The organism is Streptomyces sp. ID05-26A, from assembly GCF_033794685.1.
Lineage (GTDB): Bacteria > Actinomycetota > Actinomycetes > Mycobacteriales > Pseudonocardiaceae > Lentzea.
Genome location: NZ_JARAYZ010000001.1, coordinates 2,203,504 through 2,259,377 on the forward strand (window position 1 = coordinate 2,203,504; position 55,874 = coordinate 2,259,377).

General features: G+C 68.7%; 60 protein-coding genes and 1 tRNA gene (2 of these 61 only partly in view). 32 read left to right on the forward strand and 29 right to left on the reverse strand.

The features are described from left to right. Both PV646_RS10910 and PV646_RS10915 read left to right on the forward strand, forming a co-directional pair. Positions 1-49, forward strand: partial view of an MFS transporter gene (locus tag PV646_RS10910; RefSeq protein ID WP_500341297.1) — the final stretch only. Its footprint begins 1,160 nt before the window's first position; 49 of the gene's 1,209 nt are visible here — the last part of the coding sequence; the start codon falls outside the window, past its left edge; the stop codon is at positions 47-49. Beyond that, positions 49-831: an SDR family NAD(P)-dependent oxidoreductase gene (locus PV646_RS10915; RefSeq protein ID WP_500341298.1), complete on the forward strand. Its 783-nt coding sequence runs from the start codon at positions 49-51 to the stop codon at positions 829-831. Before PV646_RS10910 ends, PV646_RS10915 begins: the two co-directional genes overlap by 1 nt. A gap of 620 nt (positions 832-1,451) precedes the next feature. Here PV646_RS10915 and PV646_RS10920 read toward each other — a convergent pair. Further along, the gene (locus PV646_RS10920) at positions 1,452-1,742 is read right to left on the reverse strand and encodes a hypothetical protein (RefSeq protein WP_189156606.1); all 291 of its coding nucleotides are present in this window, start codon (positions 1,740-1,742) and stop codon (positions 1,452-1,454) included. 191 nt (positions 1,743-1,933) lie between these two features. Between PV646_RS10920 and PV646_RS10925 the strand changes: the two genes are divergently transcribed. Next, entirely contained in the window at positions 1,934-3,316 is a 1,383-nt protein-coding gene (locus PV646_RS10925) for an NsdA family TPR-like regulatory protein (protein WP_500341299.1), read from the forward strand. A 152-nt stretch (positions 3,317-3,468) separates the two neighbouring features. Then, positions 3,469-3,750, forward strand: coding sequence for a hypothetical protein (locus PV646_RS10930; protein WP_500341300.1), 282 nt, complete (start codon positions 3,469-3,471; stop codon positions 3,748-3,750). Between the two features lie 87 nt (positions 3,751-3,837). Here PV646_RS10930 and PV646_RS10935 read toward each other — a convergent pair whose 3' ends face one another. After that, the gene (locus PV646_RS10935) at positions 3,838-4,548 is read right to left on the reverse strand and encodes an SDR family oxidoreductase (RefSeq protein ID WP_500341301.1); all 711 of its coding nucleotides are present in this window, start codon (positions 4,546-4,548) and stop codon (positions 3,838-3,840) included. A gap of 87 nt (positions 4,549-4,635) precedes the next feature. Here PV646_RS10935 and PV646_RS10940 point away from each other — a divergent pair, with 87 nt between their 5' ends. Continuing rightward, complete coding sequence (locus PV646_RS10940; protein ID WP_500341302.1) at positions 4,636-5,463, forward strand: LysR family transcriptional regulator; 828 nt, start codon at positions 4,636-4,638, stop codon at positions 5,461-5,463. On the opposite strand, the gene PV646_RS10945 is transcribed toward PV646_RS10940, so the two are convergent. The 4 genes from PV646_RS10945 to PV646_RS10960 form a co-directional block, all read right to left on the reverse strand. Next, positions 5,456-6,475, reverse strand: coding sequence for a CopD family protein (locus PV646_RS10945; RefSeq protein ID WP_500341303.1), 1,020 nt, complete (start codon positions 6,473-6,475; stop codon positions 5,456-5,458). The genes PV646_RS10940 and PV646_RS10945 overlap by 8 nt on opposite strands. Beyond that, a complete protein-coding gene (locus PV646_RS10950; RefSeq protein WP_500341304.1) occupies positions 6,472-6,996 on the reverse strand; it encodes a copper resistance CopC family protein in 525 nt (174 codons plus the stop codon). The genes PV646_RS10945 and PV646_RS10950 overlap by 4 nt, the downstream gene beginning before the upstream one ends. Further along, positions 6,993-7,706, reverse strand: a complete 714-nt coding sequence (locus PV646_RS10955) for a YcnI family copper-binding membrane protein (RefSeq protein ID WP_500341305.1) — start codon at positions 7,704-7,706, stop codon at positions 6,993-6,995. Before PV646_RS10955 ends, PV646_RS10950 begins: the two co-directional genes overlap by 4 nt. 71 nt (positions 7,707-7,777) lie before the next feature. After that, positions 7,778-8,293: a hypothetical protein gene (locus PV646_RS10960; RefSeq protein WP_500341306.1), complete on the reverse strand. Its 516-nt coding sequence runs from the start codon at positions 8,291-8,293 to the stop codon at positions 7,778-7,780. A gap of 59 nt (positions 8,294-8,352) precedes the next feature. On the opposite strand from PV646_RS10960, the gene PV646_RS10965 reads away from it, so the two are divergent. Continuing rightward, positions 8,353-10,002, forward strand: coding sequence for a BCCT family transporter (locus PV646_RS10965; RefSeq protein ID WP_500341307.1), 1,650 nt, complete (start codon positions 8,353-8,355; stop codon positions 10,000-10,002). On the opposite strand, the gene PV646_RS10970 is transcribed toward PV646_RS10965, so the two are convergent. Further along, positions 9,980-10,414, reverse strand: coding sequence for a DUF6474 family protein (locus PV646_RS10970; RefSeq protein ID WP_500341308.1), 435 nt, complete (start codon positions 10,412-10,414; stop codon positions 9,980-9,982). The two genes, PV646_RS10965 and PV646_RS10970, sit on opposite strands and share 23 nt — an antisense overlap. 113 nt (positions 10,415-10,527) lie before the next feature. On the opposite strand from PV646_RS10970, the gene PV646_RS10975 reads away from it, so the two are divergent. Beyond that, positions 10,528-12,141: a TM0106 family RecB-like putative nuclease gene (locus PV646_RS10975; protein WP_500342360.1), complete on the forward strand. Its 1,614-nt coding sequence runs from the start codon at positions 10,528-10,530 to the stop codon at positions 12,139-12,141. Here the strand turns inward: PV646_RS10975 and PV646_RS10980 are convergent. Then, positions 12,138-12,896, reverse strand: coding sequence for an SDR family NAD(P)-dependent oxidoreductase (locus tag PV646_RS10980; protein WP_093594970.1), 759 nt, complete (start codon positions 12,894-12,896; stop codon positions 12,138-12,140). The genes PV646_RS10975 and PV646_RS10980 overlap by 4 nt on opposite strands. Before the next feature lie 336 nt (positions 12,897-13,232). Between PV646_RS10980 and PV646_RS10985 the strand changes: the two genes are divergently transcribed. Continuing rightward, positions 13,233-15,014 (forward strand): gamma-glutamyltransferase family protein, encoded by a 1,782-nt coding sequence (locus PV646_RS10985; protein ID WP_500341309.1) that lies wholly within the window; start codon positions 13,233-13,235, stop codon positions 15,012-15,014. On the opposite strand, the gene PV646_RS10990 is transcribed toward PV646_RS10985, so the two are convergent. The 3 genes from PV646_RS10990 to PV646_RS11000 form a co-directional block, all read right to left on the reverse strand. Next, positions 15,011-15,217, reverse strand: coding sequence for a hypothetical protein (locus PV646_RS10990; protein ID WP_500341310.1), 207 nt, complete (start codon positions 15,215-15,217; stop codon positions 15,011-15,013). The two genes, PV646_RS10985 and PV646_RS10990, sit on opposite strands and share 4 nt — an antisense overlap. Before the next feature lie 85 nt (positions 15,218-15,302). Beyond that, entirely contained in the window at positions 15,303-15,647 is a 345-nt protein-coding gene (locus PV646_RS10995; RefSeq protein ID WP_500341311.1) for a hypothetical protein, read from the reverse strand. Positions 15,648-15,712: 65 nt separating this feature from the next. Further along, complete coding sequence (locus tag PV646_RS11000) at positions 15,713-15,970, reverse strand: hypothetical protein (RefSeq protein ID WP_500341312.1); 258 nt, start codon at positions 15,968-15,970, stop codon at positions 15,713-15,715. Between the two features lie 73 nt (positions 15,971-16,043). Between PV646_RS11000 and PV646_RS11005 the strand changes: the two genes are divergently transcribed. Together PV646_RS11005 and PV646_RS11010 are read left to right on the forward strand one after the other, a co-directional pair. After that, positions 16,044-16,856, forward strand: a complete 813-nt coding sequence (locus PV646_RS11005) for a helix-turn-helix domain-containing protein (RefSeq protein WP_500341313.1) — start codon at positions 16,044-16,046, stop codon at positions 16,854-16,856. Between the two features lie 18 nt (positions 16,857-16,874). Beyond that, positions 16,875-17,054 carry a DUF397 domain-containing protein gene (locus tag PV646_RS11010; RefSeq protein WP_500341314.1) on the forward strand — a complete coding sequence of 60 codons (180 nt, stop codon included), beginning with the start codon at positions 16,875-16,877 and terminating at the stop codon, positions 17,052-17,054. Here the strand turns inward: PV646_RS11010 and PV646_RS11015 are convergent, their stop codons facing one another. Next, a complete protein-coding gene (locus tag PV646_RS11015) occupies positions 17,055-17,429 on the reverse strand; it encodes a hypothetical protein (RefSeq protein WP_189156589.1) in 375 nt (124 codons plus the stop codon). It abuts the gene before it with no gap. A gap of 355 nt (positions 17,430-17,784) precedes the next feature. Here PV646_RS11015 and PV646_RS11020 point away from each other — a divergent pair, with 355 nt between their 5' ends. Continuing rightward, entirely contained in the window at positions 17,785-19,008 is a 1,224-nt protein-coding gene (locus PV646_RS11020) for a hypothetical protein (protein WP_500341315.1), read from the forward strand. Continuing rightward, the gene (locus PV646_RS11025) at positions 19,005-20,273 is read left to right on the forward strand and encodes a glycosyltransferase family 2 protein (protein ID WP_500341316.1); all 1,269 of its coding nucleotides are present in this window, start codon (positions 19,005-19,007) and stop codon (positions 20,271-20,273) included. Before PV646_RS11020 ends, PV646_RS11025 begins: the two co-directional genes overlap by 4 nt. Here PV646_RS11025 and PV646_RS11030 read toward each other — a convergent pair. From PV646_RS11030 to PV646_RS11055, 6 genes are all read right to left on the reverse strand, one after another. After that, on the reverse strand, positions 20,270-23,677 hold the full coding sequence (locus PV646_RS11030; protein ID WP_500341317.1) for a glycosyltransferase: 3,408 nt from the start codon (positions 23,675-23,677) through the stop codon (positions 20,270-20,272). The two genes, PV646_RS11025 and PV646_RS11030, sit on opposite strands and share 4 nt — an antisense overlap. Position 23,678: 1 nt before the next feature. After that, positions 23,679-24,824, reverse strand: a complete 1,146-nt coding sequence (locus tag PV646_RS11035; RefSeq protein ID WP_500341318.1) for a hypothetical protein — start codon at positions 24,822-24,824, stop codon at positions 23,679-23,681. A 69-nt stretch (positions 24,825-24,893) separates the two neighbouring features. Beyond that, positions 24,894-27,263: a glycosyltransferase family 4 protein gene (locus PV646_RS11040; RefSeq protein ID WP_500341319.1), complete on the reverse strand. Its 2,370-nt coding sequence runs from the start codon at positions 27,261-27,263 to the stop codon at positions 24,894-24,896. Continuing rightward, positions 27,260-28,348, reverse strand: a complete 1,089-nt coding sequence (locus PV646_RS11045) for an acyltransferase family protein (RefSeq protein WP_500341320.1) — start codon at positions 28,346-28,348, stop codon at positions 27,260-27,262. The genes PV646_RS11040 and PV646_RS11045 overlap by 4 nt, the downstream gene beginning before the upstream one ends. Further along, positions 28,345-29,232 carry a hypothetical protein gene (locus PV646_RS11050; RefSeq protein ID WP_500341321.1) on the reverse strand — a complete coding sequence of 296 codons (888 nt, stop codon included), beginning with the start codon at positions 29,230-29,232 and terminating at the stop codon, positions 28,345-28,347. Before PV646_RS11050 ends, PV646_RS11045 begins: the two co-directional genes overlap by 4 nt. Beyond that, positions 29,229-29,837, reverse strand: a complete 609-nt coding sequence (locus PV646_RS11055; protein ID WP_500341322.1) for a hypothetical protein — start codon at positions 29,835-29,837, stop codon at positions 29,229-29,231. The genes PV646_RS11050 and PV646_RS11055 overlap by 4 nt, the downstream gene beginning before the upstream one ends. A 125-nt stretch (positions 29,838-29,962) precedes the next feature. On the opposite strand from PV646_RS11055, the gene PV646_RS11060 reads away from it, so the two are divergent. The 3 genes from PV646_RS11060 (at position 29,963) to PV646_RS11070 (ending at position 31,620) form a co-directional block, all read left to right on the forward strand. After that, on the forward strand, positions 29,963-30,133 hold the full coding sequence (locus PV646_RS11060; protein WP_500341323.1) for a hypothetical protein: 171 nt from the start codon (positions 29,963-29,965) through the stop codon (positions 30,131-30,133). Between the two features lie 96 nt (positions 30,134-30,229). Continuing rightward, positions 30,230-31,165 carry a hypothetical protein gene (locus PV646_RS11065; RefSeq protein ID WP_500341324.1) on the forward strand — a complete coding sequence of 312 codons (936 nt, stop codon included), beginning with the start codon at positions 30,230-30,232 and terminating at the stop codon, positions 31,163-31,165. Further along, positions 31,162-31,620 carry a hypothetical protein gene (locus PV646_RS11070; protein WP_500341325.1) on the forward strand — a complete coding sequence of 153 codons (459 nt, stop codon included), beginning with the start codon at positions 31,162-31,164 and terminating at the stop codon, positions 31,618-31,620. The genes PV646_RS11065 and PV646_RS11070 overlap by 4 nt, the downstream gene beginning before the upstream one ends. Here PV646_RS11070 and PV646_RS11075 read toward each other — a convergent pair. The 4 genes from PV646_RS11075 to PV646_RS11090 are packed head-to-tail and all read right to left on the reverse strand — an operon-like array spanning position 31,607 to position 35,889. Further along, the gene (locus PV646_RS11075) at positions 31,607-31,963 is read right to left on the reverse strand and encodes a septal ring lytic transglycosylase RlpA family protein (RefSeq protein WP_500341326.1); all 357 of its coding nucleotides are present in this window, start codon (positions 31,961-31,963) and stop codon (positions 31,607-31,609) included. The genes PV646_RS11070 and PV646_RS11075 overlap by 14 nt on opposite strands. A 45-nt stretch (positions 31,964-32,008) precedes the next feature. Beyond that, a complete protein-coding gene (locus PV646_RS11080; RefSeq protein WP_500341327.1) occupies positions 32,009-32,401 on the reverse strand; it encodes a contact-dependent growth inhibition system immunity protein in 393 nt (130 codons plus the stop codon). A 29-nt stretch (positions 32,402-32,430) separates the two neighbouring features. After that, entirely contained in the window at positions 32,431-33,060 is a 630-nt protein-coding gene (locus PV646_RS11085; protein WP_500341328.1) for a hypothetical protein, read from the reverse strand. Between the two features lie 39 nt (positions 33,061-33,099). After that, entirely contained in the window at positions 33,100-35,889 is a 2,790-nt protein-coding gene (locus tag PV646_RS11090; RefSeq protein WP_500341329.1) for an AfsR/SARP family transcriptional regulator, read from the reverse strand. Between the two features lie 313 nt (positions 35,890-36,202). Between PV646_RS11090 and PV646_RS11095 the strand changes: the two genes are divergently transcribed. Beyond that, positions 36,203-36,994, forward strand: coding sequence for a cytochrome P450 (locus tag PV646_RS11095; RefSeq protein ID WP_500341330.1), 792 nt, complete (start codon positions 36,203-36,205; stop codon positions 36,992-36,994). Here PV646_RS11095 and PV646_RS11100 read toward each other — a convergent pair. Then, the gene (locus PV646_RS11100) at positions 36,969-37,397 is read right to left on the reverse strand and encodes an OsmC family protein (protein ID WP_030480288.1); all 429 of its coding nucleotides are present in this window, start codon (positions 37,395-37,397) and stop codon (positions 36,969-36,971) included. The two genes, PV646_RS11095 and PV646_RS11100, sit on opposite strands and share 26 nt — an antisense overlap. Before the next feature lie 108 nt (positions 37,398-37,505). Here PV646_RS11100 and PV646_RS11105 point away from each other — a divergent pair, with 108 nt between their 5' ends. Continuing rightward, complete coding sequence (locus tag PV646_RS11105) at positions 37,506-38,411, forward strand: S66 peptidase family protein (RefSeq protein ID WP_500341331.1); 906 nt, start codon at positions 37,506-37,508, stop codon at positions 38,409-38,411. An 88-nt stretch (positions 38,412-38,499) separates the two neighbouring features. Here the strand turns inward: PV646_RS11105 and PV646_RS11110 are convergent. Both PV646_RS11110 and PV646_RS11115 read right to left on the reverse strand, forming a co-directional pair. Beyond that, positions 38,500-38,575 (reverse strand) — tRNA-Gly (locus PV646_RS11110). A gap of 33 nt (positions 38,576-38,608) precedes the next feature. Next, positions 38,609-39,007 (reverse strand): DUF7674 family protein, encoded by a 399-nt coding sequence (locus tag PV646_RS11115; protein WP_500341332.1) that lies wholly within the window; start codon positions 39,005-39,007, stop codon positions 38,609-38,611. A 159-nt stretch (positions 39,008-39,166) separates the two neighbouring features. Between PV646_RS11115 and PV646_RS11120 the strand changes: the two genes are divergently transcribed. The 4 genes from PV646_RS11120 (at position 39,167) to PV646_RS11135 (ending at position 42,358) form a co-directional block, all read left to right on the forward strand. Then, complete coding sequence (locus tag PV646_RS11120) at positions 39,167-40,462, forward strand: sigma-70 family RNA polymerase sigma factor (protein WP_500341333.1); 1,296 nt, start codon at positions 39,167-39,169, stop codon at positions 40,460-40,462. A 94-nt stretch (positions 40,463-40,556) separates the two neighbouring features. Further along, positions 40,557-40,994: a DUF983 domain-containing protein gene (locus PV646_RS11125; RefSeq protein ID WP_189156573.1), complete on the forward strand. Its 438-nt coding sequence runs from the start codon at positions 40,557-40,559 to the stop codon at positions 40,992-40,994. A gap of 15 nt (positions 40,995-41,009) precedes the next feature. Beyond that, complete coding sequence (locus tag PV646_RS11130) at positions 41,010-41,876, forward strand: Fpg/Nei family DNA glycosylase (RefSeq protein ID WP_500341334.1); 867 nt, start codon at positions 41,010-41,012, stop codon at positions 41,874-41,876. A gap of 35 nt (positions 41,877-41,911) precedes the next feature. Continuing rightward, on the forward strand, positions 41,912-42,358 hold the full coding sequence (locus tag PV646_RS11135) for a hypothetical protein (protein WP_500341335.1): 447 nt from the start codon (positions 41,912-41,914) through the stop codon (positions 42,356-42,358). 14 nt (positions 42,359-42,372) lie between these two features. Here the strand turns inward: PV646_RS11135 and PV646_RS11140 are convergent, their stop codons facing one another. From PV646_RS11140 to PV646_RS11150, 3 genes are read right to left on the reverse strand one after another with little or no spacing between them, the layout of a single operon-like run. Beyond that, positions 42,373-42,951, reverse strand: a complete 579-nt coding sequence (locus PV646_RS11140) for a LutC/YkgG family protein (protein WP_500341336.1) — start codon at positions 42,949-42,951, stop codon at positions 42,373-42,375. Further along, positions 42,944-44,362: a LutB/LldF family L-lactate oxidation iron-sulfur protein gene (locus PV646_RS11145; RefSeq protein ID WP_500341337.1), complete on the reverse strand. Its 1,419-nt coding sequence runs from the start codon at positions 44,360-44,362 to the stop codon at positions 42,944-42,946. The genes PV646_RS11140 and PV646_RS11145 overlap by 8 nt, the downstream gene beginning before the upstream one ends. Next, positions 44,344-45,057, reverse strand: coding sequence for a (Fe-S)-binding protein (locus PV646_RS11150; RefSeq protein ID WP_500341338.1), 714 nt, complete (start codon positions 45,055-45,057; stop codon positions 44,344-44,346). The genes PV646_RS11145 and PV646_RS11150 overlap by 19 nt, the downstream gene beginning before the upstream one ends. 114 nt (positions 45,058-45,171) lie before the next feature. Here PV646_RS11150 and PV646_RS11155 point away from each other — a divergent pair, with 114 nt between their 5' ends. Further along, positions 45,172-46,425 carry a sensor histidine kinase gene (locus PV646_RS11155; RefSeq protein ID WP_500341339.1) on the forward strand — a complete coding sequence of 418 codons (1,254 nt, stop codon included), beginning with the start codon at positions 45,172-45,174 and terminating at the stop codon, positions 46,423-46,425. A 220-nt stretch (positions 46,426-46,645) separates the two neighbouring features. On the opposite strand, the gene PV646_RS11160 is transcribed toward PV646_RS11155, so the two are convergent. After that, positions 46,646-46,813 carry a hypothetical protein gene (locus PV646_RS11160; protein WP_166048541.1) on the reverse strand — a complete coding sequence of 56 codons (168 nt, stop codon included), beginning with the start codon at positions 46,811-46,813 and terminating at the stop codon, positions 46,646-46,648. Positions 46,814-46,923: 110 nt separating this feature from the next. Here PV646_RS11160 and PV646_RS11165 point away from each other — a divergent pair, with 110 nt between their 5' ends. The 10 genes from PV646_RS11165 to PV646_RS11210 form a co-directional block, all read left to right on the forward strand. Further along, positions 46,924-47,784: a S49 family peptidase gene (locus tag PV646_RS11165; RefSeq protein WP_500341340.1), complete on the forward strand. Its 861-nt coding sequence runs from the start codon at positions 46,924-46,926 to the stop codon at positions 47,782-47,784. Positions 47,785-47,856: 72 nt separating this feature from the next. After that, the gene (locus PV646_RS11170; protein ID WP_500341341.1) at positions 47,857-48,714 is read left to right on the forward strand and encodes a LytR/AlgR family response regulator transcription factor; all 858 of its coding nucleotides are present in this window, start codon (positions 47,857-47,859) and stop codon (positions 48,712-48,714) included. Continuing rightward, a complete protein-coding gene (locus tag PV646_RS11175) occupies positions 48,711-49,139 on the forward strand; it encodes a hypothetical protein (protein WP_500341342.1) in 429 nt (142 codons plus the stop codon). Before PV646_RS11170 ends, PV646_RS11175 begins: the two co-directional genes overlap by 4 nt. A 1-nt stretch (position 49,140) precedes the next feature. Continuing rightward, positions 49,141-50,940, forward strand: a complete 1,800-nt coding sequence (locus tag PV646_RS11180) for a sodium/solute symporter (RefSeq protein ID WP_500341343.1) — start codon at positions 49,141-49,143, stop codon at positions 50,938-50,940. A 259-nt stretch (positions 50,941-51,199) separates the two neighbouring features. Next, entirely contained in the window at positions 51,200-51,550 is a 351-nt protein-coding gene (locus PV646_RS11185) for a DUF485 domain-containing protein (protein WP_189156564.1), read from the forward strand. Next, positions 51,547-53,166 carry a monocarboxylic acid transporter gene (locus tag PV646_RS11190; protein ID WP_500341344.1) on the forward strand — a complete coding sequence of 540 codons (1,620 nt, stop codon included), beginning with the start codon at positions 51,547-51,549 and terminating at the stop codon, positions 53,164-53,166. The genes PV646_RS11185 and PV646_RS11190 overlap by 4 nt, the downstream gene beginning before the upstream one ends. A 119-nt stretch (positions 53,167-53,285) precedes the next feature. Beyond that, the gene (locus PV646_RS11195; protein ID WP_500341345.1) at positions 53,286-53,780 is read left to right on the forward strand and encodes a SigE family RNA polymerase sigma factor; all 495 of its coding nucleotides are present in this window, start codon (positions 53,286-53,288) and stop codon (positions 53,778-53,780) included. After that, entirely contained in the window at positions 53,777-54,667 is an 891-nt protein-coding gene (locus tag PV646_RS11200) for a hypothetical protein (protein WP_500341346.1), read from the forward strand. The genes PV646_RS11195 and PV646_RS11200 overlap by 4 nt, the downstream gene beginning before the upstream one ends. Positions 54,668-54,734: 67 nt before the next feature. Then, entirely contained in the window at positions 54,735-55,073 is a 339-nt protein-coding gene (locus PV646_RS11205) for a rhodanese-like domain-containing protein (RefSeq protein WP_500341347.1), read from the forward strand. 2 nt (positions 55,074-55,075) lie between these two features. Then, positions 55,076-55,874: the 5' portion of a DUF4328 domain-containing protein gene (locus PV646_RS11210; RefSeq protein WP_500341348.1), read on the forward strand. 107 nt of this gene lie beyond the right edge of the window; only the first 799 of its 906 coding nucleotides appear in the window; its start codon is at positions 55,076-55,078; its stop codon lies beyond the right edge, outside the window.

Genomic DNA, 55,874 nt, shown 5'->3' on the forward strand with positions numbered 1-55,874 from the left:
TACCGTGCTGGCGGCGGTGTTGATGAGTCGAGTGCGATCGGTGGTCTGATGCAGGTCGAGGGCAAGAAGGTTCTGGTCACGGGGGCGTCCCAGGGGATCGGCGCGGAGGCGGCGTTCAGGTTCGCGGCCCACGGCGCACACGTCCACCTTGTGGCCCGCAGCGCCGAACTGCTCGATCAACAGGTCAAGCGGATCACCGAGTTCGGTGGCTCGGCGACCGCTCACCAGGCCGATCTCGCGGACGCCGCGCAGATCCGCGCGCTCGCCGAGGAGGTGCCGGCCCCGGACGTGCTGGTCAACAACGCGGGTGTCGGGCGCTGGCTGTTCCTCGACGAGACCGAGCCGGAAGAGCTGGTCACGATGACCGCGGTGCCGTACCTGGCGGCGTTGTTGCTGACCAGGGAGTACCTGGGCGCCATGCGACAGCGCGGGTCCGGCTGGATCGTCAACGTGAACTCGCCGGTGTCCCGGCTCCCGATCCCCGGCTGTGTCGGGTACCAGTCGTCGCGGTGGGCGCTGCGGGGGTTGACCGCGTCACTGCGCTCGGACCTGCGCGGAACCGGCGTCGGTGTCTCCGAAGTCATTCCCGGCAAGGTGAGCAGCGAGTACTTCACCAACAACCCCGGCGCCGAGGAACGGATCCCCGGGATCGCCCGGCTGATGATCCCGACGGTCACGCCGGCGCAGTGCGCGAAGGCGATCGTCGACGCCGTCGAGAAGGAACGCGCCGAGCACCTGTTCCCGTGGCAGCTCAAGGCGTTCGAGATCTCCGGCCGGCTCTTCCCTGGCCTGACCTCGTACCTGGCCTGGAAGACCGGCACACACCGCTGAAAAGAGCATGAAAACGGCCCTTGCCTGCGCGGGAGGTGCAGACAAGGGCCGTGGTTGGTGACCGCGGACCGACGACGGTCGGGGAGGGTGGGTGCACGTCACCGGCCCGCGGGAATCTGTGGAGTTGTAAAGCTGACCGGGGCTCGCGATGTCGCGGTCGGGGGTTCGCACATCGCGAGCCACCGGTCAGTAGGCGGTTTGCAGACCTGGTCGTGTCGGGGGGACGCCAGGTCAGTCGCAAACGCCCGTTAGTGGGCTCGAGCCACCGCGCGGCGGGACCGGGTGACAGGAGGAGTCACCGGGGCCTCGCGCAGATGGCGAGCCGGGCGCGGGGCGAGTCCGCCCGCAACCAGGTGTTCGTACGCGGCGCGCCACACCGAGCAAGGTGACTTCTGCTGGCGCCAACGGCCGGAACATTCAGGGCAGTTGCCCTTCTCGTCCGGCTCGTGCGCTGCCAGAAGTGCACGCCATCCCTCGGTCAGCCGAGGGAGCTCGGATCGAGCCACCGACAGGAGGGACGGGGCGTCCGCGCGGCTCGCCAGCTCAGTGAGCAGGTCGAGGCGTTCCCACACAGCGTTGCGAAGAACCTGTCCGAGGATCGCGTCCATTGAACGTCACCGTCACCTTTCCGCCTGGTCGGCGGCTTCGCGTAGCGCAGCCCTGAGCTGTACGAGCTGGTCGTGGGACAAGACTGCCGTCTCCCCGGGAGGGCCTACCAGGACCACTTGGCCCTGAACGACCTTCACGGTGAGCTGGCGGTCCCGCTCGACCACGTCGCCGCAGCTGATCTGCCACGTCCGACGTTGCCCGGTCATGCCGCGCCATGTGGATTCGGTGTCACCCGTCTCCACAATGGAGGTGGAGCCTGAGGAGGAGCTGTCCACTATTAGGTCGTTCCTCTCCGTGCTCACTCGCTTACCGGAATCCAGATTGCGATGATTCATCCCGGAACGGGACGTCACAGCGCCCACCGGTGGAAGTCTTACGGTGAGCGGTAAGCGGTTATCGGTAGGGCCGATCAGCTCCGCCGAAGAGGACTTCTCGGGCTCGGGGACCTGCCCCTAGTCTGCCGATGACGCCCAACGGACTGTGAGGGTGCGCGATGAACACCATGAGTTCCCAGGGCTCTCCTATCCCCACCGACGTGTGGGACCACCAGGAGATGCGGGACGCACTTGCCCGACGAGAGATCAGCTCGGTCTACCGGCTGCTCCGAAGGCACGGTGTTTCCCAGCGCCAGATCGCGGCGCTCACTGGGCAGTCGCAGTCCGAAGTCTCGGAGATCCTCAAGGGACGTCAGGTCATGGCCTACGACGTGCTGACCAGGATCGCCATTGGCTTGGGTGTCCCACGTGGATACATGGGTCTCGCCTACGACGAGACAACGGCAGTACGGGTGGCCGCATCAGCGGACTCACCCCATCCTGAGGAGGACGAGTCGGTGAAGCGTCGGAAGTTCCTCGCGCACGCCGCCGCCGTGACAGTGGGCGCGGCCGTGTTCGGAGCGGACTCCGGGTCGTGGGTTTCACACCCCACACAGACTCCGGCTCCGGGACGCATCGGCATGACCGATGTGCGCCAGGTCGAAGCGGCGACGCGGGCTCTGCGTGCCCTGGACTACCAGTACGGCGGCGGTTCCTGCCGCGACGCCGTGGTCGCGCAGCTGTCCTGGGGACAGCAGATGCTCGGTGCGAGTTCCACGGACATCGTCCGCCAGCGGCTCTTCGTGGCCCTGGCCGACCTGCACAACCTCGCCGGCTGGACGTCGTTCGACACGGGTCTGATGGACTCGGCCCGCAACCACTTCGGTCAGGCGCTCGACCTCGCCAAGCAGGGCGAGAACGAGGCGCTGATGGCGAACATCCTGTACCGCATGGGCCGCGTGTACTTGCACCAGAACGCCCCGGACGACGCGCTGAAGGTGTTCCAGCTGGGTCAGCTGGCCGCGCAGAACTCCGGTTCCGAACTGGCCGTGGGCATCCTGTGCGCGAACGAGGCCTGGGCCTACGCGAAGATGGGCTCCGACGAGCAGGCGCTCAAGCTGCTCGGCCGTGCGCGTGACGAATTCTCCCGCGCGAACGTCACCGAAGCCCCCGCCTGGGCCAAGTTCTTCAACGAGATCGACCTCTCGTCCATGATCGGCACGGTGCACACGGAGCTGGCCCAGACGGTGGACGCCAAGTACACGAGGACCGCGATCCCCGCGCTGTCCAAGGCGATCAACAACTTCGGTGACGAGTACGCCCGCAGCCGCTCGTTCAACCTGACCTCGATGGCGATCAACCACCTGCTCGAGGGCGACATCGACCACGGCGCCAAGATCGGTCGCCAGGCCGTCGACCTGTCGGAAAGCCTCAAGTCGGTGCGCACGAAGCAGCGCATGGAGCCGCTCCGCCAAGAGGCCGACAAGCGTCGCAACAACCCCGAGGCCCGCGAGCTCGCCGACCGCGTCGCGCGGTTCACCGGCACCGAGTCGGCCGCCTGAGCCAATCTCGTTTGGGTCCTATAGCACCACTTTTGGATGGTGTGGGACACGAACCGGTAACGCCAGGACCTTCGCACACGAATGCAGCATCGACGGGCGAGAAATCCACGCCTAAGGTGCGGCAGGTCGGGGCGAAGGACGAGGTGCGGCGCGTGAGCCTTACTCGGAGGTGGCGTTCCAAGAGAGCGCTGCGGTCCGCGCAGTTGCTCGACGAGGTGGTGGACACCCAGCTACCGCTGCTCGCGGGCTTCGACGAGGAGCGGCGGCGCCGGTCCGCCGACTACCTGGCCGAGCTCGTGGCGTTGGCTCAGGACTACCGCTACTACGCCAGCGGCTGGATCGACAGCCGTGAGCTGGACCGTCGCGGTCAGCGGACGATGAACCGGCTGGCGCGGATGCGTGAAGAATCTTCGGCTCGACTGATCACCGACTAGTCCGATCGTGGGCAGCTCGTCGCGTTGATCAGACCACTCACCGAGTCCGACCGAAGTCGTGGATGTTTCACGTTGAACATTCGCCCCTCACCAGGGCACGGTCCCGGCGTCGTCGAACAGACCGCCGGTAGGACCGTCGTCGGCCAGCGTGGCCAGCCTGATCGCGGCCTTCGCGCCGTCCGCGGGAGTGCTCGTTCCCTGGAACCCGTTGAGGTCCGTCGCCACGTAACCGGGGCAGGCGGCGTTGACCTTGATGTTCGGGAACTCCTTCGCGTACTGGACGGTCAGCGCGTTCAGGAACGTCTTCGACGGCGTGTAGGTGCCGTTGACCTCGCCGAACTCCACTTCCGGTGTCGTCTGCAGTGTCAGCGACGCCAGGTGGCTCGACTGGTTGACGATCCGCGGCCGTGCGGACCGGGCCAGCAGGGGCAGCATCGCGTTGGTGACCCGGACGACGCCGATCACGTTGGTCTCCAGCACCTCCCGCAGACTTTCCGGTGTGGCGGCGGACGGCACCGCGGGCCACGCTCCGGCGATCGCCGCGTTGTTGACCAGCACGTCGAGGCGGCCGAACCGTTCCTCGAACAGCGCCACCGCCGCCTGGACGCTCTCGTCGTCGGTCACGTCCAGCGGCACTGCGAACGCGTCGACGCCGTCCGCCCGCAGCTTCGCCACCGCCTCCTCTCCGCGCCGGGCGTCTCTCGCGCCGACCCCGACGGTCATCCCGAGGCCCGCCGCGATCTCGTAGCCGATGCCCTTGTTCGCGCCGGTGACCAGCGCAATCGTCTGTTCGCTCATGTCTTCGATCGTGGTCCGGCGCGCTTTCAAGACCAACATCAGTTCGGTGTGGCAGCGATACCCGGCCGGTATCGATAGCGTGGACGGGTGGAGACCCGAGAGCTTCGGTACTTCGTCGCGGTCGCCGAGGAACTGCACTTCGGCAGGGCCGCCGACCGTCTCGGCATCGCCCAGCCGCCGTTGTCGCGGACGATCGCCCAGCTCGAACACCGGCTCGGCGTCGCGTTGCTGACCCGCACCAGTCGCCGGGTCTCGCTCACCGAGGCCGGCGCGGTGCTGCTGGCCGAGGGGAGGGCGATCCTCGGCGCGGTGGCTGCGGCGGAGAGGCGCACCCGCACCGTCGACCGGCCGTCGCTGGTGCTGGCCGCCAAGGCCGGTGGTTCCAGCGAACTGCTGGCCAAGCTGCTCGACGCCTACGCCGCCGAACCCGGTGCGGTCGCCGTCGACCTGCTGTTGTGCAAGGCCCACACCGGGCAGCCACTGCTCGACGGCCGGGCCGACGTGGCGCTCCTGCACGAACCGTTCGACTCGACCGCGGGTCTCGACGTCGAGGCTCTGCGCGTCGAGAGCCAGTTCGCGATCCTGTCGGCCTCGCACCCGCTGGCCGGTGCGGACCGGCTGAGGATGGCCGACGTCGTCGACCTGCCGGAGCTCGTGCGCTGGCCGGAGCCCGACGGCAGCTACCTTCCCGGCCCCGGCGTGGAGGTCCACGACCTGACGCAGCTGTTCCAGCTGATCTCGCTCGGTCGTGCCGTCGCGGTCATGCCGGAGGTCGTCCGCACCGGCCTGCTCGAAGGCCTGGTCGCGGTGCCGGTGGTCGATGCGCAGAAGGTGACGACGGTGATCGCGTGGCCACCGCACAGCAGGTCACGTGCCGTCGCCGACCTGGTCAGGGTCGCGACGGGGTTCAGCTGACCGGAGCGCGGCTCAGGACGACGGCCAGTCCGAATGCGATGCCCATGATGGTCACCTCGAGGATCGCCCACCCGACGATGGCGGTGACCTTGTGCTGGGAGATCTTCGGCAGCAGCCGCCACCGGATGTGCGCGCCGAGCACCGCGATCAGCCCTGCGCAGACGGTCTTGCCCAGGAACAGCAGGCCGTACCCGGTCGTGAACAGCGACTGCGGGAACGGCACGACGGGGTTGAGGACCAGCTCCAGCAGTCCGTTGAAAAGGCCCGTGACCGCGACGACGACGAGGCTGACGGTCGCGACCCTGGAGAACTTCGGCAGCGCGATCGCCAGCAGCCCCTTGCGGTAGGCGACCAGTGCCATCAACGCGCCGAGCCCGCCCGTCCAGGCCGCGGCGCCCAGCACGTGCAGCTCCATGGAGACCATCGAGTAGTCGTGGTACTTCCAGTTGGAGGCGTGCCCGGTCACCGGGATCGGCAGCAGACCGAACATCGAGACGAGAATCCGCAGCTCAGCGGGTACGGACTCGCCGTTGCGCACGGCCATCACGCCGATGATCAGGTAGACGAACGCACAGGCCGCGCTGAACAACAGGCCCTTGCCGGCGCCGACCGACCCGATGTAGTCGACGGCGTTGCCGATGCTGACGTTGCTGCCCGGCCGCAGTTCGGCAGCCTGCAGCGCGATGGCCGTCAGCGCGGTGACCACCCAGACCGCGGCGGCGACGACCGCGGCCGGCCGGGCGATGCGCATGACGGGTTCGGTGTGCGTGGGCCGGTCGAAGCCGAGCAGTTTCGGCAGGATCGACAGCCCGACGACGATCGTCGCCGAGACGTCGAGCAGGACCCTGGTGACCGGAAGGCCGTACCGGACCGCCGCCCCCGCGTCGACGACCCCGGCGACCACGACGGGTGGTGCCAGCACGAGGCCGAGCGCGATGCCTCCGAGTGCGCCGAACACCAGTCCGGCGAGCACGCGGTAGTGGGTGGGAGCGACGGTCCGGACGTCGTTCATGCCTTCGAGCCTCCGCCTCGCAGGGCGAAGAACACGCCACCGCCGAGCAGCACGACGGCGCCGACGATCCACACCCAGATGGGCAGGCCGTCGGACTGCTGCTGGTCCGCCAGGTTGTTCGTCTCGACCTGGCGGGGCGAACCGGTGCCGTCCTTGGTGAGCGTGAACGTCAGCTCGCCGGACACGGGGTGCCCGTCCGCGGACAGGATGCGGTAGCCGATCTTGTACTCGCCGGCCTTGCCCAGGGCGTCGACCTTCTGGGACACCGCGGTGTCCTTGATCGTCGGGTCGCCCGCCACCTCGTAGTGCCCGCCGCTCGAGTCGGTGACCGAGATGGCGTTGATGCCCTGACCACCCTGGACGTCCTGGTCGAACGTCAGCGTGACCGACGAGGGGCCGACCTCCAGCGAGGTCTTGTCCTTCGGGTCGCTGCCGATCAGTGCGTTGTGCGCCGCCGCGGGGGCGGCCGTGGCGAGCACGGCCGCACCGGCGAACAGGAACGCGATTAGCGCACGCTTCATGCCTTGCGCCTCGAACGCAGGATCGCGCCGACACCGAAGCCCAGGCCGAGCGCACCGACGGCCAGACCGGCGCCACCGAGGTAGCGGGCGGTCTTGTCGGAACCGGCAGCGGACGCCTCGTGCGTGTCCGTGCTGTTCGCGGCCGGGGTCGTGCCGTGGCCACCGTGGCCGTCGTCGCCGGCCTTCTTCGGGGCGAGCTTCAACGCGGGCGCGGGGTGCTCCGGCTCCTTGCCGTCCGCACCGGCGGACTGGGCCCAGTCCACGACCTCGCCGTTCTCGTACGTCTGCTTGGTCGGGAGTTCCAGCGTGTCCTTGCCCTCGGGCAGGGTGCCGATGGCGACGAAGAACTCCTGGTACTCGTTGACGTTGATCTTCACGCCGGGCTCGGCGGTCCAGGTGATCGTCTTGAACGCCTCGGTGACCTCCTTGCCGGCGATCGTCACGGGCTTGTCGAGCTTGCCCTTGACGGCTTCGGCCTTCCACCCGGCCAGCGGCTTGGTGCGCACCGACGTGAGCGGCGTGTCCTGCGGCAGCGTCACCTCGATCTTGGTGGTGCCGGCGTTGTCGCGCTCGTTCGGGACGCGGAACGCGAAGGTGGCGCGGCCACCCTGGGTGAACTCAGCGGGCTGGGCGCTGACGTGGGCCGACGCGATGGTCGGGGTGCCGAGGACGGCGATTCCGGCAACGGCGAGAACGGCGAGCGTGCGCACGCCAAATCGATTTGTCGACATGAAGTTGTGGCTCCTGATGCCAAAGGGGGCTTGCAAGGGGATACGGATGATCAGGAGTCACAGGGCGGGCCGCGCCGCCGATTCGCACGCGTCAGGTCCAGTTGGTGTGCGTTCCGGACGTACGGCGTGCTGGTGAACGTCCGCACCGGAGTCGTGACCGGCAGCGGCGTGAGCCTGCGGGGGATCAGGCGGGTGACGGCGGCGATCAGCCTGAACAGGGCGTTCTCGGCGTGGAACAGCAGGATGCCGGTCAGCGTCGCGGCGACGAGGTGCGCCGCGAACATCTGCCAGGTCAGCGTGTTGTTGTGCTCGTGGTTGACCCAGGTCAGCAGCAGGTGCTGCGCGAGCTGGGCCGTGCCGAGCCCGACGATGACGGAGAACTTCCCCGTGCGCTTGTCCGCGAGTGACGCTGCCGCGAACGCGATCAGCACCACCAACGGCACCGCGTGGAGGAACTCTCCGATCTCGCCGCCGCCCAGCCCGTGGGCGGTGATCGTGAGCGCGGCAGACGTCAGCGCGAGCGCGGCACCGCGAAGGGTGCGCAACTCACTCGTCCGTGTGCTCACGAGGCTTGAGGGTAATCGGAGGAGTTTGACCAGGTCTACGAGCGGGTAGTCCGGGCCGCATGACCGTTCAATGCGACAAGCCGGGCCGTACCGACCGGGTTGTGTTCGGCGTTGCCGCAGGTCTCACGCTTGCGTTTGTGACCTGGGGAATCGTCGGTACCGAGAGTTTGGCCTCCGCCTCGAAGGCGGCGCTGGGATGGATCATCCAGCATCTGGGATGGGCCTTCGTGCTCTCCGCCACCGGCTTCGTGGTCTTCGCGCTGTGGCTCGCGTTCAGCCGGTACGGGAAGATCCCGCTCGGGCAGGACGACGAGAAACCCGAGTTCAAGACCGTGTCGTGGGTCGCGATGATGTTCAGCGCCGGCATGGGCATCGGGCTGATGTTCTACGGCGTCAACGAGCCGCTGACCCACTTCGTGAAGCCACCACCCGGCAGCGACGGCGACCCGCTCGAGACCGCCATGGCCACGACGTTGTTCCACTGGACGCTCCACCCGTGGGCGATCTACGCCATCGTCGGCATCGCCATCGCGTACAGCAGCTTCCGCCGGGGCAGGTCCTCGTTGATCAGCTCCGCGTTCGCACCGCTGCTCGGCAAGCGGGCGGCCAGCGGCTGGGGTCGTGCGATCGACGTCATGGCGATCTTCGCGACCCTGTTCGGCTCGGCCGCCTCCCTCGGTCTCGGCGCCCTGCAGATCGGGAGCGGGCTGGAGGCGGCCGGGTGGGCGGGTGACGTCGGCAAGGGCGTGCTGGTCGCGATCATCGCGATCCTGACCGTGGCCTTCGTCGCGTCCGCCGTCTCGGGTGTCGCCAAGGGCATCCAGTGGCTGTCGAACATCAACATGGTGCTGGCCGTGACGCTGGCGCTGTTCCTGTTCGTGGTCGGGCCGACGATCTTCATCCTGAACCTGCTGCCCACGGCGCTCGGCGACTACTTCCGCGAGCTCGCGACGATGGCCGGCCGCACCGCCGCCTCCGGTGGCGACGCGACCGAGACCTGGCTGTCCGGCTGGACGATCTTCTACTGGGCGTGGTGGATCTCGTGGACGCCGTTCGTCGGCATGTTCATCGCGCGGATCTCCCGTGGCCGCACGATCAAGCAGTTCGTCGCCGGTGTGATCCTGGTGCCGTCCGCGGTGTCGCTGGTGTGGTTCGCGATCCTGGGTGGCACGGCGATCTTCGAGCAGCGCAACGGTGTGGACCTCGCCGGTCAGTCGACGCCCGAGTCACAGCTCTTCTCGCTGCTGGACCAGTTCCCGCTCGCCGCCGTCGCCGGTGTCGTCGTGATGATCCTGGTGGCGATCTTCTTCGTGTCCGGTGCGGACGCCGCGTCGATCGTGATGGGAACGCTCTCGCAGGAGGGCACCATCCGGCCGACCAAGCCGGTGGTGATCTTCTGGGGCGTGGTGACCGGTGCCGTCGCCGCCGTGATGCTGCTCGTGGGCGGCTCGGACGCGCTGACGGGCCTGCAGAACCTGACGATCATCGCGGCGCTGCCGTTCATGGTCGTGATGATCGGACTGTGCGTCTCGCTGGCCAAGGACCTGCGGTCCGACCCGATGATCAGGCGCGAGGAACGCGTCGCCGAGGTGATGGAGGAGGTCACCGCGCACCTCGACCCCGGTCAGGTGGTCGAGGAGGCGGCGATCAAGGCGGTGGCAGAGGTGACCGGCAGGACGCCGGACGTCAGCGCACGTTCAGGCGCCTGAGCAACTCCTGCTCCAGCACGTCCAGATCAGTCCCGACGGCCCGGTGCGCGGCTTTGCGCCGGGCCGTCGGCATGCGTTCAGAAGCGCGAACAGCGGCGAGCAGCTGGGAGAGTCGCGTCTCGGTCTTCGAAACCCAATCGGAATCTGTCGTCCGCAATGTCTCCAACGACTCCGAGAAGCCGACAATTCGCGCGTGCAGGCGGGCGCCGTATCCGGAGTACCTGCCGATGTCCGCGACGTCGATGCCGAGCCGGCGAGCCCGGTACCGGTCGTACTGCTCGCTCAAAACCCCAGCTCCGCGGGCGATCACGGGAGCCAGCACCGGAATGAGCGCGGGCGCCACCACCTTCGCGACACCGACCAGGCTCTTGGCCCTGCTGGGCGTGAAGCCGGTCTTCGCTTTGCGCGCCATTCGGGTACACCTCCTCCGTCACGTGAAACTTACTGCCCAGGTTGCTCGCACATCTCCCCGACGCGCGACATACCCTGCATCCTGTGACTTCCCAGGTGCAGCTAGACGCCGGCGTGGTCACTCGTTGTCGGCGGCGGGTGCACCTCGAAAACGATCCGGAAATGCGCGACGCTCCCAAAGCGGCGCCGGATCCGGCGTCGGAGCAAAGAAAAGCGGACGCGGCGAACCACCGTCGCGCGGTGGCGGACGCGCTCGGCAGAATCGTCGGCTCGAACCTCTTCGAGGTGCCGAGTGGACCGGACGTGCGCAGCGCGGACCGGGAACGCGTGACGCTCGCCGCGATGGAGATGGGCACGCCGTACATCTGGGGCGCCGCGCTGCCCCGTGATCCACGCGGTGGCCGACGCGGCGGAATCGACCTGCTGGTCAAGGACTCCAGCGGGTACGTGCCGGTGCTGGTGGTCCGGCACAAGATCACCGACCCCGGTCAGGGCGCGAAGACGAGCCCGCTGAGCATCCCGTTGCCCGACGGCAGCCGCACGGACCCGCACCGCAAGGTCCGGCCGCAGCCCCGTGACCAGCTGCGGCTGGCCCACGCCCAACGGCAGCTGCAGGCCGCGGGCTACGCGCGCAACGGACGGGCCACCGGCGGCGTGATCGGCATGGACGCCGACGTGGTGCTGTGGCACGACCTGGAGGCGCCGACCTGGCCGGGCGGCCGCAACGCGCTGGCGGAGTACGACGCGAGGTTCAGCGACCGCCTGGCCGTGGCGCTGGCGGCGGCGAACGACAAGGAACCGCTCGCGCGGCCGTCGCGGATCGTCGACTGCAAGACCTGCCCGTGGTGGCCGAAGTGCGACAGCGATCTCAAGCAGGGCAGGGACGTCAGCCTCGTCGTGCGCGGCGAGGACGCGGTGGCGTTGCGCAAGATCGGCCTGTCCACTGTGGACAATCTGGCCGAGCTGGACCCCCGGGAGACCGGTCCGATCCAGCTCGTCGGCATGCCGTTCGGCGACGCCGTGGTGCTGGCGCGGGCGTGGCTGCGCGACCTGACGCTGGTGCGCCGCGTGCCCGAGATGAACGTGCCGCGTGCGGACGTCGAGGTCGACGTCGACATGGAGAGCTTCGGCGATCTGGGCGCGTACATGTGGGGCTGCCTGCTGTCCGGAAAGGACATCGACGAGGAGCACGGCTACCGCGCGTTCGTCACGTGGGACGCGCTGCCGTGCGACGACGAAGCGCGCTCGTTCGCCGAGTTCTGGACCTGGCTGACCGGGATCCGGTTGCGGGCCAAGGCACGCGGGCTGTCGTTCCGCGCCTACTGCTACAACGAGCTCGCGGAGAACCGCTGGCTGCTGGCGTCGGCGGAACGGTTCGCGGGCAAGCCGGGCATCCCGACGACCGCGCAGATCAAGGAGTTCATCAACTCGGACTCGTGGGTCGACCTGTTCGGCATCGTCCGCGAGCAGTTCCTGTGCGCGCACGGCAAGGGCCTGAAGGTCATCGCGCCGGCCGCCGGGTTCTCGTGGCGCGATCCCGAGGCCGGTGGTGAGAACTCCATGCGCTGGTACCGGTCGGCGGTCGGGATGAACGGCGACGAGCTCGACGTGGCTCAGCGGCAACGGCTGCTGGAGTACAACGAGGACGACGTCCGGGCCACCCACCGCCTGCGCGAGTGGATGACCTCGGACGCGATGTCCAAGCTGCCTTTTGCCGGAGATCTCTAGCGGGGTGCCATGCGGAGAGCGCCGTCCATGCGGATGACCTCTCCGTTCAGGTAGTCGTGCTCGATGATCGAGAGCGCGAGCTGCGCGTACTCCGACGGCTGGGCCAGGCGCTTCGGGAACGGGACGCCGGCGGCGAGGCCCGCGCGGAACTCGTCCGAGACCGTGGCGAGCATCGGGGTGTCGACGATGCCGGGCGCGATCGTGAGCACGCGGATGCCCACGTTGCTCAGGTCGCGGGCGGCGGGGAGGGTCATGCCGACGACGCCACCCTTGGACGAGGCGTAGGCGACCTGGCCGATCTGGCCGTCGAACGCGGCGATCGACGCGGTGTTGATGATGACGCCGCGCGCGCCGTGCTCGAGCTCCTCGGTCTTGCCCATGGCCGCGGCGGCCAGGCGCAGGACGTTGAACGAGCCGATCAGGTTGACCTCGATGATCTTGCGGTAGAGGTCGAGGTCGTGCGGGCCGGTCTTGCCGACGGTGCGGGACGACGGGCCGATGCCCGCGCAGTTCACCGTGATGCGCAGCGGGGCGCCGGAGCCGGCAGCGGTGTCGACGGCGGCCTGGACCTCTTCGCCCGAGGTCACGTCGGCGGCCAGGTAGGTGACGTTCTCGATCGCGTCGGCGTTCGCGATGGCGCTGGGCAGGTCGAGAGCGAACACCTGCGCTCCACGCGCCGCGAGCGCCCGTGCCGTGGCGCCGCCGAGGCCGGACGCGCCACCGGTGACGATGGCCGCGGTACCCGAGATCTCCATGCCTTCATCCTCCTCGAAGCGAACTGCTCGCGAGGAGGTTAACGCTCGTTACCTCGAACTCAACGGTCGGTCCAGTGGAGCAGGGCCACCAACGGCACCGCTGCCACGAGCGCGAGGCCGATGAAGATCGTCGCGACAACCAGAATTCCCATGTCTGAAACTGTGCCGTTCGACGGTGTTCGAAACATCGCCCGGGCCGGTAGACCTCTGGTAGGAGATCTGTCACGGTCCGCTACGACCAAAGTCGTACCGGTCTCGGGGTCTGCTCCGTTCGGGCCTGGGGCATGCGTCACTTGGAGTCAGACAATATAGTTAGCCTCGCGTACCTTTATGGATGTGTTCACCACGCGCCCCGAACTCGTCGGCACCTTCGGAATGGTCGCTTCGACCCACTGGCTGGCCTCCGCGTCGGCCATGGCGGTGCTGGAGGACGGTGGCAACGCCTTCGACGCCGCCGTCACCGCCGGATTCGTGCTGCAGGTGGTGGAACCGCACCTCAACGGCCCCGGCGGCGAGGTCCCGATCATCTTCTCCGCGGCCGGTGCGGCCCCTCAGGTGCTCTGCGGACAGGGCGTGGCGCCCGCCGGAGCGTCGATCGAGCACTACACCGATCTGGGGCTGTCGCTGATCCCCGGCAGCGGGTTGCTGGCCGCGACCGTGCCGGGTGCGTGGGACGGATGGCTCACTCTGCTGCGTGACCACGGCACCAAGACGCTGCGTGAGGTGCTGGACCGGGCGATCGGGTACGCCCGTGACGGCTTCCCGCTGGTCGAGCGTGCGGCCCACACGATCGGAATGGTCTCGGACCTCTTCCGCGACCACTGGCCGACGTCCGCCGCGCAGTGGATGCCCGACGGCGTCCTGCCGAAGCCTGGCGGCCGGTTCCGCAACCCGAAGCTCGCCGACACGTGGGAGTGGCTGCTGGCCGCCGCCGAGGCTGCGGGCGCCGACCGCGAGGCGCAGATCGAGGCCGCGCGCCGAGCGTGGTCGCAGGGGTTCGTCGCCGCGCAGATCGACGAGTTCTGTCGTTCGTCGTTCCGCGACGACTCGGGTCGCGATCACGCGGGTGTGCTGACCGGCGCCGACATGGCGTCGTGGGAGGCCTCGTACGAGGACGCGCTCGTCGCGGACTTCGGTGAGTGGTCGCTGGTCAAGCCCGGCGCGTGGACGCAGGGACCCGTGCTGGCGCAACAGCTCCGGCTGCTGGAGGGCTACGACCTGTCCTATGTGGACGGCAAGCCCACCGCGGAGACCGTGCACCTCGCCGTCGAGGCCGCGAAGCTGGCGTTCGCCGACCGCGAGGCCTGGTACGGCGACGTGCCGGACGTGCCGCTGGAGACCCTGCTGTCGCGCGCCTACGCCTCCGAACGCCGTGCGTTGATCTCGTCCGAGGCTTCGCTGGAGTTGAGGCCCGGCTCGCCTGACGGCCGCGAACCCTTGCTCCCCAAGCACATCACCAGCGGCCCGTCCGCTCTGGTCACCGACCCGACGGGCGCGATCGGCGAACCGACCGTGGAACGCTCCGGCGTGACGCGTGGCGACACCGTGCACGTGGACGTCGTGGACCGCTGGGGCAACATGGTCTCCGCGACCCCGTCCGGCGGCTGGCTGCAGTCGTCGCCGACGATCCCGTCACTCGGCTTCTGCCTGGGCAGCCGCGCCCAGATGTTCTGGCTGGACAAGGATCTGCCGAACTCGCTGGCCCCCGGCAAGCGCCCGCGGATCACCCTGTCGCCGTCGATGGCGTTGCGCGACGGCCGTCCCGCGCTGGCGTTCGGCACTCCCGGCGGCGACCAGCAGGACCAGTGGCAACTCGGCTTCTGGCTGGCGCACCAGGCGGGCCTGAACCTGCAGGAGGCGATCGACTCGCCGATGTGGCACTCGAACGCGTTCCCGAGTTCGTTCTACCCGCGGGCCTGGACGCCGGGCGAACTCGTCATCGAGTCCCGCGTCGGCGCGGACGTCCTGGAAGAGTTGCGATCGCGCGGCCACCAGGTGGTGGACGCCGGCGAGTGGACGCTGGGCCGGATGTCCGCCGTGGCAAGGGATGCCGCAGACGGACTCCTGCGCGCCGGGGCGAACCCACGAGGCGCGCAGGGCTACGCGGCGGGTCGCTAACCGCCGATGACGTGGCGGCCGTCGTGGATCATCTCGACGTTGCCGCCGAAGTTGTGCAGCGTGCTGACACCGGCGCTGTCACCGAGCTCGCTGATCTTGCCAACGGCGTCGGGCACCTGCGGCGCGGCGCTCGCGGTACCGGCCATGGCGGCGATGGCACCCGCGGCGATGCCGGCGGAAGCGACGATCTTCTTGATGCCCAACGCGTTCCGCTCCTCATAAGTGGAACGGCGCCCGATTCGAGGGGGAGGGAATCGGGCGCCGCCCCGGCCAGGAAGGTCTGTCAGATCAGATGTCGACGGACGCAGCGCCGGTCGGCACACCGTTCGGCTCGTTCAGGCCGAGCAGCGTGGAGGCCGGGAGGCCCGTGGCGCCGGCGTCGACGTTCTCGACGAGCGCGTTGACGTCCACGTCCTGCGCGTTGATGGCCTGGATCTTGCCCGCGGCGTCGGCGGTGTTCACGGACGCGAGGTCACCGGCGGTGGCGATGTCGCCCAGCTGGCCACCCAGGTCGGGCGCGGTGTGAACGGCGGCGGACCCGGTGTCCGCGTGTGCGATCCCACCCAGGCCGAGCATGACGGTAGCGCTGCCGAGGGCAACAGCGGCCCCCGTGACGGTCTTCCTGAGGTTCATAGGCGCGAACGTGTCGTGTCCGGACCCTCTACATCAAGCTGCGTAACTCAGGCGAGGGAAGTTCTTCATCCTTTAAGGGGACGCCACTCGATTCCGACGGTGCAAACCCGCTCCTGGCCCCGCCACACCGATATCGCGTACAGCCCTGGTTTCGTTCCGGCCCGGGACATGAAGTCGTGCGCGCACCCCAGCGTGTACCGGCGGCGCCAGTCATCGCCTTTCTTTATGTACCAACCGTGGTCGACGACCTCTTCGGTGTGCTCGAGCACCAGGGCACCGTCGGACAGACGCCGGTGGTACTCGATGCGGTGGAGGTGGTCCATGACCACGACGGTCCTCACCGCACTCGGCGAGTGAGAATCTCAGATTCCGGATCTCGCCCGTAACGTTTGGGCCGTGGCTGAACCCACGTTCCGGCAGCGACGCCTCGGTGAGGCGTTGAAACTGCTGCGCGAACGATCCGGGTTGAGTCAGCGCGAAGCGTCTGACCGGATCGACTACAACGTTCCGAAGCTCAGCCGCATCGAGAACGGCCAGGTGCCGGACATCCACGCGTTGCGCACGATGCTCGACGTCTACGGCGTGATCGGCGACGAGGTGGAGCCATATCTGGAGATGTGGAAGCTCGCCAAGGAAAAGGGTTGGTGGAAGCAGTACCGAATCGAGGACCAGGGCTACATCAGCCTGGAGCACGACGCCTCGACGGTTCGGGAGTTTCAGCCGAACTACATCCCGGGGATGATCCAGAGCAAGGGGTACATGCGGACGTTGTTCGCAGGATCCAGGGCTCAGAGGTCCAAGAGGTGGATCGATGACCAGATCGCCATCCGGCAGCGCAGACAGAGACGCCTGGCCGGCGACCGCCCGATCTCGTACCACGCGATCATCACTGAAGCGGCGCTGCGGTACGCGGATCGCGATCAACTTGTCCACGTCAACCAGGTCGGCCTGCTACCGAACGTCACGATTCAGGTCGTATTGGACATGGCCGGGCTGCATGACGGGCACAACGGCGGCTTCAACTTGCTGGACTTTCCGTACGCCGGAGACCCGAAGATTCTCTACATCGAGCACACCGGCGGATCGCTTCACATCGACGACCCGGCCCGCGTGAAGACCACTACCCTTACCTTCAAGCACCTCTCGAAGCTGGCGTTGACCCCCGAAGAGTCCGCCGCGTGGATCGAGAGGCTGGCTGCCGAGAGGTAGGGGTCTGAAGTGTCTGTTGTGTGGCGCAAGAGCAGCCGCAGCAACAACGGCGGCAATGGAAGCTGTGTCGAGATTGCGCTGAACGGCTCAATCGCGCGCGTGCGCGACTCCAAGAACCGGGCGAATTCCGAGGTCGCCGCGCCCGAATGGGCAGCGTTCATCACCGCCATCAAGCGCGGCGACTTCGAAAAGAAGTAACTAGGCGATCGCGCCCGGCGGCAACTTCAGCTTGAACGGCAGCGTCGTCACGACAGCCAGATCCGAGGCCGTCGCCTTCATCAGCGTCGGAGCGTTGCGCGAGCCGGGTTCAGGCAGGTCCAGCAGCCTGTCCACGGCCTCGACCAACGGGCCCTCGTAGATCCACACGGCCTGAGCCGGGCGAGCCGAGTCGCGTACCGCGGGCAGACGTCCCGCGCGCGCCTCTGTCTCCGACCAGAACAGGATCGAGTCGATGAAGCCTCTTCGCTGCTTGAACGCCATGATTCGGTCGAGCTGCCCGGCGTCGTCCCTCAAGTGGAGGAACTGGAAGCCACTCTCGCGCAGCTCGATGACCTTGTTCAGTGCGTGGTCCATGGCGCACCTACCCCTGTGAGGTCCCCTTCGGGTGACTGATCAGTCATACGACCCGAAAGGATCGTACGGTAAGTCAACGTTCCGCCGTAAGACGTACTCCGAACGAGTATCTCAATTGGCGGAAGCTTGTGGCGCAGGGTAATCGTTGGCCTTCTTGGATGAGGAAACGGCCAGGAGTACCGCTACGGTTCGCACCAAGAACGCCAAACCGCCCAATGTGACTAATGTCACGGTGATCAACATGTGTCGCCTCCGAGTGGCTCTTACACCCGTAGTAGACGTGTAGCACGCGTCGCGGGTTGCACCTTCCTCGACTCGCCGTTCTGGGCGAGGTCAGGCCAGTAGAGTCAGTCCGGTGCGTGAAGAAACCGCCGTCGGGGGATCGCTCGGCTTGTTGTGCAGCACCGAACTGGACGGGCTCGGCGACCAGTTGCCCGTGCGCGTGCTCGAACGGGAACTGCGGGAACGCCTGGGTGACTGGCGGATCACCCCGCTCGCGCGGCGGGCGCACTCGCATCGTGCCGACGGCGGGCTGGGGGCCACGCCGCTCAGCTCTGTCGGGCCTGACGACTTCCACCTGATCGTCGTGTCGCCTTCCGGGCCGCTCGAGATCGCCGAGGTGCCTGGCAACGCGGTCGCGGTGGCGGTCAGGTCGGGTGGCAAGGCCGGTCTCCGGGTGCTGTCGACCCGGGACGAGGGGCCTGACGTCGTGCCGAACGTCGGGGTGCTCGCCGACCGGCTGGTGGAACCGGCGGTCCTCACCGCTCGCGTGCAGCACCTCCGGCAGCTCGGCAGGCTGCCCGAACACCGGTACCTGGTCCTGCACGTCACCGCGAGCACACCGCTCGCCCGGCTGCGGCCCGCCGTGGCCAAGGCCGCCGAACTGCTGGCCATCGACCACGTCGTGGTGCTGCCCACCGGCGTCAAGCCCGAGGACACCGGCTGGCCGACGATGCAGCACGACGCCGTCGTCGAGGACCGGCTGGCCGTGATCGCGAACGCGGCCGCGGTGGTGGCCGGAGACGAGCACGTGGCGGCGGCCGCGCAAGCGTTTGGCCGGACGTGGGTGCTGTTCGACCCGAAGGGCGCCGACCGCGCGGCCGTCGAGCAGTTCGGCAGCGCGGAGCAGGTCGTCACCGCGCCGAGCAGGCTGGTCACCGCCATGCGGCGGGCGCTCAAGGTCGAGCGGTCCGCCAAGGCCGTCCGGCTGCTGGACGACCACCTCAACGCGGTGGCGCGCCTCGCGGAGGACGCTTTCGCCAAGGCCGGGGGCGTCGAGCCGCGCATCGCGTTGCTCGCTGCCGAGAACCAGGCGCTGCGCAAGGCGCACCAGCAGCTGCACGCCCGGTTGATCGCCGAACGGGAGGCGATCGTCGAGCACATGCTCAGCCGCAGCGGCGACATCGGGCCCGACCTGGCCACGGAACGGCGGCTGCACGCCGATCTGGCGGAGCGGCACCGCGACGTGCTCGCCGCGCTGGCCGCGGAACGGACCGAACTCGCCGCGATGCGTTCCACCAAGCTCTACCGGTGGACGCGGCTGCCGCGCGTCGTCTACGGAAAGCTGCGCGGCCGGTGAGCCCCCGTGTCACGTTCGTCCTGGTCACCTACGGCGGCGGACCGATGGCGGCGCGCTGCCTGGAGGTCCTCGCCGAGCACACCGAGCAGCCCTACGAGGTCGTGGTCGTCGACAGCGCGTCGCCCGACGGCACCGGGCAGTGGCTGGAGGACAACCTCCAGACGGCGACCGTGGTCCGGCTCGACGAGAACCTGGGGTTCGGCGCCGGCTGCAACGTCGGTGTCGAGCACGCGGGCACCGAGTTCGTCTGCTTCCTCAACGCCGACGTCGAGGTCACCGAGGGCTGGCTGGCCCCGCTGCTCGAGTTCCTCGACGGCAGGCCCGAGGCCGCCGCGGTCGCGCCGCTGATGGTCTTCCCCGACGGCAGGGTGCAGGAGGCGGGCAGCCTCCTCGGCGGCGACGCGTACAGCAGGGGCTGGGGCGACGGGCAGTACGACGTCGAGTCGTTCTACCCCCGAGTCGTCGACTACGCCTCCGCCGCGTGCCTCGTCATGCGGCGCAAGGCGTTCCACGAGGCCGGCGGGTTCTCGCCGGAGTACCACGTCGCCTACTACGAGGACACCGACCTGCAGTTCGTGCTGCGCCGGCTCGGCTGGCAGGTGTGGGTCCAGCCCGCGTCACGGGTGCTGCACGTCCGGCACGGCACGAGCTCGACGGCCACGGCCGAACGCCTCTCCGACATCAACCGCGAGGTGTTCCGCCGCCGGCACGCCGACGACCTGGCGACCCGCCCGCCGGCGCTGGGCATCCACGAGCACACCCACCGGCTGTGGTGGCTGCGCGATCGCCCCGCCACCGCGCGGATCCTGGTCGTCGCCGACGACCAGGTCGACGCGACCCTGCTCGTCGCGCTGAGGGACCGGGACCCCGAGGCCGCCGTCACGCTGTTCGTGCCGGAGGAACCAGAGCAGGACTGGCGACCGGCCGGGATCGAGGTCGTGTCCGACGCCGAACCGGTGGCGTGGAGCCGTGAACGCGTCGGCCTCTACGACGTCGTCATCGCGCTCGGCCCCGGCACGGCGGCGGCGGAGATCACCGAGTGGCAGCCGCAAGCCGTCCGGGTGCTGCGCCTGGACGTGTTGCCGCACGTCGCCTGGGAGAAGAAGTACGCACGCGACCTCAAGCGCGCGGACGCCATCCGTGCGGGCGTCGAACGCGCACGGCTCGCGAGCGCCGAGGAGTGGGCGCAGACCGTCGTCCACGCGGACGCCGTGCTGGACGACGTCCTCGTCGAGTGCGGTCTGGCGCCGGCGAAGTCCCGCTAACGCTGAGCGCGCCGCAGCAACGCGGCCGCGAGCAGCCTTCGTTCGGCACCCGCCGTGTCCGGGCGGTCGCCTTCCAAAGCCAGCCGCACCAACGGCCACAGCCTGCGTTCGGCCGTGGTCAGTCGTGAGATGTGCTGGACCACTTCCGGCTGCATCAGGTCGTGGTTGCGCATCAGCAGCACCGTGGCGAACTGCGCGATCCTGCGCGTCTCGTGCTCGATGATGTGGTCGAGCTCGGGTTGCTTGTGCGCCAACGAGTCCTGGCCGAACCCGAGCGCGTACCTGGCCAGTCCCTTGAGACCCGGCAGGCCCTCGGCGAGGCGGGGCACCTGCCAGCCGGTCACGTTCGCACCGTGCTGGCGGTAGGAGTGCAGCGCCCGGTCGACGAACGCGATCCGGCCGATCGACAGGGCGCACGCGGCGAGCCACTGGTCGTGGTACGACGCGGGGGTGCTCGGTGGCAACGGCAGCATGCGTTCGGCCAGCACGTCCGCGCGCACCATGCTCGCCGCGCCGGTCACCGTGTTGAGGAGCAACAACTGCTCCAGGTCCGCATCGGGTCCCGGCTTCGGCCTGCCCGTCCACACGCTGTCGGCGATCACCGTGCCGTGGTCGTCGACCAGTCGCATGTCGGCGTACGCCAGCAGCACCGACGGGTCGGCGAACTCCGCCACCAACGTCTCGATCTTGTCGGCGTCCCACAGGTCGTCCTGGTCGGACAGCGCCACGAACTCGGTGTCCGACGGCACGAGTTGCAGCGCCCGCTCGAAGTTGCCGTAGAAGCCCGCGTTCTCGTCGTGCTCGACGACGACGAACCTGGGGTCGTCGCCCACCACGTCGCGCAACGTGGCCCGGCCGGCCTCGTCCGAGTTGTCGTCGCTGATGACGCACACCCAGTTCTCGTGGGTCTGCGCGCGAATCGTGTCGAGCTGCGCGGCGAAGTGGTGCCGCGGTGGGTTGTAGGTGGCGAGGCAGATCGCGACCTTCGGACCGTCACCCGGCCAGGTCGTCTCGATGCGCTTGACCGTCGCTTGTGGACGGACGTGCAGCGGCGGCAGATCGCAGCGGAAGACCGTGCCGTCCGCCAGAGTCACCAGCAGTTCGAGCGCGATGGAACCCGGTGACGTGCGTGCGCGCACGGGCACGCGCAGCCGGATTCCGTTGCCGGGGTGGCCTGTCGTGCCCGGACAGGTCTTTCCGTCGGCGCGAACGGCGACGGTCTGCACCGGCAGGTCCTCGTGCTCGACCGTGCCCTCGAGTTCGACGACCTGGCCGCGACCGACCACGATCTCGGTCTCCGGCACCGCGACCTCGTAGCGCAGCCGCGTGGCGCGGTCGTGCTTGCTCACCTCGCGGATCCGGCCGCCGACCAGCGGTGCGATCGGGCCCAGCCGGCGCAGCACCGCGTCCGTCTCCTCACCGCCCCTGCCGAGCAGCAGGTCACGAGTACCGCGCAGCGCACGGGCGGCGGGCCAGACGAACTCGCGTCCGATGTGGACGATGGACGAGGAGTCCAGCTTCTCCAGGCGTGCCCGCAGTTCCGCGTTCTCCTGGGCGAGCCGGTCCGCCAGCGCCGTCTGCTCGGTGAGGCGTGCGTCGGTGTCGGCGAGCTCCATCAACGAGTTGCCGACCAGGTCGTCCAACCGGCCGATCTCGTCGCGCAACGCGGCGGTGGCGGCGTTCGACTGCTCGTGCAGCTTCTCCAGTTCCTCGGAACGTTCGTGCAGCCTGTCGGCCAGCTCGGTGGCTCGCGCGGTCAGCTGCGGCACCGAGGCCGCGATGTCCTGCAGTTCGGTGAGCGCGGGCCCTTCCCAGAGCCTCGGCCTGCCCGGCACGTCGAGCTCGCTCAGCAACGTGGCGAGCACCTCGTCCGCCGGCGTGCCGCTGACGAGTTCCTGCAACTTCGCCTCGGCTGGAAGCAGGTCGTCCCACCGCGGCGCGGGCAACCCGGCGAGCGTCGTCAGTTCGCCGGTGAGCTGCCGGATCGACCACTGCGCGGGCCACGGGTGCGCGGCGCCGCTCCGGTGGACCTCGCGGGCGAACTCCAGCAGCGCCCGCGCGAGCGCGAGCTCGGCGTCCACTCCGGACTCGGCCTGCCACTCGAGGTCGATCCGGTGGTACGTCCCGTGATCGGCGACGATGAAGTTGCCGGGATGCACGTCGAGGCAGTCCGGCGGCAGCACCGGAACACCCTCGCGACCAGGCAGGAACGGGTGGTGCACGTCCGCATCGGTGTGGGGCCGCGCATCCGCCGTGCAGTACGCGCGCCACAACTTCAGACGATCACGCAGCGCGGCGAGGTCGTTGTCCGCCAAGGAGTCGAGCAGCAGGCTGTCCAGGGCGACACCGGGCAACACCGGGTCGCGCTCGACGAGCACCTGGCGCAGCCAGCCCGCGACGCTCTCCCGGCCGTCGGCCACCACCAGGTCGAGATCGTCGGTGAGGGTCCGCGAGCGCCGCCACTGCGGCAACCTGCCGTTGTTGACCATCCAGGCGAGGCCCGGCCGCAGGGTCCGTTCGACGGACTCCCGCGTGCGTGCCGCGACGACGAGGAACGACGGCGAGACCGCCGCGCTGAACCCGTCCTCGACGGCGAGACGGTGTGGCAGCCTCCCGGCGATCGCGCCGACGGTGCCGCCGAACGCGCCCTGCAGCGGGTCGCGCACGAGCTTGTCGATCAGTTCGGGAGCGTCGGGACGGTCGTGCAGCGACGCGTCCACGACGATCCGCGGGGTCTTGTAGTCCGGGTACGGCGCCATCCAGCGCTGGACGGTGAACCCGGCGGCGGAAAGCAGTTCGCCGAGCCGCTGCCGGTTCCACGTCCGCGCGCCGGAGCCCGGATAACCGGCGGGACCCACCCACGACTTCCCGCGGTGGTCCTCCGCCCGGCCGAGCAGGTACCCGAGGCCGAGTTGGTTCTCGATCGCGAGCACCAGCGCGCCGTCGTCGTCCAGAGCCTCGGCGACATCACCCAGCAGTTGCTCGGGGTCGCAGTACTCCAGCACGCCGCAGACCATCGCGAGGTCGAACGTCCCGTGCTTGCTCAACTCCACGACAGGACTGTCGACGATCCGCACGCCAGGCAGGTCACGACACCGTTCCCGCGCCGCGGCCGCGCGCAACGGCACGCCCTCGACACCGACGACGTCCGCCCCGGCCTCGCCCATGGCCCGGCTCAGGACACCGCTGCCGCAGCCGACGTCGAGCACCCGTTGCCCCGGCCGGATGTCCAGGGGCGCGAGCAACCCGAGCCGCTGAGGCGAGAAGTGGTAGGTGAGCTCCCACGAACCACCGAGGTTCGTGGCGAGCTCAGCCGAACCGGCGCTGACGTCCGTCGCCGCGCGGAGCCGTTCGAGAACGGCGTCCTCGGCGCCGTCCGCGTAGTCGACGACGTCGTTGCTCATGTCAGGCGGCCGGGAACTTCCTCGACACCGCGACGCTGTACTCCTGGAACTTCTGGATCAGGTCGGCGTCGGCGTCACCGATGGGCTCCTGGACCGTGGACGCACGCACGACCTGCTTGCCGGTCGAGTACACCACCACGTACGAGCCGCTCTGCTTCGGCTTGATCAGCTGGAGCACCTTGGCCTTCGGGGGCAACGCGCCACGAGCGCCGTCGACCATTCCGGACTTGCCCGCCGCCTCGGCGAGGTCGGCCGCGAGCTTGGTCGCCTTCTCCGGGGAGTCGGTCTCGAAAACCTCGGCGTGGTAGGTGAACGCGCCGTCCTTGCCACCCTTGAACGCGATCTTCTGCACGCCCTCGGTGGTCAGCACGTCGCCCTCCTCCTGGGTGAGGAAGCCGGCCGTGACCAGCTTTTCGGGCGTGGAGTCGCCGTTGTTCGGGTCGGCCGTGCCCGGCGCCGCCGGCAGCAGTTCGAGCGGGGTCTTCGGCTTGGTGGTCGTGGTGGTCGACGTCGGGGCGGCGGCCGTGTTCTCGGTGCCGCCGGAGCCGCCTCGCAGACCGAACCACCAGACCGCACCACCGATCAGCGCGATCACCAGGATCACACCGATGATCGCGAACACCTTCTTGCCCTTGCCCGACGAGGACTCGTCGAAGACCTCGGGGCCCGAGCGCGACCAGTTGTCGTTCGACTGGGTCAGCCACGGCGGCGCCTGGTCGCTGGCCTGCCACGGGGGCGGGGGCGGACCGGGCTGCTGAAAACCGTGCGCGGGGGAGGGCGGGCCGTAGTTCGGCTGGCCCATGCCGGCGCTCGGCACCGCCTGCGTGCGGTCGGCGTCCGGCGGCCGCGGCGTCACGACCTGGGTGGCGTCGGGGTTCGGGGCCGGATTCGGCGGTTCACCACCGCCGACCGGGGTGATGAACTGGGTCGCCTGGGATCCCGTCGCCGGTCCCGCCGGTGCCGCTGACGGCGGCTGGGCCTGCCAACGCTGCTGCCCGGCCGCTTGCTGGCCGCCCGTGTTGCTGGAGAACAGCACCTGGTCGCGGCGAACCCGGTAGTCGTCAGCCGAGATCCGGCCGCTCGCAAGCTCGTCGTCCAGCTTGCGCAGTTCGTCCTGCCAGTTCACGCTGACAGCCCCTTTCTCCATGTACGAACCCGGCCATTGTGCATGTCCCACCTGAGGGCTGACCCGTCAACCGCCAAGTCGTGACGCGGCCTAGCGGACCTTTGGTCCGGATGCCTTATAACGCTCAACCTGACTGACCACCCGCAGTATCGCCTTGCGCAGAACCGGCGTCACACCTTGCCCCGCCACCGGTTCCGTTGCGGAAGCGGTGGGGGCGACCGGGTGAGAGCGCTTCCGCCAGGCCTGCCAAGCGTCCCCGACCTGCTCCTCGATCCATTCCGCGGCCGTTTCGGTGCTGCGCGTGCGACGCAGATGGTCCCGCGCGGCCAGCCCGCGTTCGGCGGCTCGTGCCGGATCGTCCGCGACCTCGCGCATGGCCTGTGCGGCCGCGTCGAGATCCGGTTCGGCCCAGCGCGCGTCCGGCGGATAGGGCGCGGCGTCCGGTCCGACCTCAACGATCTCGTACGGCACCGGCCAGCAGTTCACCGGGTCCAGGAACTCGGCGGTGCCGGAGTAGTCGGTGCTGATCACCGGGATGCCCATGGACATCGCCTCGGCGACCGTGAAGCCGAAGCCTTCCGAGCGGTGCAGCGATACGTAGCAATCACTGTTCTCGTACAGCTCGTGCAGTTCCCGCTCGGACAGGTACTTCTCGATCAACGTGATCCGGTCGTCCTGCGCCACGGCGGCCCGCAACTGCTCGGCGGCCGGCACGTGCAGCTTGCCGTTGATCACCTTCAGCACCAGCTCGACGTCGTCGCGACCGGGGAACGCACGCCGGAACGCCTCGATGGCGCCGAGCGGGTTCTTGCGCTTGAAGACGCTGTTGAAGTCCATCGCGAAGAGGAACCTGGTGCGACCGCCCGACTTCCTCGTCACGGCAGCCCGGCTCCTGACCGGGATGGGGAAGACCTTCACCGGCTTGTCGGTGTGCGCGGCGATCGCCTCGCGGCAGAACTCGCTGATCGTCCAGATCTCGTCGAGGCTGTCGTAGACGTGCATCGACTCGGGGAACTCGTCGAGCTCCCACGACCACACGCCGATCTTGTGCCGACCCTCGCCGACCTCGGGGTGCGCCTGCAGCACGGCACGGGTGAGGTCGGCGTTCACGCAGAGAACGCTGACCGGGAACCGCGGCCTGCTGACGTCCTCCGGAGCGTCTATGCCGAGCTCGTTGACCACGAACTCGTCCTCGATCACCGACGCCGTGGGCACGCTCGCCGCGGCCAGCGCGTCGTGCAGCGAACGACCCAGCTCACCCACACCGAGCACCGCGGTGAGGTGGCCGAGCAGGTTGACGCCGAACTCGTCGTTCGCGGGGGTGATCGGCAGCGGCGGTGCCGGGATCGCCCAGGCCGCCAGGTCGCCCGCCGGCACGCCGAACGTCCGCAGCCAGTCCAGGTAGCCGGGGTTGGCCGCGTCGTTGTAGTAACCGCGCAGGTCGGCCCGGTCGAGCCAGATCGCGGCCGCCCACCGGTTGAGCGCGCCGAGCTCGGGTTCGGTGAGCCAGTCGCGGAAGGGCTGCCCGCTGAACGCGTGAGGAGCCTGCTCGTCGTCCTCGATCGCGGCCTGCCGGTAGATCGCGCGTACCAGCGGCGTGATCTTCGTGCCGTCGGCCAACTCGCTCAGCCACGTCGGCGCCACGTCCTCCGGCGCGATGTACCCGGCCTCGGTCAGCGCCTGTGCATACCGCTCGACCACGGGCTGGAGGTCGGGGCGAGCCGACAGCAACGTCTTCGGCTTCCCGGTGAGGTGCGAACTGAGCAGCCACGGCCGGGTCGCGTCGAACCCGAGCAGGTCGACCACCTGGGTCTTGGCGGTTACCTGCCGCTCGAAGGCGTTCCACACCCCGACCGTGCTCCGCGCGACGTGGTGCCCCCGCTGGCTCACGGCCTGGTCGAACCACGCCTGATCAGCCCACACACCATGACCGAGGTCGATGGCGTGGAACGTTCGCACCGCCTCGGCCCAGCTGTCCAGGAACTCCACCGCGTCCTGCGAGACCACCACGAACCCGGGGTCGAACACCCCGGTCCCGACCAGCCGCCCTTCGTCGGACGACCTCACGTCGTCGAACGGCCGCTGGAAGTGCGGCGAGACCACGAGGGCGTGCGTGCCGGTCAGCAGGTCGTCCATCGGCGCCAGCACGTAGCTCGACGACGTGAGGTGCATCACCACGTCGGCGTCGAGCAGCAGCTCCTTCAGCAACAGCGGCTTGAGCGCCTCCGCGAGCTGCTCCGGCGGGTAGGCCGTGGCGAGCCCGAGGTAGTCGTCCTCGGACACCCCGATCGCACCGGGCCCGAGCAGCGTGATCCCGTCCTCGGAGCGCGCGCCGGGCTCGGCGTCCAGCACCGCGATGACGAATCGGCTACCGGGGTGGTGCGCCAGGTAGGACTGGGCGAGCACCGTCGCCAGTGGCAGCCCGCTCTCCCTGGTGATCGTGCATGCGACCGCGTTCATGTGCTCCGGTTCCCCACGAGTTCCTGCCTGGCCGTGCGTGCCTGCGTCCGGCGGCGGTACCACCGCGCCACCGGATCCTCCACGAACCGATACAGCAGTTCCGACGCGACTGCCATGCACATCAATGCGACTGCGACCGCGAGCCACGGTCCCACAAGCGGATTCAGCACGTGGAACAGGGCGAAGCTGATCGGGATGTGCACGAGGTAGACGGCGTAGGTCCGCTTGGCGATCGTCGCGATCACCGGTGACCGGACCAGTCTGCCGTCCGCGCGCAGCGTCAGCAGCACCAGGAGCACGACGATCAGCAGCGTGCGCGGGTACGCCTGTCCGTTCGGCCAGGTGTCGCTGGTCAGGTCGGCCTGCACGAACAGCAGGAAGTGCAGCGTTCCGAACGCCACGCCCGCACCGGTGGGCAGCTTGCCCAGCCGCACCAGCGTGATCAGCTGGCCGATGAACAGCACCGGCAGGAACGTCGCGATCATCCGCACCGCGGTGGCCGGCTCGGGGTCGTCCGGCGGCGTGATGGACAGCAGCACCGACACCAGCGCCACCGACAGAGCGGGTGGCAACCACGGCTTCTTCCGCAGCAGCGGGATGGTCGCGGCGACGAAGAGGTAGAACACCATCTGCACGACGAGCGTCCAGACGACGGCCAGCACCTCGGCCGTCTTCGGCACGGCGTACTGGACCAGCAGGAGGTTCCAGAACAGATCGTCGACGTCGGGGATCCGATTGATGTTGACCCACCGCAGCGCGGCGAACGCCCAGCCGACCACCGTGACGATCCACAGGGCGGGCAGCAGCCTCGCCGCGCGCAGGCCCAGGAACTGACCGCCGGACTCGCGGAACGACACCTGCGTGACGACCAGGCCGCTGATCAGCATGAACGTGCTGACACCGACGAACCCCAGGTTCGGGTTCAGGTGGAACGGGTTGACCAGCAGCCCGTCGATGGCCTGCCGTGCGCTCCACGGCTCGTCGACCGAGCGCATCCAGCCCGCGTAGTGGTTGTAGATCACGACGACGGCCAGCAGCACGCGCAGCAGGTCCAGACCGTGCATGTACTTGGGCGTGCCGGTCATCGCGCACCCGCCAGCAGGGGATAGCCGACCACACCGACCAGCACCACGACCCAGGACGCGTGGTCGGCCAGCCACCGCACGGCGACCGGCGCGGCCAGCCGGTGCGCGGTCTCACCGCCGTAGGTGACGGCGACCGCGAGGAGCAGTGCGGCGACCAGCGAGGCCACCGGGTACCACCACTCGGCGAACGCCTGGTTCGTGCTGTTCAGCCCCAGCACGGGGATCGCGCAGACCGCGGCGGTGCCGGCCGCGATCCACGTCGGGATCACGCGGTGCCGGTGCATCGCGACGAGCTGACCGATCACCACAAGCGGGTAGAAGACCAGGACCAGAGCGGCCCGGCTGTTCGGGGCGAACGCGACCACCAGGGTCACCACGACGATCTGGGCGATCGGCACGACGACGCCGAAGCGCCGGACGGGCTCCGCGGTCACGACGCCGACCAGCTGCAGCAGCACGACCCAGCCGAGCGGCACGAGCAGCTGCTCGCCCGTGACGAGGTGGCTGACCAGCGAGAGGTTGCCGAGCACGGCGAGGAACGAGGTGTCCGACGAGTCGGGAGCGGTCCAGATCGACGCCCCGAACGTGATGGCGATGGCGCCGAGCAGGACCGCGACACCGGCCGGGAGGTAGGTCCGGACGAGCTGCGTCCGCAACGGCGTGCGGTCGAGCACCGTCGAGTAGCCGGTGGTCGCGAGGAGCACGAGCAGCGCGAGCGGTCCGAAGTCCTCGCCGAGGCCGAGCGGGCGGTTGAGCGCGATGCGGACGAAGGCGAGGTCGAAGTGCTGCCCGACCAGGTAGGCGTACACGACCAGGACAGCGGCGCCTGCCTGCAGCAGTGCGACGGCGGGTGTGGTCGAGGTTCTCGGGGCGGTCGTGGTCATGACGGCCGCTCGTCGGCCGGGGAGCGCTCGACCTGGCGGTCCAGCAGCTTCATGATCTGGTCGGTGACCGCGTCACCGTTGTCGCCGTGGCCCTCGACGCGCAGCACGTCCTGACCGTGCACGTAGTGCGCGTGGAAAGTGTTCTCGTTCCGACGCAGCGACACGTTCGGATACGTCGTCTCGACGGCGTGGTGGTTGCCCAGCTTGTAGAGGCCGTCAAGCCCGTCGTAGAGCTCCCACGGCGACTCCCCGTCCCGCACGGAGAACCGCCACAGCCCGAGCGTGACGCCCTTCTCGATCTTGATCGTGCCCTCGACGTCGGCGACGGACCCCTCTTCGACGATCTTCACCTCGGACGGCGTCAGCACGTCGCGGCCGGTGAACTCGTCCAGCGGCCCCTCTTCGTCGAACAATGTGCGGCCGGGCAGCTTGACCAGCACGTAGGTGTCCACGACGTACGGCAGCCGTGGCGTCGGATCGGCCGTCTGCATCGCCTCGGCGAACCGCGAGCCGTCTCCCCAGACGCCCCACGTCACCCCGCAGACGGTGGCCAGCACCGCCAGCACGGCCACCACGGGCGCGGTGCGGCGGGCGCGAGTGGACATGGCAGAACTCCCCCAGAAACGTTGTTCCAGGGATTCTCGCTGATCAACAGCGGCTCCGGTGTCCGTTCCGAACGTATTCATGCGCTAACTCACATCGCCCCCTCGTCCTCCACACAATGCAGGTCATGGCCCTGTCCGGTCGAGACGAAGACCGCAAGCCAACCGTTTCCGACGCACTGCCGGGCCGCCAGGATCCGATCACCGTGCCCGACTCTCACGCGGTGTTCCCGGACCGTCGCATTGCGCCACCGTTCCCGTCCTTGCGCCGCTCGGCCGCGGCGGCGCTCATTGACTGAGAACGCTCGCCACGAATACTCGTACGAACGCTGATGAGCGGAGGCCTTGCCGAGTGATTGGAGAACTGCGTGAGCCGGGAGTTCTTCGCCGACGTCGTGCAGACCGGCACCGTGCTCGGGCTCGACGCGAACCTCGGTCCGGACGTCGCCGCCGATGTCATGGGTGGGCTTGGCGGGGAGAACCGCAGCGGGCGCACCTACTGGCGGTCATACGGGCTGGTCGAGGTCGGGTGGTATCTGAGGCAACGCGGCCTCGGGTGGCAGGGGATTCACCTTGCCGTGCAAGCGCATCGGCTCGTGCACGGTCCTGAAATGGTGGACGACGCTGTGGCCGCGGCGTATGGGCGATTCGACGGGCTGATGATGTTCGACGAGCTGGAGGCCGAGCTCTCGAACCGTGGCGTGGAGTTGGTAAAGATCGGTGGGCCGGAGTTCGGCAACCAGCTCTACTGGCAGCCCGACGCCCAGGTGACGATCTACGTCGGGGTCGATCCCGAGTTCTGGCCCGGCAGCGTGCAGAAGGTCTTCACGGCGTTCGGGCAGGACCTGGGCATCTCGTTCGACGGTGACCATAAGGTCGTGTGGCAGCAGATGAAAACGGTTGCCGAGCTGCCGGAGGACCGGAGGATTCGTTGGGTCGCAAGGAACGCGCCGGAGGATTTCCGGTCATGGTGGCGGTACTGCGCGAGGTTGACGGCGGCGCGGACGTCATCGCACGACGCGATGCACGAGCGTGCGCGGTTTGTGGAGTTCGCGTTTTGGCTGTGGGACTTCGGGCTCGCTGAGAACGTGTACACGGCCGGAGAAGTCGCGTATCTGCGTGCGGAGTTCGTTGCACGGTTGGACGAGCTGTACCCGGAACTGATGCTGCCGAGCCACGACGCGTTGGTTGACGCGTGCCTTGACCACGTGCGGGAGCCGATGGCGCGGGAGGACAAGAACCTCGTTGATGCCGCGCGGTTGTTGAGGAACGGGCTCAGTGACACGAGCCGGTTCGACGCTGTGTGGGAACGGCGGATCAGCAGAAGATGAGGCCGCACGGCCTCGTGGTTGTGGTTGTGGTCGTGGTGGTCGGTCTTGGTCTTGTGGTCGTTGTCGTCGTCACGGCCGGAGGGGCCTGCGTTGTTGTTGTGACTGTCGTGGTCGTCGTTGTGGTGGTCGTCGACTTCACGCTCGAGGACGCTGCGGACGATGAGCTGACGGACACGGTCTGTGACGGAGTCTCGGACTCCGTGGGGATCAGCGAAGGCGTGTTCACGAGCGAGACGCGGGCCGGTTTGTCATTGCCCGGCTCGGTCGGATCGCTCGCCATGAGCGATCCGACATACGTCCCGAGCACGCACAACACCGCGACGACCACACCGAGGACCGCTCCGGTCGCCAACCGCGCAGACCCGCTCATCGCCGTGAACACCCGGATTGACTATCTCGTTCACTCGATTGGGTCAAGCAAACCCGTCTTTTTCTACTCGTTCACACCTTTGTGACGGTGACGCCCACTACGCCCTGTGACAGGGGTGCGATCGCTTTGAAGGCCTTGGGGGTCAGGTCGACGCAGCGGCCGGTGATGAACGGGCCGCGGTCGTTGATCCGCACGGTCACGGTCTTGCCGTTGGACCTGTTCTTCACCTTGACCTTCGTGCCGAACGGCAGGGTCTTGTGCGCGGCCGTCAGCTTGTTCGGGTCGAAGCGCTCGCCGCTGGCGGTGGTGCCGCCGCCCGAGTAGTAGGAGGCCTTGCAGGTCTCGGCGGAAGCCACGGGGGAGAAGAGCACAGCGGAGGCGGCGAGAGAGGCCAGCGTGAGGCCGGCCGCCGCGAGGGTCTTTGCCATGGCGCAAGCAACTCACCTGCCGCCAAAGGGACGCCTAACGCTGGCCTAACCGGGAAACTGCTCGGCCGCGGACACCAGCAACTGCCAGTCGCCGTCCGGCAGGGTGCGCAGGCGGTCCAGCAAAGCGGACATTCTCGACAGCAACGCTGGGTGATCGGTCCAGAACGAGTGATCTACTCTCAGTAGAGCGGCGAGCAGGTCGCCGGGGTACAGGGCGACCGAGCGCAGCGGGTCGTTCTCGACCTGTTCCAGCGCCAGCAGCGCGGTCACGTCCAGTCCCACCTGGTGCGTCACGAGCAGGTGCAGCGACGTCGGCGTGAGTTGGCCGACGGGCAGGTCGCGCAGCGCGCACAGGTCCCGGTAGAGCTGGGTCGACGACGAGTCGGGTCTGCCCCAGTCGTCCTCGCTGAGGTGTGCCAGCGTTCTGTCCCGGTCCACGCCACACATAGTCCCCGCAAAGGGAGTCGCTAGCGGGCCGACTGAGGCAACGGTTCGGCATTGGGCGACTGCCAGCCGACGCGGACGAGCACCTCGCCCTCGTGCAGCAGCGGTTGTGACGCAAGGCCCCACACGGTCGACGCCAGCAGCACGGCGCTCACGGCCTCGCCCATGCTCAGCCAGTCCTGTCCGAGCATCCGGAGGAGCACGCCGCTGCGTCGCGCCACGAGTTCCAGTTCGCAGTTCTCCGCGCGGGCCGCGTGCAGCAGCCACGTCAGCGCCGAGTCCGGCACCTCGTCGGGCAGGTAGGGGCGCGGGTCGGACCTGCGCAGCGAGATCGCCGCCGCGGAGGCCACCTCGCACGAGAACGGGTCGAGCTCCCAGCGCGGGTGCACCGACGCGACCTGGCCGTCCGGTTGCGGGGTCCGCAGCACGTGGCAGTCCCAGCCCATCGCCGACAGCGCGACTCGCACGTGGTGCAGCACGGCACCACACGCGAGCAACGCCGACTGGTCCGCACGTGCCGTCACGAGCTCGAGGCACTCGTTGCCGTTCCGCCATCGCCACGGCGGAACGATGTCGAACGACGGTGCCCTGCCGGCGAGTTTCAGCACTTCCTCGACGGTTCCCGCGTCGGGTGTGCGCACGCTGGTCCTCATCCCGCCAGCTTGTCCGCGTCCGGTTGCACGGAACCTGCGTCACGACTGCGCGGCCGCTACCACCGAGGTCACGGTCATGGCCGTACCGCGTGCGAAGTGCTCGTCGTAGGCCTCGACGCCCAACGCCTGCCGGCACAGCGCCACGCATTGGTCGTGCGACGCCGCGAAGTTCGCCGAGCCGAAGAGCGGCAGCCCGACCGACTGCCACACCCGGTCCGCACCGCCGAGCAGCATCGCGGCGTGCGACGCGGACCCGGTGACCACCGAGATCAACGCCAGCAGCTCCACCGACACCGCGATGCCCAGCAGGTCGTGGAACTTCTCCTTGATGCGCAACGACGTCGTGGCCAGCTCGCGGGCCTCGACGATGTCACCACGACCCATCGCCACGAAAGCCAGTACGTACAACGCGAACGCGCGCGCCCACAGCTCACCGTTCTCCTCGCACACAGCGCGCGCCTTGGTGCAGATCTCCGTCGCACGGTCGAGTTCGCCACCGAACGCCACGGTGATCGCCAGCGCCACGCGCGCCATCACGACGTTGCTGTCCATGTGCCCGAGCTCCGCGTGCCGTCGGTCTGCCTCGGCCAGCAGCGTCGCGCCCAGCGGCAGGTCGTCGTCGAACACCGCCGCCGCGCCCTGCACGTAGGTCGCGTAGACGTCGGCGTCCTCGTCCTCCAGCACGGCGGCCTCGGCGCGGCACGACTCCAGCAGTGCCGGCACCGCGGAGGTGTTGCCCTGCAACGTGGCCAGGTATCCGGTGACCCACAACGCCTTGCAGCGCGCCCGCGACGGCTCGGTCTCCAGGGACAGCGCCCAGTTCAGCCAGTGCCGTCCCTCGGCGAACCGCCCGCAGCCGACCCAGTAGAACCACAGCGTCGCCGCCAGCCGCAGGCCCGAGTCGGCCTCACCCGGCGTCGTCAGCGAGTGCTCCAGTGCCGCTCGCAGGTTGCCGCGTTCGGCCGTCATCGCCTCCACGGTCGCGATCTGCCGTGGCGTGAACCAGGCCCGTTCCCCTTGCAGGGCAATGCCTGCGTACCAGTCACGATGGCGCGTCTTCAGCCGTGGTTCTTCATCGCTCGCACGCAACCGTGTCTGGCCGAACTGGCGCATGGTCTCCAGCAACCGATAGCGCGCCACTCCCGCGTGTTCTTCGCGCTGCAGCACGGACTTGTCGACCAGCCCGTCGACCGCGTCGAACATGAAGTCCGCCGTCAGCGCGTCGTCGGAGCACACCGCCTCGGCCGCGGCCAGGTCGAAGCTGCCGGCGAAGACCGACGCCCGTGCCCACAGCAGCTGTTCGCGCGGCGAGCACAGGTCGAAGCTCCACTCCATCGTCGCGAGCAGGGTCTGGTGCTGCGGCAACGCGGTCCGCCCGCCGTCGGTCAGCACCCGGAACCTGTCGTCGAGCCGTTCCAGCAGTTGCGCCGGTGTCAGCGCGCGCACCCGCAACGCCGCCATCTCGATCGCCAGCGGGATGCCGTCCAGCCGTCGGCACAGGTCCGTGACGGCCTGCTCGTTCGCGGCCGTGATGACGAACGAGCCGGGAATCGCCGCATCAGCGCGTTGGGCGAACAACGTCGCTGCCGGGTACGGCACCGACAACGGCGCCACGGACATCACCTGCTCGCCATAGACCCGTAGCGCGCGTCGGGACGTGGCGATGACACGGAGGTTCGGCGCCACTCGCAGCAGCGTGTCCACCAACACCGCGCAGTGGTCCACGACGTGCTCGCAGTTGTCCAGCACCAGCAACGCGTCCTTCTGGGCCAGGAACTCCGTGAGCACGCTGAGCTGCCCGCGTCCGGTCTGGTCGACCACGCCCAGCGCCTCCGCGACGGTGTGCGGCACGAGGGCCCTGTCGCGCAACGCCGCCAGCTCCACCAGCCACACGCCGTCCGGCGGCTGCTCGCTCCGCGCGACGTGCATCGCGAGCCGCGTCTTGCCCACGCCGCCGACGCCGATCAGCGTGACCAGCCGATGCCGTCTGATCAGGTCCGCGACGTGCTCGGTCTCCGGGCGGTCCACGAAGCTCGACCGGTCGGCCGGCAGGTTGCCGCGCACCGGGACCGGGACGCGTTCCGGCAGGTCGAGGCGGGGATCAGCGGTCAGCACCGCCTGTTCGAGGTCACGTAGCCGGACACCGGGCTCGATGCCGAGTTCGTCGACCAGGACGCCGCGCGCCCGGTGGAACGCGGCCAGCGACTCGGCCTGCCGCCCGCACCGGTAGAGCGCGATCATCAGCTGCTCCCACAGCCGCTCGCGGAACGGGTGCTGCTCCACCAGCGCGTTGACCAGCGGCGCCACCGCAGCGTGCTCACCGAGCGCGAGTGAGCACTCCATCAGCTCCTCGGTCGCGTCCATCCGCAGGTCGGTGAGCCGCGCGGACTCCTGCCGGGTCCATTCGCCCGGCCGGCAGTCCGCGAGCGGGTCGCCCGTCCACAACGCGAGGGCCTCGCGCAGCATCTTCGCGGACGCCAGCGGCTCGTCGCTGTGCCGTGCTGCTGCGACTAGCGCCTCGAACCGTGCAGCGTCCACGGTGTCCGCGGGCGCGTTGAGCACGTAGCCCGGCTCGCGAGTCGTGATCAGCTCGCCCAGCCCGGCGTCGCGGATCTGCCCCCGCAGGCGCGCGAGCAGGCTGTGCAACGTCTTCGTGGCGCTCGCCGGTGCCTCGTCCGACCAGAGCGCGTCCACGAGCGCGCTCCTCGGCACCGTCTCTCCCGGATTCAACGCCAGCCGTGCGACGAGAGTCCTCTGTCCTGCGCTGCTGAGCTGAACTGCCCCGTTCGGACCGGTGAGTTCGAGCGGTCCGAGCAGCCGGATGATCACGTTGATTCGTCCTGTCGTCAGCCCCCGACAAAGGCCGGAACCGCGCAAAGATATCGCAATGGAATTCGACCCGAGAATCAACGCCCGGCGGGTGACCGCATACACCGACCTGCGTGCCGTGCTGGCTGATCCGGTGACGTTCTCCTCCCGGAACATGACAGGTCCGCAGGTCGCGGCCGTGGCGGCGTTGATGCCGCCGGAGCAGCGGCGATTGCTCGAATTGATGTCCTCGCTCAACGCGGCGGACGGAGCAAGACATGCCCGAATTCGTGGGGCGGCGAATCAGAAATTCACTCAGACGGCCGTGCGCCAAATGGCTGACTCAATTGGGGAACGCGCGAGGACCCTGCTCGACGAACTTCCGGAAGAGGCCGACTTCGTCAGCGAGTTCGCCGCCCCGTTCGCACTCGGGGTCGTCGGGGACGTGCTCGGCGTGCCCGAAGCGGACTTCCCGTTGTTCCGCGAGTTCGTCGCGCCGGTGCTGGAACTGACCAGCGGCGAGGAGGTCAGCGAGCGCGCGCTCGGCTCGTACTTCGCCGGGATGAACGAGTTCTGCGCCTACTTCGGGCGCTCGGACGCGTTCCGCGGCGGGCAGCTCTCCGAACAGGAACGCCTCTCGCTGTGTCTGGCGGTCGTCGTGGCGGGTACCGACTCGACCACCAACATGCTGGCGAGCACGGTGCTGCGACTCGACGCGAAGGAACGTCGGCTGGGAGGCGTGGTCGAGGAGGTGGTGCGGCTCGACGCGCCGTTCGTCGGGTTCTTCCGGACGGCGACGTGTCCGGTGACCACGGGCGGGGTGGAGATCGAGGAGGGTGAGCACCTGTTCCTCGACTACGCGGCGGGCAACCGCGACCCGAAGGTGTTCACCGAGGACTTCGACCCCGGCAGGCCCTCCGTGCCGGGCCATCTCGGCTTCGGCCACGGCCCGCACTACTGCCTGGGCGCCCACCTGGCGCGGCTGGAGGGCCGGATCGTCGCCGAAGAGCTGCTCGACCGCTCGTCCGAGGTGGTCGAGCAGCCCGGCGACGTGCGCTACCGCAGGCACCTGATCAGTCACGGGCCCGCGGAGCTGCGGTTCAGACCAGGGCAGCGTCGAGGGTGATGTTCTCGACGGCCGCGAGCGCCTTGGAGACCGGGCAGTTCGCTTTGGCGCCCTCGGCCGCCGTGACGAAGTCCTCCTGGGACAGGCCGGGCACGTTGGCGCGGACGGTCAGGTGGATGCCGGTGATGCCGACGCCAGCCTGGAAGCTCACCTCGGCCTTGGTGTCGATCGAGGTGGGCGGCGTGCCCGCACCGGTCAGGCCGTGCGAGAGCGCCATCGAGTAGCAGGCGGAGTGCGCAGCGGCGATGAGCTCCTCGGGGCTGGTCTTGCCGCCCGCCTCCTCGGCGCGCGCCTTCCAGTCGATGTCGAAGCTGCCGCTGTTGGAGGTGGCGAGGCTGACGTTCCCCTTGCCCTCGACGAGGGAGCCTTCCCAGTGAGCGTTTGCCGTCTGCTTGATGGCCATGATCACGATGTCCTTAGGTCGGAGCAAGCTGTCTGAGACCACCTTTTCACGGGTGGGCCGGGAGATCACCCCGAGAACCGCTCGACTCCGGCTGGGAGAGTCGGTCGTGTGAACGTCGTGCTGCCACCACGTGTCGTCGCCGGAGACCGGGTCCGCCTCGTCTCGCCCGCCAGCTACCCGGACGAGGAGGGGCTCGCCGAGTCAGTGGAGGTGCTGGAGAGCTGGGGTTTGGTCGTCGAGATCGGCAAGCACGCCATGGACCGCCACGGCTACATGGCGGGCTACGACCAAGACAGGCTGGCCGATCTCAACGACGCCTATCGCGATCCCGGCGTGCGGGCGATCTTCGCCACGCGCGGCGGTGCGGGCTCCTATCGCATCGCGCACGACGTCGACTTCGCCGCCGTGCGGGCCGACCCCAAGCCGTTCGTCGGGTTCAGCGACATCACGAACCTGCACCTCGCGCTGTGGCGGCACTGCCGCGTCACCGGGATCCACGGGTTCCTCGCCGGAGCGCGGTCAGCGGCCTCGACGCGGTCGTTGCTGATGGAGACCGGACCCGCGGTGCTGCACCGGGACCCAGCGGTGATCACCGCGGCCGTCCGGGTGGGAGGCCTGGCCACCGGTAACGTCGTCGGCGGTCACCTCGGCACCCTCGGCTGGTCCGTGGGCACCGGACTGCTCGATCTGGACGGCGCGATCCTGTTCCTGGAGGCCCCACGCGCCGTCGGACTCGGTCACGTCGACCGGCAGCTGACGCAACTCATCCGCTCGGGCTCGCTGAACGGACTGCACGGGGTCGCGCTCGGCCGGTTTCCGGGGTTCGAGGACTACACCGACCGCGACTGGACCGTCCTCGACGTGCTGCGCGACCGGCTGGAGACCCTGGACGTGCCGGTGCTCGGCGGCCTCGACGTCGGCCACGGCGACGCACCGCTGTCGCTGGCCCTGGGACCGATCGCCGAGTTGGACGCCGACGCGGGGACGCTCACCATCGGCCCCGCCGTGAAGTGATCGCCGGGGGGCCTGGGGGGTCGTCCCCCCAAAATGATGGCGAAACGCAAACGGCTCATGCTCTCCATGAGCATGAGCCGCCTGTGCGTGGAGCGGATGACGAGACTCGAACTCGCGACCCTCACCTTGGCAAGGTGATGCGCTACCAACTGCGCTACATCCGCACTGCCTTACGGGAGAGAACTATACAACAGCCCTTAAACGGCATCTTGCGAGGGGGGTGCCAAACCGGCCAGCAGTTGATCTACCTCGTCCAACTGCTCCTTCGGCCAGCGCCACTCCCACAGCGCCCGCACCTTGGGCAGCACGTCGACCGGCAGCCACGCGGCCACCTCCTCGCGGAGGTCCCAGTCGTCGAACACGTGCTCGTAGAAGCTGATCAGCGCCGCGTTCTCCAGGAACTGCTCCGGCTGGTGGAAGCACCAGTGCGCGAAGCCGTACACGCGCCGCAGCACGTCGTCGTCCTGCTCCCGGTGCGCTTCCTGGGCCAGCTGGTACAGCTCGGAGAAGAAGACGTGGCAGGACCACTCCTCGGTCTCGGCGACAGCCCGAAGTTCCGGCACGAGGGCCGAAGCGCGTTCTCGCCAGTCCACCACGTGCGTGACGATAGTCGCTCGATCTTGTTCGGCCGACCGTCCGACGCCCACCTGTGACCGTCCTGTCACCGATCACGTTGCGCTGAACAGCCCACTACTAACGGATGGTCTTGTGTATCGACCTGTTCTCATCAAGGAGCAGGTCTGGCCCCTTGTGGCATGTTGAAGCCTGTGATGGTCGACGAGAACGAGGTCGACCGGGACCTGCTCGCCAGAGTGCGCGAGGGAGACAACTCGGCCTACGGCGAACTGTTCTCCCGGCATGCGGACGCGATCCGCCGTTTTTCTCTCAGGCACGTCCGGGAGGCGGCCGAGGCCGACGACCTCACCGCTGAATCGTTCTTCCGCATGCTGCAGGCGATCCGCCGGGGCAGCGGGCCCACGGACCACGTCCGCACCTACCTGCTCACCGTCGCCCGCCGGGTGGCGTGGGAGTGGAGCGGGCGGCGGCGGGACGTGCCGGTGGAGGACGAGGAACTGGGGCGTCGCGTCGAGCCGGTGAGCGACAACGCGAACAGCAGAGCCGAGCACAACCTCATCACCAGGGCTTTCTCCAGCCTGCCGGAACGCTGGCGGGTCGTGCTGTGGCGCGTCGAGGTGGAGGGCGAACGCCCCGCCACGGTGGCGCCGCACTTCGGACTCTCGCCCAACGCCATGTCGGCGTTGGCCCGCCGTGCGCGCGAAGGGCTGCGTGCGGCGTACCTGCAGGCCCACCTCGCGGCCGACGACGGACGTTCGTCGTGCGCGGCGATCCGGTCCAAGCTCGGCACCTACACCGCGGGCGGGGTCCAGGGCGTCGAGGAACGCCGGATCCGCGCCCACCTCGACACCTGTTCGGCCTGCACGCAGCTCTACACCGAGCTGAACGAGGTCTGCGCGACGCTGCGAGCCAGCGCGGCGTACCTGGTCGTGCCCGCGCTGGGCCTCGCGTTCGCCGGGAAGGTGCTGTTCACCAAGGCGAAGATGGCGGTCGTGGCGGCGAGCGTGGCGACGGTCGGGCTCTTCGGGACGATGGCCGCCGTGTTCAACGGCGCGCCGGGTGTGGCCGTGCTGCAGCCCGACCAGAACCCCGTGGTCGCCATGAACACGTCTGGTTCGACGAGCTCCGAGCACAGCCAGGGGCTCGTGGTGGCGCAGCCGCCCCCTCCCGAGCAGCAGCGGGTCAAGCCGCAGGAGAACGTGGCCAACCCCGTCGGCAAGCGCCAGGAGACCGTGCGCAGGACCTCCTCGTCCGTGCCGGCGCCGACCAGCGAGCAGCACGAGGACCCGCCGGTCGAGCGGGCCGAGACGGTCGTGGAGTCGTCGGAGCAGGCCGACGTCGTCAGCACGACGCAGACCACGATGCGCGACCTGAAGTCGCTCGACACGCCGCCGTCGTCGTCCACCCCGTGCTCGACGCCGCAGACCACGGTCACGACGATCACGCTCTACCCGAAACCGGCCGTCGAAGACTGACGGTGACGATCAAGCTCGGCCGAGTTCACCCACAAGGCTCTGCCCGCTCCAGGTACGGTTTGTCCAAGACCGACCGAACGTGGGAGACGGGTACATGACGCGGCTGGTGCGCGGTGCTGACGGCCGGATGTGGACTGTCCACAGCCGCATCGAGTGGCGCAATCCCGCGGAGTCCGACGACTTCGAACACGACGTCAGCGGCGGCGTCCTGCCCGGCATCATGATGGCCGGCATGCTCGTCGTGATGGTGGTCGTGCTGATCGCCTGGACGCCGGCGCAGGTCGTCGTGCCCGCGTGGCTGATCCTCGCGCTGATCTTCCTCTTCGCCTTCTTCCCCGTGCGCTGGGCGCTGCGCCGTCCGCACACGCTGGTCGCGGAGAGCAAGGCCACGGCCGACGAGCTGCCGCCCGAGCGCTGGATCGGGTCCGTTCGCGGCCCGATGGCCGTGCGCCAGGAGGCCTCCCGGGTCGCCCGGACGATCGAGATGCACTCGCTGCCGGACGTCGAAGGCCCGTTGCAACCCGTCGACTGATGCGACACTGGACCTGTGCCCGAACTACCCGAGGTAGAAGCACTGGTCCACCACCTGCGTGAGAACGCGGTGGGCCGTGCGGTGCACCGCGTCGACGTCGCCTCGCTGCAGGTGCTCAAGACGTTCGACCCGCCGTGGACGGCGCTCCACGGCCAGGAGGTCGTCGCCGCGCACCGGCACGGCAAACACCTCGACCTGGAGGTCGCCGACGGCCTGCACCTGGTCGTCCACCTCGCCCGAGCAGGCTGGCTGCGCTGGGCGGACACCATGTCCGCACCACCGCCCAAGCAGGGCCGAGGGCCGCTCGCGTTGCGCGTCCACCTCGGGCCTCCCGGTCAGGGGCCTGGCTTCGACCTGACGGAAGCGGGCACGAAGAAGGGCCTCGCGGCGTGGATCGTGCGCGACCCGAAGACCATCCCGAGCGTCGCCAGGCTGGGTCCGGACGCGGTGGGGATCACCCGCACGCAGCTGGAAGACCTGTTCGCCAAGCGGACCGAGCGGCTGAAGACGTCGCTCACGGACCAGAGCCTGATCGCGGGCATCGGCAACGCGTACTCCGACGAGATCATGCACATGGCGCGGCTCTCGCCGTACGCGACGACGGGCAAGTTGAACGACGAGCAGCTCGACCACCTGCACGAGGCGATGCTCACCACTCTCACCGATGCCGTCGCACGGTCCGTGGGTCAGGACGCCGCACGTCTGAAGGGCGAGAAGCGGTCGGGCCTGCGGGTGCACGCGCGCACGGGGCTGCCGTGCCCGGTCTGTGGTGACACGGTTCGTGAGGTCTCGTTCGCGGACAAGGCGTTCCAGTACTGCCCGACGTGCCAGACCGGTGGCAAGCCGCTGGCCGACCGCCGGTTGTCCCGGCTGCTCAAATAACCGCCGCTTAACCGGACCGGCTCATCCTCAGGCGCATGACACGTCTGAGGAAAGCCGTCGCCGTCGTGGCGGCCGCCGCGGCAGCACTCGTCCTCGCACCGATGAACGCGCACGCCGCCGAGTACGGGTGCACCGGCTCGTTGATCGACACCTACAAGGTGATGTCGCGTGTGCCGAACCACCTGAGCACGATCCGGCTCTACTACAACTCCAGCACGGGCTACAACTGCGCGGCCAACGTGAAGACGGCCTACTACTCGCAGTTCAAGCACGAGGCCAGCATCTCCATGTACAACCAGGACTTCCGCGAGGACGACAACAACCGTCCCGGCTACAACAACGACTTCGACTCCGGCAAGTTCCAGTACTACGCAGGCCCGGTCAAGGTGTACGCCAAGGGCAAGTGCGTGACGATCCGCGCGATGACCTACTACTACGACGAGTTGGGCATCAGGGACGCCGCCAAGGTCCACTGCGGCTAGTGCCGCGACCGGCACTAGGTGACGATCAGGACCTCCAGGGTGCGGGGGCCGTGCACGCCCTCGACCCGGTTGAGTTCGATGTCGCTGGTCGCCGAAGGCCCGCTGATGAACGTCAGCGGTCGCGTCGGTTCCAGTCGTTGCAGGGCTTCTGGAACCGACGCCGCGATCTGATCCACTCGCACCACGCACAGGTGGTAGTCGGGCAGCAGGGTGAGCGCGCGGCGCCCCTGGCCCTCGCTGCCGTCCAGCACGATGGTGCCGGTGTCCGCGATCGCGACCGCGCACGCGGTCAGCACGCCGTCGGCCTGATCGAGTTCCTCAATGGTCAGCGGTTCGTGCAGCCACGTGACGCCGTCGATCAACCACTCCGCCGGAACGTCCACGGGCGCGACGATTCGCTTGCCCTTCAAGGCTTCCAGCGAATCGGGGACGTTCGTGACGACGTGCACGATCGCGCGGTAGTCGGCGACCCGTTCGGCGAACAGGTCGATGCCGCCGGGGCCCGTCTGGTGGTAGCCGCGGACGACGGGCACGGCCGCCGGCACCTTCGCGTTGCGGATGCGCTGAAGGATCTCTTCTCGTGCACTAGCCACGGTTCTTCCTCCACCAGGCGCGGAACGACTCGGACGGCGGTGCGGGCACGTCGCGGGAGGCTGTCCACTTCGACGCCGGCCACGGCAGCGACGTGATCTTGCCGTCGCGCGCCAGGAACCGGGCCAGGGAACCGGCCTTCTGCGCCTTCTCGTAGCGCGAGGCCTCCCTGAACATCCACGCGGCGGCGGCCATCGCGACGGACTCCGCGGTGCGTCCCTTGGCCTCCACGACTTCGGCGCGCAGGTGCGTGAGGACGGACGGGATGTCGATCCGCACCGGGCAGACCTCGAAGCACGCGCCGCAAAGCGAAGAGGCGTAAGGAAGTGAGGCCGCCTGCGGGTCGTGCATGTCGCCGACCAGTTGCGGCGTCAGGATCGCGCCGATCGGGCCGGGGTAGACCGAGCCGTACGACTTGCCGCCGGTGCGTTCGTAGACCGGGCAGACGTTCAGGCACGCCGAGCACCGGATGCACCGGAGTGCCTGGCGCCCTACGGAGTCCTCCAGCGTCGAGGTGCGGCCGTTGTCGATCAGCACGAGGTGGAACTTCTGCGGGCCGTCGCCGGGCGTCACGCCGGTCCAGACGCTCGTGTACGGGTTCATCCGCTCGGCCGTGGAGGAGCGGGGGAGCAGCTGCAGGAACACCTCCAGGTCTCGCCACGACGGCACGAGCTTCTCGATGCCCATCACGGTGATCAGGGTGTCCGGCAGCGTCAGGCACATCCGGCCGTTGCCCTCGGACTCCAGCACCACGATCGACCCGGTGTCGGCGACGGCGAAGTTCGCCCCCGAGACGGCGACCTTGGTGGTCAGGAACTTCTCGCGCAGGTACACGCGGGCGGCCTCGGCGAGGTCGGCCGGTTCGTCGGAGACCTCGACGCCCATGCGGCGCTGGAAGATCTCGCGGATCTCCGAGCGGTTGCGGTGGATCGCGGGCACCAGGATGTGCGACGGCCGGTCGTCGCCGAGCTGCACGATCAGCTCGGCCAGGTCGGTCTCGATCGCGTGCACCCCGCCGGCCTCGAGCGCCTCGTTGAGCCCGATCTCGGCCGTGGCCATGGACTTGACCTTGACGACCTCGTCCGTGCCCTCCTCGCGGCAGAGGCCGAGCACGATCCGGTTCGCCTCCTCGGCGTCCCGCGCCCAGTGGACGACGCCGCCGCGGGCCGTGACCGACTCCTCGAGCTGCACGAGCAGGGTGTCGAGGCGCGCCAGCACGTCGTCCTTGATCTGCTCGCCGGCGACCCTGAGCATCTCCCAGTCGGTCATCTCGGCGACCGCGGCCTCCCGGCGTCCCCGGATGGTCCCGGTGGCCTTGCGCAGGTTCTGCCGCAGCTGGGTGTCCTGCAGGGCCTCCTTGGCGGCCTTCGGGAACGTCGGGCTGCCCAGCCACGTCACCGGGTTGCGAGCCACGGGTCCTCCTCCGTCGAAGCCAGGATCTCCGCCAGGTGCACCGGTCGCACGCCCGCGCGCAGCCGTGAGAGCCCACCTCCGATGTGCATGAGGCAGGAGTTGTCACCGGCGGACAGCACCTCGGCGCCGGTGTCCAGCACGCACCGCATCTTGTCCGCGAGCATCGCCGTGGACGTCTCGGCGTTCTTGATCGCGAACGTGCCGCCGAAGCCGCAGCACTGCGTCGAGTCGGGCAGTTCCACCAGATCGAGTGCCTTCACGGCCCTGAGCAGCGCCAACGGCTTGTCGCCGACCCCCAGCATGCGCAACGAGTGGCACGTGGGGTGGTAGGTGACCCGGTGGGGGAACCAGGCGCCGACGTCCGTCACTCCGAGCACGTCGACGAGGAATTCCGCGAGCTCGAACGTGCGCGGCGGAGACTCACCCAGGGTGGGATGGACCTCGCGGACCATGCCGGCGCATGACCCGGATGGCGCAACCACGTAGTCGTAGCTCCCGAAGACGTCGGTGTACTTGCGCGCCAACGGCTTCGAATGCTCCCGGTAGCCGGTGTTGAAGTGCATCTGGCCGCAGCACGTCTGGTCGAGCGGGAACTCGACCGTGCAGTCGAGCCGCTCCAGCAGTCGCACCACGGCACGAGCCGTCTCGGGGAAGAACGTGTCGGTCAGGCAGGTCGCGAACAGTGCCACTTTCACCCGCACACCCTCTCCCTGAATTCATCGGATGTCTAGCCTGACCGGTGGACCGTACGGGGGTACGCCGGGCGCGCCTCTTGCTATAGGGGCACCCCACAGCACAGCATGTGCACCGTGGGCGACCTGTTGACCGAGCGCGCTGTGCTCGGCGTCATCGCGACCCTGGCCGTTCTGGGCCTCTTCGTGATGCTGTGCCGCGCTCGACGAGTCAGCACCTCCGTCGAGGATGCTGTGATGGACATGCTCGACCGGATGTCCAGGGCGTCGAGCGACCTCCGCGCGGGTCTGACCGAGGAGGCCGCGAACAAGGCCACCCCCCACCTGCGCGAGATGCTGCGGTGCGTCGCGGTCGCCATCACCGACGAAGAGGGCACCGTCCTCTCGTGGGACGGCGGTGCGAACGACCACTACGAGTACCTCCGCGACACGGTCGCCCGTGCCATCAACAACTGCCACAAGGAACACGTCGACCACCGCAAGCTCGGCTGCGAACTGCAGGGCCCGTGCTCACTGCACAGCGTCGTCGTGGTCCCCCTGGTTGTCGAGGGAGACGTCGCCGGCACGTTGATCGTGGTCAGCGGCGTGGCGTCGAAGCGCCAGATCCGCATGGCCGAGGAGACCGCCCGCTTCGTCTCGACCCAGCTGGAACTGGAAGTCGTCCAGAAGCAGCGCCAGGCCCTCGCCCAGGCCGAGGTGAAGGCGCTGCGGGCGCAGATCTCGCCGCACTTCGTCTACAACGCGCTGAACACGATCTCCTCGCTGATCCGCACGGACCCGTCACACGCCCGTGAGCTGCTGCAGGAGTTCGCGGAGTTCACGCGCTACTCGTTCCGCACCGACGGCTTGTTCACGACCCTCGCCGATGAACTGACCAACATCCATCGTTACCTGACCATCGAACAGGCGCGGTACGGCTCGCGCCTGAACGTCCGGCTGCGCATCGCCCCCGAGGTCCTGCAGGTCGTCCTGCCGTTCCTCGTCCTGCAGCCCCTGGTCGAGAACGCGGTGCGGCACGGCCTCGCCAAGAAGCCCGGCGGCGGCATGCTCACCATCACCGCCGAGGACAACGGCAACGAGGCGCTGATCAGCGTCGAGGACGACGGCGTGGGCATGGACCCCGAGCGGCTCGACGACATCAAGGACGCCCACCAGACAGGCGCGCACGTCGGCATCGGCAACATCAACGACCGCATGAGGACCGTCTTCGGCGTCGAGTACGCGCTGGTGGTCGAGACGGCGCCCAACGCAGGCACCAAGGTGATCCTCAACGTGCCGAAGTTCGCCCGCAACGTGCTGCCGAACCTGAACATCGGGTCGCAGATGACCGACGAGCCGATGACGAACGAGCAGCCGGCGATCCGCGCCTGAACTTTCTGAAAGTTGCAGCATCAATCATGCTCAACCCCGGCGCGGTTGCTGCCGATTGTGGTGTTGACCAATGAACAGCCGGTCGTTGAAACACCAGGGACCGGCCGCGAGCAAAGGCCACATCCAGTGCACCAATCACCAGCACCCGAGCGCGTCCGCGTCTGCATCAAGTGCACCGCCAAGGGGTTCAACAGCTGCAAGTGCTGACAGGCACCGCAGGTCAGCGTGCTGCCACCGCCAAAGTCGTGATCAGCACGACGGCGCACACGCTCCAGCTCACCCACATCCAGTAGATGTGCATCGGCGTCGGCCCGGCGGCGTTCTGCCTGCCCCGGTCGTCCCACCACTCGACATACCGTTCGAGCCAGCGGATCGGGTTGAACGTCACAGCCCGAACCTAGCACCACGACCAGCACTTTGTGTTCCAGGTCACGCGGGAGCAACCGACAGCGCAGTTGGGCTCCCGCGTGTCCTCGAAACGCACGTACTGTCGAGTACATGAGCGTCACGGACAAGATCGCGGCCCGTCTCCCGAGGGTCATGGACCGGGGTGAGCGGCCTCCGGTGGTCGCGGCGGTGCGGTTGCACGGGGTCATCACCCCGCAGTCCTCGCCCGTCGCCCGCAACACGATCAACCTCCAGAACCTCGAGTCGGCGATCAACCGCGCGTTCGACAACGAGCGCCTGATCGCCGTGGCTCTGCTCATCAACTCTCCCGGCGGCGCGCCCACGCAGAGCGCTCTCATCGCCGAGCGCATCCGGGAGCTCGCCACCAAGAAGCACGTGCCGGTGCTCGCGTTCTGCGAGGACGTGGCGGCGTCCGGTGGTTACTGGCTGGCGTGCGCGGCCGACGAGATCTACGCGCACGGCACGAGCCTCGTCGGGTCCATCGGTGTCGTGAGCGCCGGGTTCGGGCTCAACGGCCTGCTGGACAAGGCGGGCGTCGAGCGCCGCGTCTACACGGCGGGCGAGAACAAGGTGCGGCTCGACCCGTTCCAGGCCGAGAAGCCCGAGGACGTCGAGTGGCTCAAGGGTCTGCACGCCGATCTGCACGAGCAGTTCAAGGCGTGGGTGACCGAACGCCGCGGTGCCAAGCTCAAGAGCGAGGAAGACCTCTTCAGCGGGGAGATCTGGACCGGCAGCAAGGCCCAGCAGCTCGGTCTGATCGACGGCATCGGGACGATCCGGACCGTCATCGCCAAGCGCTTCCCGGACGCCGAGCTCACGATCGCGGAACCGCGCAAGCCCTTGCTGGCCAAGCTCGGGCTGACCGGCGCGTCCACCCGATCGGGCGATCTCGTGACGCAGGTGCTCGCCAGTGTCGAGGAACGTGCTCGCTGGTCCCGATTCGGGCTCTGAGCATCAGTTCGGTTTCACAGGGCGTGTCGCCACCTACCCCGGCGTAGACATGACCGCACATTGATGGGCAAGATGCCCGACACAGTGAGTACCCATGACAACACCGGTCTCCTCGTCCTCGCAGTCGATGACGAGGCCCCTGGGCTGAGCGAGATCAAGTTCCTGCTCGAGAGCAGTCCTCACATCAGGCGCGTTCTGACAGCGTTCGACGCCGCCGAGGCCCTGCGCATCCTGAGGGGTGACTACGAGCAGGAGGTCATGGCGCGGACCAAGGCCGGCCTGCCGCCGGTCGACGCGGTGTTCGCGGACATCAACATGCCTGGACTGTCCGGAATGGACCTCGCACGGGTGCTCAGTGCGTTCCGGTACCCGCCCGCGCTCGTCTTCGTGACGGGTGTCGAGGAACGCGACGCGCTCGTCACGGCGTTCGACGTCGGCGCGCTCGACTTCATCAACAAGCCGATCAACGAGGAACGCGTCCTCAAGGCGATCTCGCGGGTCGCCGACCGGGTCGGACGCACGGCGGCTCCGGCCGCGCAGACGGGCCCGGCCGCGCAGAACCCCGCCGAACCGACCGACGACGAGGTCATCCCCGTCGAGCTCGGCGGCACCATCAAGCTCGTGCCGCGCGCGACCGTGCGGTACGTCGAGGCGCAGGGCGACTACGCCCGCCTCCACACGCAGGACGGCAGCCACCTCGTCCGCATCCCGCTCGCGCAGCTCGAGGAACGCTGGGCGAACGCGGGTTTCGTGCGCATCCACCGCTCGTACCTGGTGGCGTTGCCGCTGGTCAGCGAGTTGCGCATGACGGCGAACGGCTACGCGGTCGTCATCGGCACCGGTGAGGGTGCCAAGGAGCTCCCGGTCAGCCGCCGGCACACCAAGGAGCTCAAGGAACGGATCGTGCGACCGCCGAAGAGCGGCTGGTGAGCAGGCACGACTCGGGGAAACCCGAACAGCCCGCACGGGAGGCCTGGCTCGGTGAGCAGGGCAGCAGGCCGCGCCGCCGCAGGGTCGTGCTCGCGGACGCCTCGAAGAAGAGCGGCAAGGCCTTACGAACGATCATCGAGCTGGAAGAGCAGACCAGCGTCGGTGAGAAGCTCGTCCGCGACCTCATCCGGCAGCAGCTCAAGTCCGCGTTCGGGCTCGCGTTCGCGGTCCTGATCGGCATGTGCCTGTTGCCGATCACCTTCTACCTGGTGCCGTCCATCGGGGATCTGAAGATCCTCGGCATCCCCGTCCCGTGGCTCGTGCTCGGTCTCGCCCCCTTCCCGATCCTCTACGGCGTCGGGTGGGTCTTCCGCAGGCAGGCCGAACGGCACGAGCGCGACTTCGTGAACATGGTCGACCGCTGACGTGAACGCTGACATCTGGAGTCTCAGCGCGATCGCCGTCGTTGCCGCAGTGACGTTCCTGCTCGGCTACGTCGGGTCGCGCAAGGCGAACACCACCCCGGACTTCCTGGTGGCCCGCCGCGCGATCCCGGCCACCCGCAACGCCGCCGCGATCTCCGGCGAGTACCTGTCCGCCGCGTCGTTCCTCGGCGTCGCCGGGCTCGTGCTCAAGGACGGCGTCGACGCCCTCTGGTACCCGATCGGCTTCACCGCCGGTTACCTCGCGCTGCTGCTGTTCGTCGCCGCGCCGCTGCGCCGCTCCGGTGCCTACACGCTGCCCGACTTCGCCGAGGCCCGGCTCGGATCGGCGAACGTGCGGCACTTCAGCACGTTCTTCGTGGTGTGCATCGGCGTGCTCTACCTGGTGCCGCAGCTGCAGTCCGCGGGCCTGACGCTGACCACGATCACCGGCCTGCCCGCGTGGTTCGGCGGCCTGATCGTCACGGCCATCGTGGTGGTCAACGTGCTCGGCGGCGGCATGCGCGCGATCACGCTCGTGCAGGCGTTCCAGTACTGGGGCAAGCTCTTCGCGATCGCCGCGCCCACGTTCGTGCTGTTCGTGGTGTTCCTGGCGTCCCCGGACCGCGGCACGCAGCCGATCAGCGACGACGGCGTGGTGCGGTTCCCGAAGTCCGAGTCGATCACCGTGGCCGAGCAGGTCGTGAAGGTCCGCGTCGAAGTGCCGCTGACGTTGAAGGTGCGCGGCCAGATCGACGGCAGGGAAGCGGACGGCGCGGTGTTCTGGGGCCGCGGCGTCTACGAGCTCAGCCCCGGCACGACGATGGAGTTCACCGCGGGCAGCCCGGTGCCGGTCGTCGAGGGCTCGCCGACCAGCAACTACGACTGGACGCGGCCGCAGACCGGGGGCATCTCCGAGCTGATCAGGACGTACTCGCTGATCTTCGCGACGTTCCTCGGCACGATGGGCCTGCCGCACGTCCTGGTCCGCTTCTACACCAACCCGGACGGCAAGGCGGCCCGCCGCACGGCGTTGCACGTGCTCTACCTGCTGGGCCTGTTCTACATCTTCCCGACGGTGCTGGGTGTGCTGTCGCGGCTCTACCTGCCGCAACTGCTGGTGAACGGCAAGACCGACGCGGCGGTGCTGATGCTGCCGGAGACGATGCTGCCGAACCTGGGCGGTCAGATCGTCGGGGCGATCGTCGCGGCGGGCGCCTTCGCGGCGTTCCTGTCGACCTCGTCCGGGCTCGTGGTGTCGGTCGCCGGGGTGGTGTCGACGGACATCATGCCGGGCAAGGTTCGTGACTTCCGGTGGGCAACTGTGTTCACGGGACTCGTCGCGATCGGCCTGGCGCTGTTGCTTCCCCGCTCCGACGCGTCACTGACGGTGGCGATGTCGTTCGCGTTGGCGGCGTCGACGTTCTGCCCGCTTCTCGTCCTCGGCATCTGGTGGCGGGGACTCACCTGGGTGGGTGCCGTCTGCGGCCTCGTGGTCGGCGGCGGCATGGTCATCACCGCCCAGATCGTCAGCGTCGTCAGCTCCTACACCGGCCGCTGGGCGCCCGCGTTCATCACGCAACCTGCGCTGATCACGGTTCCGGTCGCGTTCATCGTCATGATCATGGTCAGCAAGGCGACCCGCAGACGGGTGCCCGCGGACGTCAGCCAGATCCTGCTGAGGCTGCACGCGCCGGACCCGCTGGGCTTCATCCAGGACCGCTCCATCGCCCGCTTCGGGACCGCCGAGGAGAAGGCCAGGCTGGCGGAGGAGAAGCGCAGGGGAGCTGGCCGAACACGTTAAGTAGCCACCGTTTCAAATGGGTGAAAATTGGTCACTCGAATCGGTGAACGGTGAACTAGGTCACGCTGAGTGCTGTTCGTCTACGCATACTGACCGTTCGTCGCATCACCCGACTGCTGAGCGCAACGGCACGAACGGGGTCTTACCTGAGTGACTCAAGTCTCCATACGGTTCCGGACCAAGAACAGGACCGCACCTGGAGGCATTACGTGCACGTCACGTTGCTGACACCTACGACGAGTACCGCGAGGAGGGGACTGTGAGCAGTGTCGAGCACACCCCGTCTGAGTCGGCCCCAGACGCACAGAAGTGGGCCGACGTCCAAGCGAGCGCTGACTTCACCGAGCTGAAGCAACGTCTGCGCAAGTTCGTCTTCCCCGTCTCCGGACTGTTCCTCGCCTGGTACCTGCTGTACGTGCTGCTCGCGGACTACGCGCACGGCTTCATGTCCACCAAGGTGTTCGGCAACATCAACGTCGGGCTCATCTTCGGCCTGCTGCAGTTCGTGTCGACGTTCGTCATCACGACGCTGTACGTGCGGCACGCGAACAAGAACCTCGACCCGCTGGCGGAGAAGCTCCGCAACGAGATCGAGGGAGACGGCAAGTGAACGAGTCCAGCCCGATCCTCAACATCAGCATCTTCGGTGTCTTCGTCCTGATCACGCTCGTCGTGGTCATCAGGGCGAGCCGCAACACCAAGACCGCTGCCGACTACCTCGCCGCCGGGCGCGCCTTCACCGGCCCGCAGAACGGCATCGCGATCGCCGGCGACTACCTGTCGGCCGCGTCGTTCCTCGGCATCGCGGGCGCCATCGCCCTCAACGGCTACGACGGCTTCCTGTACTCGATCGGCTTCCTGGTGGCGTGGCTCGTCGCGCTGCTGCTGGTCGCCGAGCTGCTGCGCAACACCGGCAAGTACACGATGGGCGACGTGCTCAGCTTCCGGATGCGCCAGCGTCCGGTCCGCGCGGCCGCCGCCACGTCGACCATGGCGGTCTCGTTCTTCTACCTGCTGGCCCAGATGGCCGGTGCGGGCGGTCTCGTCGCCCTGCTGCTCGGCATCACCGGCACCGGTGGCCAGGCCCTGGTCATCGCCGTCGTCGGCGCCCTGATGATCGCCTACGTCCTCATCGGCGGCATGAAGGGCACCACCTGGGTGCAGATCATCAAGGCCGTCCTGCTGATCGCCGGTGCGGGCATCATGACCGTCTGGGTGCTCGCCAAGTACGGCTTCAACCTCTCGTCCCTGCTCGGTGCCGCGGTCGACGCCGCCCCGAAGGCGGGCGAGAAGCTGCTCGGCCCCGGCCTGCAGTACGGCGCGACCGGCACCAGCAAGCTGGACTTCCTGTCGCTGGCCCTCGCACTGGTCCTCGGCACCGCGGGTCTGCCGCACATCCTGATGCGCTTCTACACCGTGCCCACGGCCAAGGAAGCCCGTCGTTCGGTCGTGTGGGCCATCTGGCTGATCGGCATCTTCTACCTGTTCACCCTGGTCCTGGGCTACGGCGCCGGTGCGCTCGTCGGTCCGGACAAGATCAACGCGGCTCCCGGCAAGGCCAACTCGGCCGCCCCGCTGCTCGCGCTGGAACTGGGTGGCCCGATCCTGCTCGGCCTGATCGCGGCCGTCGCCTTCGCGACGATCCTCGCGGTCGTGGCCGGCTTGACGATCACGGCGTCGGCGTCGTTCGCACACGACATCTACGCCAACATCATCAAGAAGGGCCGGGAGGAGAACGGCAACGGCAAGGCCGACGACGAGGACAAGACCGACGAGGTGAAGGTCGCCCGCATCACGGCGATCGTCATCGGTCTCGTGTCCATCGGTGGCGGCATCGTGGCCAACGGCCAGAACATCGCGTTCCTCGTGGCACTGGCCTTCGCGGTCGCCGCCTCGGCGAACCTGCCGACGATCCTCTACTCGCTGTTCTGGAAGAGGTTCAACACCTCGGGCGCGCTGTGGAGCATCTACGGCGGTCTGATCGTGACGATCACCCTGATCGTCCTGTCGCCCGCCGTCTCCGGCAAGCCGACCTCGATGTTCAAGAACGCCGACTTCGACCTGTTCCCGCTGTCGAACCCCGGCATCGTCTCGATCCCCGTCGCGTTCCTGCTCGGCTACATCGGCACGATCCTCTCGAAGGACAAGGCCGACCCCGCCAAGCAGGCCGAGATGGAGGTCCGCTCCCTCACCGGTGCGGGCGCCGAGAAGGCCGTCGCGCACTAGCGGTCGCATTGGAGAACGGGCCGTCCTTCACGGGGGCGGCCCGTTTTTTCGTGTGTGCAACCCTCCCAGGGCCGCTCGCGTATTGACTGCGAACGCGGCAGACAGCTGGGGGGACCGGAGTGCGACGGGACGAGGAGTTCTCGGAGTTCTTCACGAACAGATTCGACTGGGCTCGGCGCACGGCGTACGCGATGTGCGGCGACTGGTCGGAGGCGGAAGAACTCGCGCAGAACGCCTTCGTGAAGGCGTATGCGAAATGGCCGAGCATCAGGCGCGAAACGGCGGAGGGGTACGTCCGCACCATCGTGACGCGCCTGTTCCTCGACAGCAGGCGTCGTGGCCGCGACCGCGAACGCCCTGTCGCCGACCTGCCGGAACACGGCGTCGGCGGTGGTTTCACCGATCCGGACGCCCGGCTGAACGCGGCGCTGCAGCAGGTGGGGCCCAAGCAGCGGGCCGCGCTCGTGCTGCGGTTCGTGCACGACCTGTCCATCGAACAGACGGCCGCTGAGCTGGGCTGTTCGGTCGGCAACGTCAAAAGTCAGACAGCCAGGGGTTTGGCGGCGCTCCGCGAGGCGTACGGCGAACCGGTCAACTCGGAGCGTGATCGATGAACCTCGAAGACGAGCTGCGCGGAGCTCTCAACGTCTCCGCGCCCCCTCCCACGACAACGTTGGACGTGGTGATGAAGCGCGGCCGGCGCCGGGTGTTCGCCCAGCGCGCCGGCGCGATGCTCGGCGTGGTCGCAGTGGTGGCCGGCATCGGTTTCAGCGCGGCGACGCTGAACCAGGCCGCGCCGCCACCTCAGCAGGCAGACCGGCCGGACGCCGGGCCCGCCACCGTGGAGCACGCGCTGACGTGGCCGCGGGTCGACACACCACCGCAGGTGCCGTACGGGACGTGGACGCCCGCGAAGAGCGCCGCTCCACCCGCGGGCTGGTCGGTGGCCGAGATCCCGCTGTGCAACATGAAGCCGTCGCAACGACAGGAGAAGCTGGACCTCGGCGCGGTGGTGTTCAACCCCGAGGCCGTCGACGCGTGGCTCGACCAGGCGAGGAAGCTCCTGCCGGAGGTCACCATCGGCGCCGCGACGCCCAACGCCGACAGCACCGCCTACGAGGCCGACGTGTCCGACTCGCGGGGAACCGGCAGCTTCAGGATCACCGTCGGCAGGTTCGCCGGCACTCCGCTGCAGGCCGCGAACGACGCGCTGTGGGAGACCGGCGACTGCCGGCCCGCCCAGCGGACCGAGATCGCCGGCTCGGTCGTGCAGCTGCACGACGTACGGCCGTTCGAGCCGTTCCAGTCGCTGCTGCAGCCGATGAGGGTGTACCGGGTGGACAGGTCGGTGCTGCAGGTCGAACTGCGCAACTTCGGCAGCCCGGACATCACCGACGACCCGAAGAACCCCGGCATGCGTGCGCGCACCGGCGCGGGCCGTCCGACGCTACCGCTGTCCGACGAGCAGTTCGGCAGGCTCGGCCCCGTCTTCGCGGAGTAGGGGCCCGGGGATGTGCCATGCCGGAGGCTCACGAGAGTGCAACCTCCGGCATGGCAACATCTAGGGCGTGACTGTTCCAAGCGTGGAGATCGCCGACGTGCCGGCGCAGCTGCCCGAGGGCGCCGTTCTGCTGGACGTGCGTGAGCAGGACGAGTGGGACGCCGGCCACGCACCCGGCGCGCTGCACGTCCCGATGAGCGAGATCGGTGCCCGGCTCGAAGAGGTGCCGAACGACGTGCAGCTCTACGTCGTGTGCCGCGCCGGCGGCCGCTCCGCCCGCGTGACCCAGTACCTCAACCAGAACGGCTGGGAGGCCGTCAACGTCGAGGGCGGCATGCAGCACTGGGAGGCCGCCGGTCGTCCGCTCGAGGGCGGCACCGACGGCGCGGAACCCCAGGTCATCTGATCGTGCAGCCGCTGCAGCCGATGCGCGTGGACTGGGTGGCGACTCCGCCACCCGGTGCGTACCCGCAGCCGCAGTCACGTTCGCAGCGGCTGAACTACGGCGGTCCGCCGAACTACCCGGTCCCGCCGCGCTGGGGCTTCCCGCTGCTCGCGTGGCGCTGGCCCACGGCCGTGCCCGGCACGGTCGAGCAGGCCGACTCGGTCGACGGCGTGCGCCGCCTCGCCCGCACCGCGCAGAACTCGCTGTGGCTGCTCGGCGTCGTCGCCCTGTGGGGCGCGTTCTCCGAGATCTGGCGCTACGTGCTGGTCGCGCTGAGCCGGTTCGGCGCGTTGTCGCCGGGTGTCGTGAGCACGTCCGACGCCATGGTGGTGTCCTCCTCCGCGATCACGATCACCGGCTGCTTCCTGTCGCTGATCCTCGGCCTGCTGTGGCTGCGGCGCGCGCGGAACGTGGCCGCGACGCTCGTCGGCTACGGCCCCTCGCGGTCGGACAGCGCCGTGCTGATCGGCCTGATCGTCCCCGGCGTCAACCTCGTCGTGCCCGGCTCGGTGCTCGCCGAGCTCGAACACGCCGTGGCCCGCAGGCCCGCCGATGAGCGCCCCCATCCGTCGAAGCTCCTGCGCTGGTGGTGGGGTCTCTGGGCGGGCTCGGGCCTGACCGTCGTGCTCGTGGTCGCGTGGTCGTTCCGGTCCAGCACCCAGGCACTCGCGGACGGTGTGCTGCTGCACGCGTTCGCCGACCTGCTGCTCGCGGCGGTCGCGGTGACGTCGGCGCTGGTCGTCCGCCGCATCACCACGCTGC

Excerpts from the sequence above, each read along its gene's own strand:
- PV646_RS10915 (WP_500341298.1), top strand. The coding sequence starts at position 49 with ATGCAGGTCGAGGGCAAGAAGGTTCTGGTCACGGGGGCGTCCCAGGGG.
- PV646_RS10925 (WP_500341299.1), top strand. The coding sequence starts at position 1,934 with ATGAACACCATGAGTTCCCAGGGCTCTCCTATCCCCACCGACGTGTGG.
- PV646_RS10935 (WP_500341301.1), bottom strand. The coding sequence starts at position 4,548 with ATGAGCGAACAGACGATTGCGCTGGTCACCGGCGCGAACAAGGGCATC.
- PV646_RS10945 (WP_500341303.1), bottom strand. The coding sequence starts at position 6,475 with ATGAACGACGTCCGGACCGTCGCTCCCACCCACTACCGCGTGCTCGCC.
- PV646_RS10950 (WP_500341304.1), bottom strand. The coding sequence starts at position 6,996 with ATGAAGCGTGCGCTAATCGCGTTCCTGTTCGCCGGTGCGGCCGTGCTC.
- PV646_RS10965 (WP_500341307.1), top strand. The coding sequence starts at position 8,353 with ATGACCGTTCAATGCGACAAGCCGGGCCGTACCGACCGGGTTGTGTTC.
- PV646_RS10970 (WP_500341308.1), bottom strand. The coding sequence starts at position 10,414 with ATGGCGCGCAAAGCGAAGACCGGCTTCACGCCCAGCAGGGCCAAGAGC.
- PV646_RS10980 (WP_093594970.1), bottom strand. The coding sequence starts at position 12,896 with ATGGAGATCTCGGGTACCGCGGCCATCGTCACCGGTGGCGCGTCCGGC.
- PV646_RS10995 (WP_500341311.1), bottom strand. The coding sequence starts at position 15,647 with ATGAACCTCAGGAAGACCGTCACGGGGGCCGCTGTTGCCCTCGGCAGC.
- PV646_RS11000 (WP_500341312.1), bottom strand. The coding sequence starts at position 15,970 with ATGGACCACCTCCACCGCATCGAGTACCACCGGCGTCTGTCCGACGGT.
- PV646_RS11015 (WP_189156589.1), bottom strand. The coding sequence starts at position 17,429 with ATGGACCACGCACTGAACAAGGTCATCGAGCTGCGCGAGAGTGGCTTC.
- PV646_RS11030 (WP_500341317.1), bottom strand. The coding sequence starts at position 23,677 with ATGAGCAACGACGTCGTCGACTACGCGGACGGCGCCGAGGACGCCGTT.
- PV646_RS11035 (WP_500341318.1), bottom strand. The coding sequence starts at position 24,824 with ATGGAGAAAGGGGCTGTCAGCGTGAACTGGCAGGACGAACTGCGCAAG.
- PV646_RS11040 (WP_500341319.1), bottom strand. The coding sequence starts at position 27,263 with ATGAACGCGGTCGCATGCACGATCACCAGGGAGAGCGGGCTGCCACTG.
- PV646_RS11045 (WP_500341320.1), bottom strand. The coding sequence starts at position 28,348 with ATGACCGGCACGCCCAAGTACATGCACGGTCTGGACCTGCTGCGCGTG.
- PV646_RS11050 (WP_500341321.1), bottom strand. The coding sequence starts at position 29,232 with ATGACCACGACCGCCCCGAGAACCTCGACCACACCCGCCGTCGCACTG.
- PV646_RS11055 (WP_500341322.1), bottom strand. The coding sequence starts at position 29,837 with ATGTCCACTCGCGCCCGCCGCACCGCGCCCGTGGTGGCCGTGCTGGCG.
- PV646_RS11060 (WP_500341323.1), top strand. The coding sequence starts at position 29,963 with ATGGCCCTGTCCGGTCGAGACGAAGACCGCAAGCCAACCGTTTCCGAC.
- PV646_RS11070 (WP_500341325.1), top strand. The coding sequence starts at position 31,162 with ATGAGGCCGCACGGCCTCGTGGTTGTGGTTGTGGTCGTGGTGGTCGGT.
- PV646_RS11075 (WP_500341326.1), bottom strand. The coding sequence starts at position 31,963 with ATGGCAAAGACCCTCGCGGCGGCCGGCCTCACGCTGGCCTCTCTCGCC.
- PV646_RS11085 (WP_500341328.1), bottom strand. The coding sequence starts at position 33,060 with ATGAGGACCAGCGTGCGCACACCCGACGCGGGAACCGTCGAGGAAGTG.
- PV646_RS11095 (WP_500341330.1), top strand. The coding sequence starts at position 36,203 with ATGGCTGACTCAATTGGGGAACGCGCGAGGACCCTGCTCGACGAACTT.
- PV646_RS11100 (WP_030480288.1), bottom strand. The coding sequence starts at position 37,397 with ATGGCCATCAAGCAGACGGCAAACGCTCACTGGGAAGGCTCCCTCGTC.
- PV646_RS11120 (WP_500341333.1), top strand. The coding sequence starts at position 39,167 with ATGTTGAAGCCTGTGATGGTCGACGAGAACGAGGTCGACCGGGACCTG.
- PV646_RS11125 (WP_189156573.1), top strand. The coding sequence starts at position 40,557 with ATGACGCGGCTGGTGCGCGGTGCTGACGGCCGGATGTGGACTGTCCAC.
- PV646_RS11135 (WP_500341335.1), top strand. The coding sequence starts at position 41,912 with ATGACACGTCTGAGGAAAGCCGTCGCCGTCGTGGCGGCCGCCGCGGCA.
- PV646_RS11165 (WP_500341340.1), top strand. The coding sequence starts at position 46,924 with ATGAGCGTCACGGACAAGATCGCGGCCCGTCTCCCGAGGGTCATGGAC.
- PV646_RS11170 (WP_500341341.1), top strand. The coding sequence starts at position 47,857 with ATGCCCGACACAGTGAGTACCCATGACAACACCGGTCTCCTCGTCCTC.
- PV646_RS11200 (WP_500341346.1), top strand. The coding sequence starts at position 53,777 with ATGAACCTCGAAGACGAGCTGCGCGGAGCTCTCAACGTCTCCGCGCCC.